General features: G+C 61.2%; 53 protein-coding genes and 4 pseudogenes (1 of these 57 running past the window's edge). 40 read left to right on the forward strand and 17 right to left on the reverse strand.

The genetic code is table 11. The annotated features are described in order from the left end of the window. A partial coding sequence (locus tag HFO99_RS30605; protein ID WP_222365456.1) for an aldo/keto reductase occupies positions 1–302 on the forward strand: 302 nt, incomplete at its 5' end. A gap of 189 nt (positions 303–491) precedes the next feature. Here the strand turns inward: HFO99_RS30605 and HFO99_RS30610 are convergent. After that, positions 492–1,442: a LysR family transcriptional regulator gene (locus HFO99_RS30610; protein ID WP_222331941.1), complete on the reverse strand. Its 951-nt coding sequence runs from the start codon at positions 1,440–1,442 to the stop codon at positions 492–494. 88 nt (positions 1,443–1,530) lie between these two features. Between HFO99_RS30610 and HFO99_RS30615 the strand changes: the two genes are divergently transcribed. The 7 genes and pseudogenes from HFO99_RS30615 to HFO99_RS30645 all read left to right on the forward strand — a co-directional run bounded on the left by HFO99_RS30615 (position 1,531) and on the right by HFO99_RS30645 (position 8,494). Next, the gene (locus HFO99_RS30615) at positions 1,531–2,409 is read left to right on the forward strand and encodes a dioxygenase (protein WP_222365457.1); all 879 of its coding nucleotides are present in this window, start codon (positions 1,531–1,533) and stop codon (positions 2,407–2,409) included. Further along, positions 2,406–3,467, forward strand: a complete 1,062-nt coding sequence (locus HFO99_RS30620) for a maleylacetate reductase (RefSeq protein WP_222365458.1) — start codon at positions 2,406–2,408, stop codon at positions 3,465–3,467. The genes HFO99_RS30615 and HFO99_RS30620 overlap by 4 nt, the downstream gene beginning before the upstream one ends. Positions 3,468–3,523: 56 nt before the next feature. Continuing rightward, the gene (locus HFO99_RS30625; RefSeq protein ID WP_222365459.1) at positions 3,524–4,804 is read left to right on the forward strand and encodes an ABC transporter substrate-binding protein; all 1,281 of its coding nucleotides are present in this window, start codon (positions 3,524–3,526) and stop codon (positions 4,802–4,804) included. A gap of 54 nt (positions 4,805–4,858) precedes the next feature. Continuing rightward, on the forward strand, positions 4,859–5,578 hold the full coding sequence (locus HFO99_RS30630) for an ABC transporter ATP-binding protein (protein ID WP_222365460.1): 720 nt from the start codon (positions 4,859–4,861) through the stop codon (positions 5,576–5,578). Next, positions 5,578–5,862 (forward strand): annotated as a pseudogene (locus HFO99_RS30635) (ATP-binding cassette domain-containing protein); the annotation flags it as partial. The gene HFO99_RS30630 and the pseudogene HFO99_RS30635, both read left to right, overlap by 1 nt. Beyond that, positions 5,856–7,607 carry an FAD-dependent oxidoreductase gene (locus HFO99_RS30640; protein WP_222365501.1) on the forward strand — a complete coding sequence of 584 codons (1,752 nt, stop codon included), beginning with the start codon at positions 5,856–5,858 and terminating at the stop codon, positions 7,605–7,607. The pseudogene HFO99_RS30635 and the gene HFO99_RS30640, both read left to right, overlap by 7 nt. 8 nt (positions 7,608–7,615) lie before the next feature. Beyond that, on the forward strand, positions 7,616–8,494 hold the full coding sequence (locus HFO99_RS30645) for an intradiol ring-cleavage dioxygenase (protein ID WP_222365462.1): 879 nt from the start codon (positions 7,616–7,618) through the stop codon (positions 8,492–8,494). A 341-nt stretch (positions 8,495–8,835) separates the two neighbouring features. Here the strand turns inward: HFO99_RS30645 and HFO99_RS33845 are convergent, their stop codons facing one another. Continuing rightward, positions 8,836–9,048, reverse strand: a complete 213-nt coding sequence (locus tag HFO99_RS33845) for a hypothetical protein (RefSeq protein WP_018493339.1) — start codon at positions 9,046–9,048, stop codon at positions 8,836–8,838. Positions 9,049–9,284: 236 nt separating this feature from the next. Between HFO99_RS33845 and HFO99_RS30650 the strand changes: the two are divergent. The 10 genes and pseudogenes from HFO99_RS30650 to HFO99_RS30695 form a co-directional block, all read left to right on the forward strand. Then, positions 9,285–9,559: pseudogene (locus tag HFO99_RS30650) on the forward strand (hypothetical protein); the annotation flags it as partial. A 302-nt stretch (positions 9,560–9,861) separates the two neighbouring features. Further along, positions 9,862–11,055, forward strand: a complete 1,194-nt coding sequence (gene repA / locus HFO99_RS30655) for a plasmid partitioning protein RepA (protein WP_222365463.1) — start codon at positions 9,862–9,864, stop codon at positions 11,053–11,055. A 3-nt stretch (positions 11,056–11,058) separates the two neighbouring features. After that, positions 11,059–12,060 carry a plasmid partitioning protein RepB gene (repB, locus tag HFO99_RS30660; RefSeq protein WP_222365464.1) on the forward strand — a complete coding sequence of 334 codons (1,002 nt, stop codon included), beginning with the start codon at positions 11,059–11,061 and terminating at the stop codon, positions 12,058–12,060. A gap of 154 nt (positions 12,061–12,214) precedes the next feature. Beyond that, positions 12,215–13,519, forward strand: coding sequence for a plasmid replication protein RepC (gene repC / locus HFO99_RS30665; protein ID WP_222365465.1), 1,305 nt, complete (start codon positions 12,215–12,217; stop codon positions 13,517–13,519). A 113-nt stretch (positions 13,520–13,632) separates the two neighbouring features. Continuing rightward, positions 13,633–14,517, forward strand: coding sequence for a dihydrodipicolinate synthase family protein (locus HFO99_RS30670; RefSeq protein WP_222365466.1), 885 nt, complete (start codon positions 13,633–13,635; stop codon positions 14,515–14,517). A gap of 7 nt (positions 14,518–14,524) precedes the next feature. Next, entirely contained in the window at positions 14,525–15,202 is a 678-nt protein-coding gene (locus tag HFO99_RS30675) for a GntR family transcriptional regulator (RefSeq protein WP_222365467.1), read from the forward strand. A 55-nt stretch (positions 15,203–15,257) separates the two neighbouring features. Continuing rightward, the gene (locus HFO99_RS30680; protein ID WP_222365468.1) at positions 15,258–16,586 is read left to right on the forward strand and encodes an ABC transporter substrate-binding protein; all 1,329 of its coding nucleotides are present in this window, start codon (positions 15,258–15,260) and stop codon (positions 16,584–16,586) included. Further along, positions 16,586–17,524, forward strand: a complete 939-nt coding sequence (locus HFO99_RS30685) for a carbohydrate ABC transporter permease (RefSeq protein WP_222365469.1) — start codon at positions 16,586–16,588, stop codon at positions 17,522–17,524. The genes HFO99_RS30680 and HFO99_RS30685 overlap by 1 nt, the downstream gene beginning before the upstream one ends. Next, positions 17,524–18,339, forward strand: coding sequence for a carbohydrate ABC transporter permease (locus HFO99_RS30690; RefSeq protein WP_003550140.1), 816 nt, complete (start codon positions 17,524–17,526; stop codon positions 18,337–18,339). Before HFO99_RS30685 ends, HFO99_RS30690 begins: the two co-directional genes overlap by 1 nt. Before the next feature lie 18 nt (positions 18,340–18,357). Continuing rightward, complete coding sequence (locus tag HFO99_RS30695) at positions 18,358–19,338, forward strand: sugar kinase (RefSeq protein WP_222365471.1); 981 nt, start codon at positions 18,358–18,360, stop codon at positions 19,336–19,338. A 26-nt stretch (positions 19,339–19,364) separates the two neighbouring features. On the opposite strand, the gene HFO99_RS30700 is transcribed toward HFO99_RS30695, so the two are convergent. From HFO99_RS30700 to HFO99_RS30710, 3 genes are all read right to left on the reverse strand, one after another. After that, a complete protein-coding gene (locus tag HFO99_RS30700; RefSeq protein WP_064248692.1) occupies positions 19,365–20,210 on the reverse strand; it encodes a carbohydrate ABC transporter permease in 846 nt (281 codons plus the stop codon). Positions 20,211–20,215: 5 nt separating this feature from the next. Continuing rightward, positions 20,216–21,154 (reverse strand): carbohydrate ABC transporter permease, encoded by a 939-nt coding sequence (locus HFO99_RS30705; RefSeq protein WP_222365473.1) that lies wholly within the window; start codon positions 21,152–21,154, stop codon positions 20,216–20,218. 88 nt (positions 21,155–21,242) lie between these two features. Then, the gene (locus HFO99_RS30710; RefSeq protein WP_064248690.1) at positions 21,243–22,490 is read right to left on the reverse strand and encodes an ABC transporter substrate-binding protein; all 1,248 of its coding nucleotides are present in this window, start codon (positions 22,488–22,490) and stop codon (positions 21,243–21,245) included. 571 nt (positions 22,491–23,061) lie between these two features. Here HFO99_RS30710 and HFO99_RS30715 point away from each other — a divergent pair. After that, positions 23,062–24,096: a LacI family DNA-binding transcriptional regulator gene (locus tag HFO99_RS30715; protein WP_222365475.1), complete on the forward strand. Its 1,035-nt coding sequence runs from the start codon at positions 23,062–23,064 to the stop codon at positions 24,094–24,096. Positions 24,097–24,116: 20 nt separating this feature from the next. On the opposite strand, the gene HFO99_RS30720 is transcribed toward HFO99_RS30715, so the two are convergent. Continuing rightward, the gene (locus HFO99_RS30720) at positions 24,117–25,052 is read right to left on the reverse strand and encodes an alpha/beta hydrolase (RefSeq protein WP_222274706.1); all 936 of its coding nucleotides are present in this window, start codon (positions 25,050–25,052) and stop codon (positions 24,117–24,119) included. Beyond that, positions 25,049–26,197: a Gfo/Idh/MocA family protein gene (locus tag HFO99_RS30725; RefSeq protein WP_222274704.1), complete on the reverse strand. Its 1,149-nt coding sequence runs from the start codon at positions 26,195–26,197 to the stop codon at positions 25,049–25,051. The genes HFO99_RS30720 and HFO99_RS30725 overlap by 4 nt, the downstream gene beginning before the upstream one ends. Before the next feature lie 273 nt (positions 26,198–26,470). Between HFO99_RS30725 and HFO99_RS30730 the strand changes: the two genes are divergently transcribed. Beyond that, positions 26,471–27,289: a sugar phosphate isomerase/epimerase family protein gene (locus HFO99_RS30730; protein WP_222274702.1), complete on the forward strand. Its 819-nt coding sequence runs from the start codon at positions 26,471–26,473 to the stop codon at positions 27,287–27,289. 92 nt (positions 27,290–27,381) lie between these two features. On the opposite strand, the gene HFO99_RS30735 is transcribed toward HFO99_RS30730, so the two are convergent. Beyond that, entirely contained in the window at positions 27,382–28,143 is a 762-nt protein-coding gene (locus HFO99_RS30735) for a DeoR/GlpR family DNA-binding transcription regulator (RefSeq protein ID WP_221939794.1), read from the reverse strand. A gap of 258 nt (positions 28,144–28,401) precedes the next feature. Here HFO99_RS30735 and HFO99_RS30740 point away from each other — a divergent pair, with 258 nt between their 5' ends. The 8 genes from HFO99_RS30740 (at position 28,402) to HFO99_RS30775 (ending at position 36,178) form a co-directional block, all read left to right on the forward strand. Then, the gene (locus tag HFO99_RS30740; RefSeq protein ID WP_163872586.1) at positions 28,402–29,202 is read left to right on the forward strand and encodes a class I fructose-bisphosphate aldolase; all 801 of its coding nucleotides are present in this window, start codon (positions 28,402–28,404) and stop codon (positions 29,200–29,202) included. Positions 29,203–29,205: 3 nt separating this feature from the next. Then, positions 29,206–30,147 carry a PfkB family carbohydrate kinase gene (locus HFO99_RS30745; RefSeq protein ID WP_222365477.1) on the forward strand — a complete coding sequence of 314 codons (942 nt, stop codon included), beginning with the start codon at positions 29,206–29,208 and terminating at the stop codon, positions 30,145–30,147. Positions 30,148–30,485: 338 nt separating this feature from the next. Further along, on the forward strand, positions 30,486–31,631 hold the full coding sequence (locus HFO99_RS30750; protein ID WP_020047087.1) for an ABC transporter ATP-binding protein: 1,146 nt from the start codon (positions 30,486–30,488) through the stop codon (positions 31,629–31,631). Between the two features lie 133 nt (positions 31,632–31,764). Beyond that, entirely contained in the window at positions 31,765–32,841 is a 1,077-nt protein-coding gene (locus HFO99_RS30755) for a Gfo/Idh/MocA family protein (RefSeq protein ID WP_222274697.1), read from the forward strand. Further along, entirely contained in the window at positions 32,841–33,686 is an 846-nt protein-coding gene (locus HFO99_RS30760) for a sugar phosphate isomerase/epimerase family protein (protein ID WP_222274696.1), read from the forward strand. Before HFO99_RS30755 ends, HFO99_RS30760 begins: the two co-directional genes overlap by 1 nt. Beyond that, positions 33,683–34,492: an alpha/beta fold hydrolase gene (locus HFO99_RS30765; protein WP_222365478.1), complete on the forward strand. Its 810-nt coding sequence runs from the start codon at positions 33,683–33,685 to the stop codon at positions 34,490–34,492. Before HFO99_RS30760 ends, HFO99_RS30765 begins: the two co-directional genes overlap by 4 nt. A gap of 4 nt (positions 34,493–34,496) precedes the next feature. Continuing rightward, positions 34,497–35,198 (forward strand): ribulose-phosphate 3-epimerase, encoded by a 702-nt coding sequence (locus HFO99_RS30770; RefSeq protein WP_222274694.1) that lies wholly within the window; start codon positions 34,497–34,499, stop codon positions 35,196–35,198. Positions 35,199–35,212: 14 nt separating this feature from the next. Further along, entirely contained in the window at positions 35,213–36,178 is a 966-nt protein-coding gene (locus tag HFO99_RS30775; RefSeq protein WP_222365503.1) for an ROK family protein, read from the forward strand. Positions 36,179–36,226: 48 nt separating this feature from the next. Here HFO99_RS30775 and HFO99_RS30780 read toward each other — a convergent pair whose 3' ends face one another. From HFO99_RS30780 to HFO99_RS30810, 7 genes are all read right to left on the reverse strand, one after another. Next, positions 36,227–37,837 (reverse strand): DHA2 family efflux MFS transporter permease subunit, encoded by a 1,611-nt coding sequence (locus HFO99_RS30780; RefSeq protein WP_222365479.1) that lies wholly within the window; start codon positions 37,835–37,837, stop codon positions 36,227–36,229. A gap of 1 nt (position 37,838) precedes the next feature. Further along, positions 37,839–38,975 (reverse strand): HlyD family secretion protein, encoded by a 1,137-nt coding sequence (locus HFO99_RS30785; protein WP_261323411.1) that lies wholly within the window; start codon positions 38,973–38,975, stop codon positions 37,839–37,841. 115 nt (positions 38,976–39,090) lie between these two features. Beyond that, on the reverse strand, positions 39,091–39,486 hold the full coding sequence (locus tag HFO99_RS30790) for a DUF4112 domain-containing protein (protein ID WP_179039432.1): 396 nt from the start codon (positions 39,484–39,486) through the stop codon (positions 39,091–39,093). Between the two features lie 171 nt (positions 39,487–39,657). Further along, the gene (locus HFO99_RS30795; RefSeq protein WP_222365481.1) at positions 39,658–40,731 is read right to left on the reverse strand and encodes an alcohol dehydrogenase family protein; all 1,074 of its coding nucleotides are present in this window, start codon (positions 40,729–40,731) and stop codon (positions 39,658–39,660) included. 14 nt (positions 40,732–40,745) lie between these two features. Continuing rightward, positions 40,746–42,125 (reverse strand): aspartate aminotransferase family protein, encoded by a 1,380-nt coding sequence (locus HFO99_RS30800; protein ID WP_222331969.1) that lies wholly within the window; start codon positions 42,123–42,125, stop codon positions 40,746–40,748. Between the two features lie 42 nt (positions 42,126–42,167). Continuing rightward, entirely contained in the window at positions 42,168–43,664 is a 1,497-nt protein-coding gene (locus HFO99_RS30805; RefSeq protein WP_222331970.1) for an NAD-dependent succinate-semialdehyde dehydrogenase, read from the reverse strand. 120 nt (positions 43,665–43,784) lie between these two features. After that, complete coding sequence (locus tag HFO99_RS30810) at positions 43,785–44,282, reverse strand: Lrp/AsnC family transcriptional regulator (protein WP_222331971.1); 498 nt, start codon at positions 44,280–44,282, stop codon at positions 43,785–43,787. Between the two features lie 101 nt (positions 44,283–44,383). On the opposite strand from HFO99_RS30810, the gene HFO99_RS30815 reads away from it, so the two are divergent. From HFO99_RS30815 to doeB, 10 genes are all read left to right on the forward strand, one after another. Continuing rightward, positions 44,384–45,769, forward strand: a complete 1,386-nt coding sequence (locus HFO99_RS30815) for a PLP-dependent aminotransferase family protein (protein WP_222307284.1) — start codon at positions 44,384–44,386, stop codon at positions 45,767–45,769. Positions 45,770–45,891: 122 nt separating this feature from the next. Beyond that, positions 45,892–46,677, forward strand: coding sequence for an ectoine/hydroxyectoine ABC transporter ATP-binding protein EhuA (gene ehuA, locus HFO99_RS30820; protein ID WP_020047070.1), 786 nt, complete (start codon positions 45,892–45,894; stop codon positions 46,675–46,677). Between the two features lie 56 nt (positions 46,678–46,733). Next, the gene (gene ehuB / locus HFO99_RS30825; protein ID WP_025397304.1) at positions 46,734–47,582 is read left to right on the forward strand and encodes an ectoine/hydroxyectoine ABC transporter substrate-binding protein EhuB; all 849 of its coding nucleotides are present in this window, start codon (positions 46,734–46,736) and stop codon (positions 47,580–47,582) included. A 180-nt stretch (positions 47,583–47,762) separates the two neighbouring features. Beyond that, on the forward strand, positions 47,763–48,422 hold the full coding sequence (gene ehuC, locus HFO99_RS30830; RefSeq protein ID WP_003550191.1) for an ectoine/hydroxyectoine ABC transporter permease subunit EhuC: 660 nt from the start codon (positions 47,763–47,765) through the stop codon (positions 48,420–48,422). A gap of 4 nt (positions 48,423–48,426) precedes the next feature. Further along, positions 48,427–49,086 carry an ectoine/hydroxyectoine ABC transporter permease subunit EhuD gene (gene ehuD / locus HFO99_RS30835; protein ID WP_003550192.1) on the forward strand — a complete coding sequence of 220 codons (660 nt, stop codon included), beginning with the start codon at positions 48,427–48,429 and terminating at the stop codon, positions 49,084–49,086. A 2-nt stretch (positions 49,087–49,088) separates the two neighbouring features. Continuing rightward, positions 49,089–49,868, forward strand: a complete 780-nt coding sequence (gene eutA / locus HFO99_RS30840; protein WP_222365484.1) for an ectoine utilization protein EutA — start codon at positions 49,089–49,091, stop codon at positions 49,866–49,868. 4 nt (positions 49,869–49,872) lie between these two features. Continuing rightward, positions 49,873–50,874 carry a hydroxyectoine utilization dehydratase EutB gene (eutB, locus tag HFO99_RS30845; RefSeq protein WP_222365485.1) on the forward strand — a complete coding sequence of 334 codons (1,002 nt, stop codon included), beginning with the start codon at positions 49,873–49,875 and terminating at the stop codon, positions 50,872–50,874. Next, a complete protein-coding gene (gene eutC / locus HFO99_RS30850) occupies positions 50,871–51,863 on the forward strand; it encodes an ectoine utilization protein EutC (RefSeq protein WP_222365486.1) in 993 nt (330 codons plus the stop codon). The genes eutB and eutC overlap by 4 nt, the downstream gene beginning before the upstream one ends. Positions 51,864–51,895: 32 nt before the next feature. Continuing rightward, complete coding sequence (doeA, locus tag HFO99_RS30855) at positions 51,896–53,077, forward strand: ectoine hydrolase DoeA (RefSeq protein ID WP_222365487.1); 1,182 nt, start codon at positions 51,896–51,898, stop codon at positions 53,075–53,077. Positions 53,078–53,084: 7 nt separating this feature from the next. Then, the gene (gene doeB, locus HFO99_RS30860; RefSeq protein ID WP_222365488.1) at positions 53,085–54,092 is read left to right on the forward strand and encodes a N(2)-acetyl-L-2,4-diaminobutanoate deacetylase DoeB; all 1,008 of its coding nucleotides are present in this window, start codon (positions 53,085–53,087) and stop codon (positions 54,090–54,092) included. A 27-nt stretch (positions 54,093–54,119) separates the two neighbouring features. Here the strand turns inward: doeB and HFO99_RS30865 are convergent, their stop codons facing one another. Next, positions 54,120–55,937, reverse strand: a complete 1,818-nt coding sequence (locus tag HFO99_RS30865) for a methyl-accepting chemotaxis protein (RefSeq protein WP_222365489.1) — start codon at positions 55,935–55,937, stop codon at positions 54,120–54,122. A gap of 200 nt (positions 55,938–56,137) precedes the next feature. Between HFO99_RS30865 and HFO99_RS30870 the strand changes: the two are divergent. Next, positions 56,138–56,370 (forward strand): annotated as a pseudogene (locus HFO99_RS30870) (plasmid stabilization protein); the annotation flags it as partial. Positions 56,371–56,405: 35 nt separating this feature from the next. On the opposite strand, the pseudogene HFO99_RS33705 reads toward HFO99_RS30870, so the two are convergent. Beyond that, positions 56,406–56,567 (reverse strand): annotated as a pseudogene (locus HFO99_RS33705) (EF-hand domain-containing protein); the annotation flags it as partial. A 166-nt stretch (positions 56,568–56,733) separates the two neighbouring features. Here HFO99_RS33705 and HFO99_RS30875 point away from each other — a divergent pair. Then, positions 56,734–56,840, forward strand: partial view of a TetR/AcrR family transcriptional regulator gene (locus tag HFO99_RS30875; protein WP_222365490.1) — the 5' end (the start) only. 541 nt of this gene lie beyond the right edge of the window; the window shows 107 of its 648 coding nt (coding positions 1–107); its start codon is at positions 56,734–56,736; its stop codon lies beyond the right edge, outside the window.

The following is a 56,840-nucleotide window of genomic DNA, read 5'->3' on the forward strand; positions in this document are numbered from 1 at the left end:
ACCTGCCGGGCTACGAATGGCTCAAGGAAAAGTGGTCCAGCGATGCCGGCCGGGTCCAGCTCAGGCAAGTTGGCGAGCTCGCAAAGCTCGCCGACGAGATCGGCATGTCGATCACGCATCTCGCCCTCTTGTGGTGCCTTGCCAATCGCAACGTCTCGACCGTCATTCTTGGAGCCTCGCGCGCCAGCCAGTTGCAGGACAATCTCGCCGCCCTCTCACACCGAGAAAAGATGACGTCTGACGTTCTGGACCGGATCGACACGATCGTCGGAAACAAACCCGAAGGACCACGTTGCTTCTAGGCGAACAAATCTCCCTCGACGAGCCGGACTAAGTGTTCGTCGAGGGAAAAGCGCCAGCTATGCTACCAGCACCATGGTGCTGCGGACGGCGGTGCGAACGTTCGAGAATGTGAAGTGCCGCGTAGCGACCCGTACATCCCATATTTCGGGTCGTTAGCGAAGCGCGTCTTCATCGCAGGCTGTCGCCTGCTAGTTACCCCAGACGACGGCTTCCTCGTGACGCTTGATCAGGTGGCGCAAGCTCTCGAAGCCGGACCTGACAAACTCAGCGAAGTGATCGACCGCTGGAGCGCGAGGAGCATCGGTTCGCGTCAGGATGGCAAGAGCTCGTTCAGGATGCGGAATGTTGACAGGAAGAGCGGTGATCGCCTTCTCCTTTCTCAACGCGAAGACGACGCTGTGCGGCATAATGGTCAAGGCGTCGGCCGCTTTGAGGTAGTTGATGACGCCCATAAGCGAGCCGCCGGAGTAGCGTATCTTAATTTCGGTCGCTCCGAAGGACAGAAGAAGCGCCCGAAGATCGGCGAGCAGGGGACTGCCTGGCGGGGGCGCCACCCAGGGGTAGTCGAGAAGCTCGCCCGGTCGCGGGCGCCGTTTCAGGAGGAGGGGGTGCGTCGAGCGGCAGGCGATGACATTCCGACCTGGCAGTATCGGCTGGAACTCTAGGGCGGAGCCTTCTTCGAGGATGTCGATCGGGCAGACGGCCAGGTCGATCTGGTCGGCCTTGAGGGCTGCGCGGAGATCGGGAAGATAGCCATAGCTCTGTTCGACCCGCACGTCGGGATGTGTCTGCTGGAACTCAGCGCAGAACTGCGCGATCAGAGCGTCCATGAAAAAGGGCGTGCCACCGACGCGGACGACGCCGCTCCTCCCCATTCGGAAACTGTCGACGAGGTCGGAGGCTTTTCGAGACGCGGCTAGCATGACCAGGCCGTGCTCCGCCAGCGACAGCCCGAACGGCGTCGCCTGCAGTGGCCTGCGCCCTTTGACGAAAAGAGGTTCGCCCACCCGCTTTTCCAGCATCGAGAGCGCGCGGGACATTGCCGGCTGGGCCAGACCCAGCAAAGCCGCCCCTTCCGTGACGCCGCCAGCTTTGACCACGGCCGCAAGCTGTATGAGGTGACGTTCGTCGATCTTCATAACAATCTGTTATACTGATCCTCTGCAAAATCATCAACGCTCGACTTTCATCGTGCTAGGCTTCTCATATGTCGATCGGGAGGAGACGATGATGACAGGGAGTGCCAGGGCGCTCACATTTGACGAGGCCACGTCATCCGAAGCCTTTGCCGAACGCTTCAGCGCGAACCGGAACGGCAAATTGGCCCAGCTGATCGCTGCGGCCGTGACGCATGTTCATGACCTCATCAAGGAGTTCCGCCCGAGCCCGGACGAGTGGCGCAAGGTCATCCAGTTTCTGACAGAAGTCGGGCACGCCTCTGACGAGCGCCGTCAGGAATGGGTGCTGCTTTCGGACCTCATCGGCGCTTCCGCGCTGGTGGAAGAAATCAACTCACGTCGACAGAAGGGCGCGACGCCGAATACAATCCGCGGGCCCTTCTATCGGGACGACGCCCCTGAGCGTTCATCCGGAGCCTCGATCTCGGTCGATGGAAAGGGGGAGCGCCTACGCGTCTCCGTGCGCGTGCAGGATCTCGACGGGCTTCCTATCGGAGGCGCCGAGGTTGTGACGTGGCAGGCCAACGCCGAGGGCTTCTACGAAAACCAGCAACCGGATCTCCAACCAGAGCACAATCTACGCGGACTGTTCAGGACCGACGCGGAAGGCTGCGTCATGTATCGCTCGGTGATGCCTGCCGGCTACGGCGTGCCGGACGACGGGCCCGTAGGCCGTCTGCTGAAAGGCGCCGGCTATCCGCTGCATCGTCCGGCTCATCTTCAGTTCGTTGTCAGAGCGAAGGGGTTCGAAACGATTACGACGCACATCTACGATTCAAACGATCCACGTCTTGCGGAGGATGCCCTTTTCGGTGTCCGACCGGACCTCGTCGCGCGCTTCGAACATGCACAGGTCGACGGTCGGCGGGGCAGGTCGGTCGACCTGACCTTTGTGATGGTTCGCGCAAGACCGGGGAGGCAGGGATGACGCGGCCGTTCTGCTACGCAGGCAGTCCCGCCCAGATCGTTTTCGGCAACGACAGCATTGGCAGTGTCGGTGGATGGATCGCCAAAGCTGGGCGCAAGCGCGCGCTTGTGCTCTCGACGCCGCACCAGAAGGCGGACGCAGAAGAGCTGGCCAATAGGATTGGCGAACTGGCCTGCGGCGTCTTCTCTGGCGCGGTCATGCACACGCCCGTGGAGGTGACCGAGGCTGCCATGAAGGTGGTGCTCGATACGGCTGCCGACTGCGTCGTCTCGCTCGGTGGGGGATCGACCACCGGGCTTGGCAAGGCGATCGCCTATCGCAACGACATCTTTCAGATCGTCGTGCCGACGACCTATGCCGGGTCGGAGGTGACGCCAATTCTTGGCCAAACCGAAGGCGGTCGGAAGACGACGATGCGCGACGCGAAGATCTTGCCGGAGATCGTGATCTACGATCCGTCTCTTACCCTGGGGTTGCCTGTCGCGATGAGCGCGACAAGCGGGCTGAACGCAATGGCTCATGCATTGGAAGGTCTCTATGCCCGCGATCGCAATCCGATCTCGACGCTCATGGCGCTTGAAGGCCTGCGGGCGTTCAAACTTAGCTTACCGAAGATCGTGAAGTCACCGAAGGACATGGACGCCCGCAGCGACGCGCTCTACGGCGCCTGGCTTTGCGGCACGGTCCTTGGTGCCGTCGGGATGGCGCTGCATCACAAGATCTGCCACACGCTCGGCGGTTCTTTCGATACGCCGCATGCTGAAACACATGCTGTCATGCTGCCGCATACCGCAGCTTTCAATGCAGGGGCGGCAGCTGCGGAGCTTTCCCAGGCAGCGGCGATATTCGGCGGCTCGATCGGTGGCGGTCTTTGGGACTTTTCCAAGCAGATCGGTGCGCCGATGTCACTCAAGGATTTCGGAATGACGGAGGCCGATCTAGACCGCGCCGCGTCGATCGCTGTCGAAAATCCGTACTGGAACCCTCGGCCGATAGACCTTCAATCGATCAGGAAGCTTCTTCAGGACGCCTGGGAGGGACGACGTCCGGAAGACTGAAACTTGGCACGCCGGACGGCGCGCTCTTTGGGAGGAGAGGGACAATGGGAGGAAGCATGTTCACGAGACGCGATTTTCTGAAAACAACGGCGACCGGCGGGGCCATCATAGTGACGTCCAGCCTTGCCGCTCCGGCAATCGCCCAGAACGCGACCATCAAGCTTGGCTACGTCAGCCCGCAAACCGGCCCGCTTGCCGCCTTTGGCGAGGCCGACAAATTCGTCATCGATTCGTTCCTGGCGACGACAAAGAAGCTCGGCCTGACCTATGAGGTTGTGGTCAAGGATAGCCAGTCCAATCCTAACCGCGCGGCCGAGGTCGCAAAGGAGCTTATCGTCGACGACCAGGTCAATCTGATGCTGGTTTCTTCCACGCCGGAAACGACCAACCCGGTTTCGACGACCTGCGAAGGCGAGCAAATGCCTTGCATTTCCACGGTGGCTCCTTGGCAGCCGTGGTTCATCGGCCAGCAGGGCAATCCCGGCGATCCCTCATCATGGAAGCCATTTGACTACGCCTACCACTTCTTCTGGGGCCTCGAGGATATCATTGCCGTCTTCACGGGCATGTGGGGTCAGATCGACACCAATAAGAAGGTCGGCGGGCTCTTCCCCAACGACGGCGACGGCAACGCGTGGGGCGATAGGGTGGTGGGGTTTCCGCCAGTCCTGGAAAAACTGGGTTACGGACTGACTGACACTGGCCGCTACCAGAACCTGACGGACGACTTCTCCGCGCAGATCAACGCCTTCAAGCAGGCGGGTACCGACATCCTTACCGGCGTGATGATACCGCCGGATCTCACCACCTTCTGGAACCAGGCGAAACAGCAGGGATTGAAACCGAAAATCGCCTCGATCGGCAAGGCACTGCTCTTTCCGCAGACGGTCGAAGCGTTGGGCGATGCCGGTCATAACCTTTCCACGGAAGTCTGGTGGACGCCCAGCCACCCCTTCAAATCGTCACTGACAGGCGAGACGGCAGTCACCGTCGCCAACGCATTCACCAAGTCGACGGGCCGCCCATGGACACAACCTATCGGCTTCGCCCACGCGTTGTTCGAGATCGCCGTCGACGTGATGAAACGAGCGGGAGAGGTTGGCGACGGAGACGCTGTTGCCAAGGCCATAGGGGAGACCAAGCTCGATACACTTGTCGGGCCGATCGCGTGGGGCAACGAGAAGCTTCCGCTATTTGCGCAGAAGAATGTTGCCAAGACGCCTCTCGTCGGCGGCCAGTGGCGCCTGAAGTCGGGCGGCGGCTACGATCTCGTCGTCGTCGAAAACGGGCTGGCGCCCAATGTGCCGCTGGGCGGTAAGCTCCAAGTTTTGGCCTAAGGCAAAAGCTCTGCCCGGCGCCCGAGCCGGGCGGAACTGATCGGAGGAGGACCGATGCCCATTCTCGAACTTAAAAGTGTATCGAAGTCCTTCGGCGCGCTAGTCGTCGCCGAAGGGGTTGCCTTTTCGATGGAGCCGGGAGAGGCGCTCGGCGTCATCGGACCGAACGGTGCTGGAAAATCGACACTGTTCAATCTCATCAACGGCAACCTCAAGGTGGCCGGTGGTTCGATCCAATTCGACGGCCGCGATGTGACCCATACGCCCCCGATGCAGCGCTGCCTTGCGGGCATGGGACGCACCTTTCAGATACCGCAGCCTTTCGAGCGTCTGACCGCCTATGAAAATCTGTTGGTCGCAGGCGCTTTCGGAACGCGCCAGGCGGAAGCCCATGTCGTCGATCTCTGTGCCGACATCCTGGTGGAGACAGGCCTAATCGCAAAGGCGAATGTCCCCGCAGGCTCCCTTTCCCTTCTTGAGCGCAAACGATTGGAGCTTGCGCGCGCGCTCGCCACGCAACCCAAGCTTCTGCTTCTCGACGAAATCGCTGGAGGACTGACGGAGGGAGAGTGTCGGCAGCTGGTGGCGACGATCAAACGCGTCCACCAGCGCGGCGTCGCGATCATCTGGATCGAGCATGTGCTGCACGCCCTGACCGCCGTCGCCGAGCGATTGCTGGTCTTGAACTTCGGTCGCGTGATCGGCATCGGTGCAGCCGATGCGATCATGGCGTCGAGCGACGTCCGCGAAATCTATCTCGGGATGGAGGTCTGATGGCAAGCCTTGTCGAAACACGAGGTCTTACGGCCTTCTACGGCGACTTCCAGGCCGTCTTCGGGGTCGATATCCGGCTCGAGGTCGGCGAGACCATCGCCGTGATCGGCGCCAACGGCGCGGGCAAATCGACCTTGATGCGCTCCCTCGCCGGTGTGATTGCCAACAGCGCGGAGATGGTCCTCCATCGCGGCCAGCCGATCGGTGCGCTGGGAGCACCGGATGTGGTGCGCCGCGGGATCGCGCTGGTGCCGGAGGGCCGCAGGCTGTTTCCGTCATTGACATCAAAACCGACGTATTGATCATTGGCACAGGCCCGGCCGGTTCGGCGGCAGCCGCGTTGCTCGCGACACACGGCCTCGAACCGCTGGTGATCAACCGCTATCGCTGGCTGGCGAACACGCCGCGCGCACATATCACCAACCAGCGCACGATGGAGGTGCTGCGCGATCTTGGCCGCGACGTCGAGGACGAAGCTTACATGTTCGCCGCCGAGCAGGATCTGATGGGCGAGAACGTCTTTTGCACCTCGCTGACCGGCGAGGAGATCGGCCGCATGAAAAGCTGGGGCAACCACCCACTGTCCCGCGCCGAACATCTTCTCTCGTCGCCGAGCCGGATGAACGACCTGCCTCAGACATACATGGAGCCGTTGCTATTCAAGACCGCCTGTTCTCGCGGCGCGCAGCCGCGAATGTCGACCGAATATAAAAGTCATGTTCAAGACGCGGATGGGGTCACGACGACCTGCGTCGATAAGCTGACAGGCAGGGAGCTGACCATTCACTCCAAATTCCTGATCGGCGCGGATGGCGGGAACTCCAAGGTCGCCGAACATGCCGGCCTGAGATTCGAAGGCAAGATGGGCATCGCCGGATCGATGAACATCCTGTTCGAGGCCGATCTGTCGCGCTACGTCGCCCATCGCCCTTCCGTACTCTATTGGGTATTGCAGCCAGGCGCCGACGTCGGGGGCATCGGCATGGGTCTCGTGCGCATGGTTCGCCCGTGGAACGAGTGGCTGATCGTCTGGGGATACGATATCAACCAGCCCGCACCGCAGGTCGACGACGCCTTCGCCACGAAGGTGGTGCGCGAGCTCGTGGGCGTCGAGGACATCGAGCCGAAGATAAAGTCGGTCTCGACGTGGACCGTCAACAATATGTACGCGACGACGATATCGAACGGCCGCGTCTTCTGCATGGGCGACGCAACGCATCGACATCCGCCGTCAAACGGCCTGGGCTCCAACACCTCGATTCAGGACGCGTTCAATCTTTCATGGAAGCTTGCGATGGTGCTGAAAGGTCAAGCTGGTCCTGAGCTCCTCGACAGCTACCAGGCCGAGCGCGCGCCAGTCGCCAAGCAAATCGTCGCCCGCGCCAACAAGTCGATTGAAGAATTCGGCCCTATTTTCAAGGCGCTCGGCCTGCTTGACTCCGTTGATCCGGTGAAGATGCAGCAGAACATGGACGCGCGCTGCAATGACACGGCAGAGTCCGAAGCGCAGCGCGCGGCAATCCGGACCGCGATCGCGAACAAGGTCTACGAATTCGACGCGCACGGCGTCGAGATGAACCACCGCTACGCCTCGAACGCCGTGGTGAAGGAGGGGCAACCGGAACCCGCCTTCGAGAGGGACCCCGAGCTGCACTTCCAGCCGACGACTTGGCCGGGTGCGCGGCTTCCCCACGCCTGGCTCTTCGGCGCCGATGGAAAAAAGGTGTCCAGCCTTGATCTGACGGGCCACGGCGTTTTCACGCTGCTGACGGGCATCGGGGGCGACGGCTGGATTGCAGCGGCAAAGACGCTTTCGAAGGAGCTAGGGCTGCCGATCGCCACGCATCGGATCGGACCGCGACAGACGTGGCAGGATCTGAACGGTGACTGGGCGCGGGCCCGCGAAATCCGGGATTCAGGCGTGTTGCTCGTGCGGCCCGACCATCATGTCGCGTGGCGCGCGGATGCCGTGACGGCTGATCCGGAAGCGGAGCTACGCCGGGTTTTGAAAACAATTCTTTCTCGATGAGGTGCACTATGAGCTCCGAAGAAAAGGGCTATTTCACCGAAGAAAATTCCGTGGAGGTGGTCACGAGCCGCAACACCAAAGCCAGGGACGAGCGCCTGAAGCGGGTGATGGAGGTTGTCACACGCAAGCTACATGAGGCAGTAAAGGAGCTTGAGCCGACGCAGGACGAGTGGATGGAGGCAATCTTCTTTCTCACCCGTACCGGGCAGACGTGCAATGAATGGCGACAGGAGTTTATCCTGTTGTCAGACGTGCTCGGCGTGTCGATGCTGGTCGACGCCATCAATAATCGCAAGCCCTCTGGGGCTTCTGAAAGCACGGTGCTCGGTCCGTTTCACGTTGCCGACGCGCCGGAACTGCCGATGGGCGCCAACATCTGCCTCGACCAGAAAGGCGAGGATATGGTGATCGGAGGACGGATACTCGACACGGATGGCAGGCCGATTTCCAATGCTGTCATCGACGTTTGGCAGGCCAACGACGAAGGCTTCTACGACGTGCAACAGAAGGGGATACAACCCGACTTCAACCTTCGAGGCGTCTTTCGCACGGGCGCCGACGGCCGCTATTGGTTCCGGGCGGTCAAGCCCAAATATTACCCGATCCCGGACGACGGGCCGGTCGGCAAGCTGCTCGGCGCGCTTGGACGTCATCCCTACAGGCCGGCTCACCTGCATTACATCATAAAGGCCGACGGCTTCGAGGCGCTGACAACACACATCTTCGATCCGGACGACCCGTACATCCACTCGGACGCCGTCTTCGGCGTGAAGGAGAGCTTGCTTGCCAAGTTTCAGCCCGTAGAAGATCCAGTACGGGCTAGCGAGCTAGAATTCGCCGACAAGTTTTGGCAGGTGGAGCACGATTTCGTGCTGGCTCGGGAGTAGAACCTCTCGGGCGGGTCGGGCACCTGTCCGGGCGATGATTTCCGCCAGCGGTTACCCCTGAAGCGCGTCGCGATCTTTCAGATTCGCTTGTCGCGCTTTAAGTCTTTGTTTTTACGCATGCCGTTGTCGCAAAACCGCCGCACACTTTTGCGCGACATGCTTTAGAAGGGCTCCCGTCGGTCAACGAGACGGCATGGCAGCAGCGTTTACTGGAGGACGGTCCGTGAAGTGCGGCTTGTCGAAACGAGGTATCTCTCGTCGATTCGCGAGGCTGCTCTTTTCCGCAATAGCAACACGTTCCCCAATCTACCATCCGGCCCACCTGAAGCTGAGCAGGATCTTCAGATTCCAAGGACGGTCACGAGCGGGGGCGTAAAGTCCTTGAAGCCCAATCTCGGCCAGTCGCACCTTGTGTCAAACCTCGTCTTCGGTTCGTGGCGCTGACATTTCGGGTTGGTCTTGAAGGCGTATCCGGGCAGGGTGACATATCTGGCATTTGCCGTGCAAAGGGCAATCGCGATGCACAGGGTCAATGCGGAGCACATGGTTCTCATGGCACACCTCCAGGCGTCGTAGGAACCTTCAAGTGCGGAGAATTTCCGGTTGATAGTTCTCCCATTTTTGCCGGCCCCCCGCCATTCACCTAATAGGAGGTGTGGCGTGGCGTCGTGAGTAATCCGTTTAGTGGAGCGTTGGCTAAGCGTTCAAGAACCTTCATCAAACCCCAGGGTTGAAAAGCACACACCCGGCTCCAAATCCCGTCGGCGGTCATCGAAGCCGGGGAGGGGTAATGGGAAGCGCGCAGCTTCATTGGATCGGCCGGGGCAGACTAGCCTTGGGCGTCGTTCTCAGTCTTTTTTGCCTTGTGCCCTGCTCCCCTGCGTTGGCGTCGCCCGCCTCAATCGGCGGCCTGCCGCTACCGGCTGGAGGAAGGTCGGCAAGGGCAATCTCTTCATGCTGCAGAAGGACTTTCCGGAAACGGAGGACGACAAGCGCGGCAATGCTCTGATTCAGATCACCAAGCCGCTCCCGGCAGCGCGCAGTCCCCTGCAGGCCGGCATGCAACAACTACCTGAAGGACCATGGGAAATAGAGAGGCAGCGCCCAAGCTATTGATAAATCGGGCTTATACGGCGACATGATTGACCGCCCCGGTCGGCTGGAAAGCCACCGTGGTTATCAGTCACTTCGAGTCGTCGGCAATGCGCGAATCATTTGAAATCTGGCTCATGTCGTCAGCCGTTTCGATGGGCCTAAACGGACGGTTTGGTTAAGCATTTGTAAATTGGTAACGAATCGAGGCATATAGTAACTGCGCAACTGAAGCGCTTTCGTTCAAAATTGCGCAGTTACCTGGGAAAAAGATCATGCAGCCGAGTCTTGCTCTTCAAGACGATCAAGAGCACCTCCCATCGCTTCTGGCAACAGATGCGAAGGAGTTATCCTATCAACTTCAGCAGCATCAGGCAAAAATCTTTCCCCCGCTCTCGCAAAAGACCATCAGAACATTTTCGCCGGCGGAAGCGGCGGCCTTCATCGGCATCGGCGAAGGTTATCTCCGCCAGGTAGCCGCCGACGGCCATGGGCCCGATCCGCTCGCAAACGGACGGCGGCTTTACAGTGCAACGGACATGGACCGGATTCGCCGGGTCCTCGACGAGCGAAACGGAACACCGAAATATGTGCCGGCCCGCCGGCCGGGGGAAAAGCTCCAGATCATCTCCGTCATGAATTTCAAGGGTGGCTCGGGCAAGACCACCACTGCGGCCCATCTGGCGCAATTCATGGCGCTCAGGGGCTACCGCGTGCTCGCCGTCGACCTCGATCCGCAGGCCTCCTTGTCCGCCTTGTTCGGTCATCAGCCGGAGTTCGACGTCGGAGAGGGCGAAACGATCTACGGTGCGATCCGATACGAGGAGCCGCGCCCCATCGCCGATATCGTGCGCGCTACCTACACGCCCAATCTGCATCTCATTCCGGGCAATCTCGAGCTGATGGAATTCGAACACGAGACGCCGAAGGCGATGGCGTCGGGTACGGCGGAGACGATGTTCTTTGCCCGCATCGGCGAGGTCCTGACGGAGATCGAAAGCCTTTATGACGTCGTGGTCATCGACTGCCCGCCGCAGCTGGGGTTCCTGACGATGTCGGCGCTCTGCGCGGCCACGTCTGTATTGATCACGGTCCACCCGCAGATGCTGGATGTCATGTCGATGTCGCAGTTTCTGACGATGACGAGTGAGTTGATGTCGGTCGTCGAAAAGGCCGGAGGGCGTACCAGCTATGACTGGATGCGCTATCTGGTGACGCGGTTCGAGCCGAACGACGGACCGCAAAGCCAGATGACCGGCTTCATGCGGGCGATCTTCGGCAATCGAATGCTCCGCAACGCCATGGTGAAGTCGACGGCGGTCGCCGACGCCGGCGTCACCAAGCAGACACTCTACGAGGTCGAGCGTTCGCAGTTCACACGCGGAACCTACGATCGGGCTCTGGAGTCCCTCAACCTCGTGAACAGCGAGATCGAGGCGCATATTCGCTCGACCTGGGGAAGGAAATAGCAGATGGCGCGCAAGAACCTCATCGAAATTTCCGCTCCGAACCCGGAAAGGATGGACGCAGTCGCACCGCGCGACAATCGTCCGATTGCGGGATTCGTGCCGCAGGAGCGCAGTGCGGCGCCGGTCGGCGGCATTACCAAGACGCTCGGCAACATTACCGAGAAGATGGAGCGGGCGAGCGAGCTGGAACGGCAGCTCGCTGCCGGCCAGACCATCGTCGAACTCGATCCCAGACTGATCGATGCTTCCTTCGTCAGCGATCGATTGGCGATCGACGCGGCCGAACTTGCGCAACTTGTCGAGCAGATCCGCGAGCATGGCCAGCAGGTTCCGATCCTTGTCCGCCCGCATCCCGAAACCAGGGGACGCTATCAGGTTGCCTACGGCCATCGACGGCTGGCTGCCGCCCGAGAAATCGGCATCAGGGTGCGCGCGGTCGTCCGCGATCTCACCGACGGTCAGCTGGTCGTCAGCCAGGGACAGGAAAACAGCGCTCGAACCAATCTCTCCTACATCGAACGCGCGCTCTTTGCATCGCGGCTCGAAGAACGCAGCTTTGGCCGCGATGTCATCATGGCGGCTCTCGGCGTGGACAAGGCGGCGCTGTCGAGAATGCTGATCGTCATCCGGCAGGTCCCCCTTACGCTCGTCAACGCCATCGGCGCCGCGCCCGATATCGGCCGCCGCCGATGGTTGGAATTGGGCGAGCGGCTTGAGGAAGCCGACGTCGAGAAGATCATCGTCGAGTTGTCCGCGGACGACGCGCGCAAAATATCGAGCGACGAGCGGTTTCAGCGGGCACTCGTTCTGGCAACGAAGAAGACGGCTGCGCCGAAGCCGGCGGTGGCCAAAACACAAGTTAGTGGCGTGCCTGTCATGATCAAAAAGACAGCGTCCGGTGCAACCTTCGTCTTCGACGGCAAGACCGCACCCGGTTTCGATCAATTCGTCCAGGAAAGGCTGAAGGGCCTGTTCCAGGAGTTCAACAAGGACAGAGGAGCGTAGCGCGCAAAAGAAAAAGGCCCCCAACGACGCCGTCGTGGAAGCCCTTCTCAGATCTTAAGCACATCGAGAATCGCATTTCCACGAATCACAGTCAAGCGTCTTAGGCACCAAATTGGTGGATGGTTTTCTTTTGCCTGAACGAAGGTGAAGGCAAATGGAGAGTGGATATGTGACGACGCCCTTTGGGCGGCGGCCGATGTCGCTTGGCATGCTGGCAAGCCAGCAACTAGCCGAGACTATCGAGCCGGGGATGAAGCGCAGCAAATGGAAGCTGTTCAGGGCGATCTGCGAAGCGCGGCCGGCGCTCGGCGTCACCGATCGGGCGCTGACGGTGCTCGACGCGCTTTTGACCTTTTACCCTGACGACGAGATTTCCGAAGAAAGAGGCCTGATCGTCTTCCCGTCGAATGCGCAACTTTCGCTGCGCGCCCGCGGCATGACGCCAGCGACCCTCAGGCGGCATCTTGCCGTTCTGGTCGAGGCCGGCCTGATCCTGCGCAAGGACAGCCCGAATGGAAAGCGCTATGCGCGCCGCGACAGGGCAGGGACCGTCGGCGAGGCCTTCGGGTTCAGCGTCGCACCGCTTTTGGCGCGTGCAGTCGAAATCGAAAACCTGGCCGCCCAGGCGGTTGCCGACCGGGAACTGCTGCGCGCGATCAGGGAACGGTTGACCATCTGCCGGCGCGACATCTCCAAGCTGATTGCGACGGCCCTCGAAGAACAGGTCCCCGGTGATTGGGAAGGCATTTTGGTGATGTTTCGCACGCTCCTCGCCCGGATTCCACGCGTGGCGACCGCTGAGGAATTGGCGCCGCTGCTCGATGAGATGGGGTTGTTGCGGGCTGAAATCATCAACCTGCTGGAAAGGCAGATAAAAACAAAAAAAATAGACGCCAATGAGTCTCAGATTGGGCAGCACAAACAGAATTCAAATCCCAACTCCACCTATGAACTTGAACCAGCTTTCGAAACGAAGCAGGGCGAAAGGGCAGTTGTCGATCTTGAGCCGAATGCCGGACCGCCGGACGAGCAAAGACCGAAACAACCGAAGCCTTCCGGCGGGATGAGCAAAAAAGCGGGGAACGCCGCCGATCCAGGGGCCGGGCACAGCCTGAAATCCTTCCCGCTCGGCCTCGTCCTCCAAGCCTGCCCCGGTATTCTCGACTACGGACCCGGCGGAACCATCGGCAACTGGCGAGACCTGATGTCGGCCGCGGTCGTCGTGCGCTCGATGCTCGGCGTCAGTCCCTCGGCCTATGAGGAAGCCTGCTCCGGCATGGGGCCGGAAAATGCCGCCACCGTGATTGCCTGCATTCTGGAAAGGGGAGGGCACATCAACTCGCCCGGCGGCTATCTCAGAGATCTGACCCGAAGGACCGAGAGGGGCGAGTTTGCGATCGGCCCGATGCTAATGGCGCTCGTGCGGGCGAATGGGCCAATAGCAAGGCATGCCAGTTGACCGGAGGGAAGACACGGCCGCGACAATCGCGTAACGAGACGGTGTGCAATCACCGCTTTACATCTAACATGTTAGTCTGCTACATCTGAGCCGGTATTTGGGAGGAGGCATATTTGACACAAAAATTCGGGCTCTCAGTCGCTCTCGCCACACCATTCGACAGCCAGGGCGATATCATGATCGAGGCGATGATCGAGCAGGCACGGCGAAGCCTCGCGGCCGGATGTACGAGCGTGACGCTGTTCGGGACGACGGGTGAAGGTTCTTCCATCGGAACCCAGGAACGTGAACGTGTCCTCACTTCCATGCTTGATAATGGGATAGCAGCAAAGCAAATCATCGTCGGCGTACTGGTCGACGCGGCCGAGGATGCGGCGATGCAGGCCGGGCATGCGCTTTCCCGGGGAGCCCGCAATATCCTTCTTGCTCCCCCTTCCTACTTCAAAAACGTCAGCGACGACGGCGTCTTCCAGTGGTTTTCGGCTGTTTTCGCCATCCTGGGCGACAAGGCGCGAGACATTATCGTCTACAACATTCCCTCGGTCACCATGGTCCCGCTGAGCGTATCGCTGATCGGCCGACTGCGCACCGCCTTTCCCAATATCGTCACGGGCGCCAAGGATTCTTCCGGCGACTGGCCTTTCACGGAAGCACTGTTGAAGGCGCATGGCGATCTTGTCATTCTGGTGGGGGACGAACGTCATCTGGCGAAGGGCGTGCGGCTTGGCGGCCAGGGTGCGATCTCCGGCATGGCGAATTTCGTACCCCACGAAGTCAAGCTGATGGCAGAGGAAGGCAGGGACGATTCCCGCATCGAGGATTTCGTGGACGAACTGCTGAAATTTCCGGTGACCGCAGCCGTGAAAGCGATGGTGGCTCACCTGACGTCGGATGAAATCTGGCTTGCGGTTCGCCCACCACTCGTTTCGATATCCGGCGAAGGGCAGGCGCAACTCGCTCTTGCGTTCGACACTCTTTTCCGCTCGAAAGCGGCATAGGTCGGAGATGCTTCTGGGAGAGGCGATGGACGGAACGGACGAGCAGCCGACACTGCGGGAAAAAGCGTATGAGAGCTTCACACGCCACCTTCTTGCACGTGACGTGCGCCCCGGCCAGTTCGTTTCGCAGCGTCGCCTCGTCGAGCTGACGGGGCTGACGCTTGGCGCCATCCGCGAACTCATCCCGAGGCTCGAAGCCGAAGGGCTGATCAAGACGGTACCCCAGCGGGGTTTGCAGATCGCGCATATCGACCTCAACCTCATTCGCGAGGCGTTCCAGCTGCGCGTGTTCCTGGAGAAGGAAGCGGTCGCGCTTTTCACGCGCTCTGCGTCCGACGAGACGATCGCCGGGCTGCTGAAGCAGCATCGGGAAATCGCCGACGCCATTCGAAACGGCGATGGATCGCACGAATTGGAAGTGCACGCGCAAACTGTCGATTGGGGCATGCACGACGCCTTTATCGATGCGCTTGGAAATACCATCATCTCGAATGCCTACCGGGTGAACTCGATCAAGATGCGCCTGATCAGTCAGGATCGTTTTCGCATCGATGGTCACGTCGGACCTGTCATGGGCGAGCATCTGAAAGTGCTCGAGGCGATCGAACGACGATCGGCGGAGGACGCCGTCAACAGCCTTGTCGCACATATCAATCATGCAAGAGATCGTGCGCTCAGGATATAATCGGAAATAAACAGCCGGGGGTGAGGAGATCGCCGGCAAAAGGAGGAGGAATTACATGTCATCGTTTTTGAATCCGACGAGGCGCGGCTTTCTGGCGGGTACGGCCGCTTTTGGGGCCAGCAGCATGCTCGGCGTGCGGTTGGCGTCGGCTGCCGTCGATTGGAAGCGCTTTGCCGGCACGACGCTCGAAGTCAACCTGGTCAAGAGCCCGCGCAGCGAAATACTTCTGAAGTACCTGTCCGAATTCGAGGAGCTCACCGGCATCAAGGTCAATGCTGAAGCGACGCCCGAACAACAGCAGCGTCAGAAGACGACCATCGAGCTGAGCTCCGGCAAGCCGAGCTTCGACGTCGTGCACATGAGCTATCATGTCCAGAAGCGGCAGTTCGAAAAGGGCGGCTGGCTTGCCGATATCGGCGGTTTTCTCAAGGACCCCTCTCTGACCGACCCGTCTCTGGTTGAAACCGACTTCGCCGAAGCCGGCCTGACTTTTGCCAAAGACCCGGACGGTGTTCTGCGTTCGCTTCCATTCTCGGTCGACTATTGGATCATTTATTGGAACAAGGCGCTGTTCGAGAAGAAGGGGCTTACCTACCCGACGACGTTCGAAGAACTCGCCAGTGCTGCGGAGGCGCTTACCGATCCTTCGAGCAACACCTACGGCTTCGTCGCCCGCGGCCTGAAGAATGCCAATACGCCGGTCTGGACGACGCTGCTGCTCGGATATGGTTCGAGCCCGCTCGGCCCTGATGGCAAGCTGCGCACGACTTCGCAAGAAGCGATCGATGCGGCCAAGCTTTATCAAAGACTGATGACCAAGACAGCCCCTCCCGGGGTCTCCGGCTTCAACTGGGCCGAGGCGCAGTCGGCCTTCCTGCAGGGCAAGATCGGCATGTGGCTGGACGGCGTTGGTTTTGCGCCGCCGATCGAGAATCCGGAAAAGTCGCGCGTCGTCGGCCAGGTCGGTTACGGCATCATGCCGAAAGGTCCGAAGGCACAGGCCGCGGGCACATTCGGCGACGGGCTTGGCGTCGTCGCGGCAAGCCAGAAAAAAGAGGCCGGGTACCTCTTCTGCCAATGGGCGATTTCGCAAGAAATGGGCGCACGTCTGCTGCAGGCCGGCGCCGGCGTTCCTTTCCGCCAGTCCATCCTCGAGGACGCGAAGGTCCGCGAAGGCGTCAAAATGCCGGGCGCATGGCTTGATGCCGTCGTCGGTTCCGGCAAGATCTCGCAGCTCGCGCTGCCGGTCATCATTCCGGTCACCGAGTTCCGCGACGTCTATGGCGTCGGTCTCACCAACATGATCGGCGGCGCCGATCCCGAAACCGAACTGAAGGCGGCGACGGCACAGTTCGAACCCGTCCTGGCAAAAAGCGAGGGATAATGGCCTCGACAAGCATCGAAACGGCTGCCGTGGCCAAGACGTCGAAAGGAAGGAGCAAACCGGATCGGTTTGCTCCCAACTACTGGCCCTTCGTCATCCCGGCGCTCATCGTCATAGCTGCCGTCATCGTCTTTCCGTGGGTGTTTACGGTATGGATGAGCGTCAACAGCTGGACGCTCGGCCAGTCCCAGGTCTTTGCGGGGCTGGACAATTACGTGCGCCTCGCCGCCGACATGCGCTTTTGGGAGTCGCTGTGGCATACGGTGCTCTATACGACGCTCTCCGTGGTGGTTCCCCTATTTCTGGGGACGCTCGCCGCGCTGATCTTCGATGCTCAATTTCCGTTGCGCGGTCTTATACGCGGCATATTCGTGATGCCGATGATGGCCACACCCGTCGCCATCGCGCTCGTCTGGACGATGATGTTCCATCCCCAGCTCGGCGTCCTCAACTATCTCCTCTCCTTCGTCGGCATCGGCCCGCAGGAGTGGATATATAGTCAGAGCAGCGTCATCCCGTCGCTGGTGCTGGTCGAGACCTGGCAGTGGACGCCGCTTATCATGCTGATCGTGCTCGGCGGTCTGGCGGCGGTTCCGCGCGAGCCCTATGAAAGTGCTGAAATCGACGGAGCCAATGTCTGGCAGAAATTCCGCTATCTGACGCTGCCGATGATCGCGCCGTTCCTGATGATTGCCGTGATCATCCGCAGCATCGATGCGGTGAAAAGTTTCGACATCATCTATGCCATGACCCAAGGCGGTCCCGGCACGGCGTCGGAGACGATCAACATCTATCTCTACAACACCGCTTTCGCCTACTACGATATCGGCTATGGCTCGGCCATGGCGGTCGTTTTCTTCATCCTCATCGTCCTGCTCTCCTTCGTCCTTATGATGCTCCGGCAGCGCGTGAACTGGTCCGACGGGGAGGCACGCTGATGAAGCGCAAGACGCTCGATCGCATCGGACTGCTGTTTGTTGCTCTGGTGATGATCTCGCCGGTCGTCCTGTTCTTCCTCTGGATGATCTCGCTGTCGCTGAAGTATGAGATCGACAACGGCGCCTATCCGCCGATCTTCATCCCGGAGCGCTTGGCCTGGTCGAACTATCTGAAGGTCTTCGAAGAGAACAACTTCTTCCTCTATCTCTGGAATTCGGTGCTGGTGACGGGTGCGGCCACACTTCTGGCGCTGCTGATCGGCGTGCCGGCCGGATATGGCATCGCACGGCTGAAGGCGGAGAAGTCCGCGATGGTCATCATGATAGCGCGCATGACGCCCGGCCTTTCCTTCCTGATCCCGCTCTTCCTGCTGTTCCAGTGGCTGAACCTGCTCGGCACACTCATGCCGCAGATCATCATCCATCTCGTCGTCACTGTGCCGATTGTCGTGTGGATCATGATCGGTTATTTCGAGACGACGCCGATGGAGCTGGAGGAGGCTGCAAGCATCGACGGCGCAACACCCTGGCAGGTTTTCCGCCTGGTCGCCTTGCCGATCGCAAGGCCGGGCATCGTGGTCGCCTTCATCCTGTCGGTCATCTTCTCGTGGAACAACTTCGTCTTCGGCATCGTGCTTGCCAGCCGCGAGACGCGCACGCTGCCCGTTGCGGTCTACAACATGCTCTCCTTCGAGCAGGTCAGTTGGGGTCCGTTGGCGGCGGCGGCGTTGATTGTCACCTTGCCTGTGCTGATATTGACGGTGTTTGCGCAACGGCAGATCGTGGCGGGCCTGACGGCCGGAGCCGTCAAGTGAGCGGGTGAGACAACGGTTTTGACGACTTCTTCTGCCTTCGAGCAGCCTCCCGGTCGGGCGCGCCGCGTTTTGTGTGTCGGCGCGGCGGTTATGGACACCCTGTTTCGCGTGCGCTCGTTACCCACCGGCCAGGGCAAAATTCTGCCCTACGATATGCTGCAGATCGCCGAGGGCATGGCATCGAGTGCCGCCTTTGCGGTCACCCGACTGGGCGGCCATGCCAGCCTCTGGGGTGCGGTCGGCAATGACGCCACCGGCGAACGCATCATTGCCGACCTCAGCAATAGCGGCATAGACACGAGCGGCGTGGTGCGCATCGAAGCCGCCCGCTCGGCCGTCTCGACCATCCTTGTCGATGATCAGGGCGAGCGCTTGATCGTGCCTTTCTACGATGCGGGCTTGCACGAAACGGTCAAGCCGGTCACGCAACAGGATGTTTCTGCTTTCGATGCGGTGCTGGTCGACGTCCGGTGGCCAAAGCTTGCATTGCGGACGCTATTGGCCGCCCGAGAGGCGTGCAAGCCGGCCATTCTCGACGGCGACGTCGCAGGCGATGGCGTGATCGAGATGCTGGCACCGGCGGCCAGCCACATCGTGTTCTCGCAGCCGGCCGCCGAGCGGCTTGCCGGAGCAGCGGAACTGGTGAAGGTCGTCTGTCTTCTGAAGCGAAAGTTCGAGCATGCCTTCATCAGCGTCACGGCTGGCGAAAGCGGCTCTTTCTGGTTCGATGACCGAACCGGCGAAATCGTCCATCTTGCTGCTCCGAAGGTGAGGGCCGTCGATACGCTCGCAGCCGGCGATATTTTCCATGGCGCTTTTGCGCTGGCCACTGCGGAAGGCTTGCCGATCGAAGAGACGATGCGCTGGTCGTCCATGGCGGCGGCGCTCAAATGCCAAGTGTTCGGCGGTCGTACCGGCGCGCCCAGCAGAGCCGAGGTCGGCGATGCCCTGCGGGATTGGGATGTTGGCGTTAGCCGCAGCGCTCTGCTCTCGCTATGAGTTTCGAAACGGCGATCAGCGCTCCATCAGCTTTTGACTGAGCCGGCGGTCATGCCTGCCAGGAAGTAGCGTTGAGCAACCAGGTAAAGGACCAGGAGGGGTAGCGAACCGAGCACGCTCATCGCCATCATCTCGTTCCATTCGAAGGCGTGCTGGCCCATCAGAAGCTGGATACCGATCGGAACGGTTCTGAGATTCATCGATTTCGTCAGCGTCAGCGCGAAGAGGAATTCGTTCCAGGCCAGCAGAAACGTGTAAACCGCCGTGGCGACGATCCCGGGGATGGAGACGGGAACGATGACGCGCCAGAGCGCCGTCCAGCTCGAGCCTCCGTCGACAAGGACGGCCTCGTCCAGCTCTTTCGGCAAGGTGTTGAGATAGCCTGTCATCAGCAGGACGGCGTAAGGCAGCGTGAAGACCATGTAGGTCAGGATCAGTGCCAGATAGGTATCGAAGATCCTGAAGGCGACCACCATTCCGAAATAGGGGATGAGAAGGGTAATCGGCGGAACGGTCTGGGTGCTGATGATGAAGATGTTCAAGGTGTTCTTGAACCGGAACTGATAGCGGCTGAAGCCGTAGGCGGTCACGATCGCGACCAAGAGGGTCAGAATGGTGACGACGCCGGCGACAAAGTAGCTGTTGATGAAGAACCGCACTTTCACCGGATCGTTGAAAATCGTCAGATAGGCGGCCACCGTAAAATCATCCGGCAACAGCCGCGGCGGAAGGGCGAAGATTTCCGTATTCGATTTCAGTGAACTGAAAAACATCCACACGATCGGAAAGGCCGAAAAGACGAGGCCGATCGCCAGGCCGAGATAGGTCAGGATGGTCGGCAATACCGAGCTTTTGAAGGAACGCTTTGCCATGGCGGTTACCTGCGCTGCTGGTGTTTGATGTAGAAATAAGTGACGCTCATCGAGATGATGAGGATGATCATCGCGCTCGCCGAAGCCAGCGAGAATTCATACTGCGAGAAGGCGAGCTTGTAGGTGAAGGTGGAGAGCACTTCCGTCGAGTAGATCGGGCCGCCGCCCGTCGTCATCCAGACCAGCGGAAAAACCTGCATCGTCCAGATGAAATCGAGAAGCGCGATGCTGATGATGATGGGCATCAGCTGCGGAATGGTGATGTACCAGAACTTTTGGAGTCCGTTGGCGCCGTCGATACCGGCTGCCTCGTAAAGCTCCTTCGAAATGCCCTGGAGGCCGGCGAGCAGGCTGACCATGTAGAGCGGATAACCCGCCCAGATGTTTGCGAAGGTCAAAGCGTGAATGGCGGTGCGCGTCGAGGAGAACCACTCGACCTTGAAATTGACGATATGGAGCGCCATCAGCACGCTGTTGACCACACCGTTCGGGTCGAGCAGCAGGCGCCAGATGATGGCGATGATGACGGCAGTGAACAGCCAGGGCAGGATGAAGAGTACACGCAGGATGCTGCGAATGAGCGGATCGACGCGGTTGGTGTTCAACAGCAGCGCAAAGGCCAGGCCGATGATGAAGTGGAAGACGACGCTCATGATCGTGAAATAAAGCGTCTGTACGACCGACTGCCAGAAGACAGGGTTCTCGAAGATGGTCACATAGTTCTGGACGCCTGCGAAGGCAGCGCCCTTTTTCATGATGGCGCCGTCCATCAGAGAATATTTGAAGACCATCACCATGGGGAACAGCATCAACAGCACAAGCAGCAGGGTTGCCGGCGATACGTAGAAATACGGCACCAGCTTCCTCAAGGTGCTGTAACGAAGCCATCCCTTTCTTCGCGCTTTGGCTTGCGCAGCGACCAGAGCCGTAGCCGAATGATTCATGAGCTGTGACTTTCCATTCTGCCGAAATTTGACGACTTGCACCGGCAGCGCGTGGTTGCGCTGCCGGTGATCCGTGAAAGCGACGTGCTTAGAACTTTGCCAGCCACGCCTTCTCAGTATTGGCAGCTGCCTCCTTGGCTGACTGCCCGCCGTCGAACATCTTCTGAACTTCGACGTTCATGTCGCGCATCAGCTCTTCGGCAACCGGAAGGCCGACGAATTCGTTCGCAGGATAACCGCTCTGGAATATTTTGAAGGCTTCTGCGAAGATCGGGTCCGAGGCCACGAAGTCCGGCTTGGCATGGACGTTGCCGGGGAAGGCGTTGGCAATCGAGACCAGACGGCCGTTGACATCAGGGCTCATCAGGTATTCAACGAGTTTCCAGGCTTCTTCCTTGTGCTGGCTGCCTTCGCTGATGCCGATGCCCCAGGACGCATAGGGCATGCCGCGCTTGCCGGTGTAGCCGTCAGTGGCCGGCAGGGCGGAGATGCCGAAATTGAGCTTCGGATTGCGTTCGCGGATAAGGTTCACGTGGGCGAGGGAGTCGACCATCATACCGACGCGGCCGTTGACAAATTCCTCGACCTTGTCCTGTTCCTTCTTGGCAAAAATGCCGGGAGAAATAACGCCTTCCTTGTTGAGAGAGGCGATATAGTCGAGCGTGCCGACGACGGCGTCATTTTCGAGGTCAGGCTTGCCGTCCTTCAGCATCGAGGCGCCGGAGGCCCAGACCCAGGACATGACGTCGTTCTGGATTCCGCTCGGAGACTGCAGCGATAGCGGCAGGACCCAGCCGTACTGGTTCTTCGAGGCGTCGGTCATTTTCTTCGCGGCTTCGGCGAATTCCGTGCGCGTGGTCGGCAGCTTGTCGACGCCGGCGGCCTTGGAGATATCCAGGTTGACGAAAACCGGGTAGACGAAGGATGCCAGCGGGAACATCACGCTCTTGCCATCGACCTTGACGATATCGGTGATCTGGCTCTTGTCGTATTTCGCCTTCTCCATCAGTTCGTCCATCGAGGCGATCGCGCCCTGCTTGGAGAGCCCGTTTACCCAGGCACCATCGAGGCCCACCACGTCGCTCAGCGTTCCGGAGGCTGCGCCGACTACGATCTGGTCACGCGTTGTGGCATAGGGGCCGCTGACCAGCGTCACCTTGATGCCGGGGTTTTTGGCTTCGAAATCGTTCATGATGCCGCGCAGAGCGCCCGACGGCATTTCGGGTTCCCACCATTGAATGAACTCGATGGTGGTGTCGGCAAACGCCGATGTGGCGCAGAGCGCCCATACCGCTACGGCAGCCCGCATCGTCACGCCGAATTTTCTGATATTCATCTGTGCCTCCCTAAGATCAGTTATTCGATCCTCCTCAAGATCGTAGGCAAAGTAGGTTCCCTGAAGCCCCTATCTGTCAATGAAGAACTGCGATCGGGAAAAGACGGGGGGCCGGCATCGACAGTGCGCGTTGAGTTAAATCATTGATAGAAAATGATAAAAGTGATTGACATCATCAGTATTTTTCTGCAGCATTTGTGTTGCTTGTGACGCATTTTTTCTTTACTTTCGTAAACAAATGAAAGTTTACCCAATAAAATGAAAAGCGTGGATCGCGGCGTCTTCACTGCAAATTTTCGTATTTGGGGTGCTGAAACAAACACCTTTGGCAACCACGCGCCGCTGCCGGCGCAAGTCGCAGTGAAGGGAATATTTCGATTTTCGAAAGGGAATGGAGGGTCGCACCAAGAATGACAGATCACGCCGGCTTACGCGGTGATTTTCGACGATTCAGGATACGAAGATCACCCTGTACAAATCGTCGAATGCGTGATTTGGCGCGTCAGAGGATCGGCCGTTGGGTGAAAATCATTCCCGATCAGTTGTCGTCGTCCCGCCAGTAAGGAATTGAATGGCCAAGAAAAATTATAAATCGATGGACGACTTCGCGAGCGCCTCCGGCGTATCGCGTCCGACGTTGTCGAAATATTTCGATGACCCCTCGCAGATCAAGGAGGTGACCCGCAAGCGTATCGAGGCGGCTCTCAAGAAATCGCATTTCGAGCCGAACCTTTTCGCGCGGCATCTCAATCGCAAGCGGACCAGGAATATCGGGATTCTGGTCCCGACCATGTCGGATCCCTTTTATGTGCAGGTCGTGTCGCTGATCGAGCTGGAGTTGCGCGAAAAGGGATTCTGGCCCGTTCAGATATCTTCGCACACACGGCCGGAGCTGGAGGCGGAGGCCGTGCGGACCTTGCTCTCGCTGAAGGTCGCGGGTGCGATCGTGGCGCCGCTCGGAGCCGGTTCGCGCCGTTCCGCGCTGGAAAGGCTGAGGGATGCCATACCCGTCGTCTGCTTCGACAATCCTGCCGACGCCGACCTTCCTTATGTCGGCAACGACAACGCGCAAAGCATGGCAGCCATTGTGCAATATCTCTGCCGGTCCGGTGAGCCGCCGATTTTCCTGGAAATTCCGCATATGACCGAAAATGCCGGCGAGCGGCAGGCGGGCTACCGCGCGACCATGGCGAGGGAAGGGCATTCCCCGCTCGTTATCGATTGCGACGCGCCGCCTTCCTGGGAATTCGAGCGTCTCGGATACGAGCAGATGCAGAGAATTCTTGCAAAGGGCGGTCTTCCGGGCAAAACGCTGCTATGCGCCAACGACCGCTTTGCTTTCGGCGCGATGGCAGCCGCATTCGCGTCGGGACTGAAAATCGGCCGGAACGACGCTTGCGACGTGCGCATCGCCGGGCACGACGACCACCCGCTAAGCCGATATACCTGTCCGTCGTTGACGACGATGGCCCAGAACGCGCCGGAGATCGCCGCGAAATCCGTGGAGCTTTTGCTCGCGCATATCGAGAGCGAGGATGATGGAACGACCCCTGTGACGAACAAGGTAATCCTCGAGGCAACGCTTGTTATGCGCGAGTCGGCTTGAGGCCGGCACGGGTTTCCGCGTCAACGCGCAAGCGCTGGGTCCATGACGCGCCATGCAGCTGCGATGGCTTCGAGGGCCTCTTGCCCCTCCGGAATGGCCCGTCTCTTCGACACGAAGCCATGGATCTGTCCGGGCCAGATCCGGATCGTTGCCTTCGCCTCGGCGCTGAGCCGCTCGGTATAAGCGGCCCCTTCGTCGAACAACACGTCGTATCCGGCAAGGATCACCAGAGCCGGCGCCACGCCCGCCAGCGACGCTACGCTCAGCGGCGAGGCTCGCCAGTCCGACCGGCTCGCGGCGTCCGGCAGGTAGTGGTCTCGGAACCATTTCATCGCGGCTGCCGTCAGGCCGAAACCCTCTTCATAACGTGAGTAGCTGTCGGTCGTCTGCAACTGGTCGGTCACCGGATAGATCAGCACCTGTCCGATGACGGGCGGCACCTGCCCGTCCCGCGCCAGCAGGGCGACGACGGCGGCCAGATTGCCGCCGGCGCTATCGCCAGCGACGATAATCCGCAGGGGATCGATGCCGAGCGCATCAGCCTGCTCCGTCATCCAGACGAGTGCGGCGGCGCAGTCGTCAATGGCAGCGGGAAAGGGATGTTCCGGGGCCAGGCGATAGTCGGGTGAAACCACGACGGCGCCTGCCATATTGGCAAGCGTCCGGCAGATATCCTCATGGGTTTCCGGCGCGCCGATCACAAAGCCGCCGCCATGGAGATAAAGCAAGGCCGGTGCGCCCTGGCGCGGCGCAGCGCGGCCGCGCCATATCTTCAACCTGATTGCGCCCATGTGCCTTTCCAGGATCTCGGCCACGTCTTCGAGCGGCCGCTGAATGTCTGCGAAACTATCCAGATATTGCTCCCGCGCCAGCGCTGGCGTGCAGCTTTCGACCGGCGTTTCCGGATCGCCCGGCCATGCAAGCGCAAGTCTGGCGGATTCATCCAGTTGTGTCATTTGAGCAAACTCCTCGCTTCGTCTTCCCGCAATTCCCTCGGCTGCGCTACGGTACCCGAAATGGTCTGCGCGATACCGGTTTCGCCGGCACGCAGGATCGCTTCCATGACTTCGAGCACGTGCAGTGCCAGATCGCCCGAAGCGCGGGGCTTACGGCCTTCGATGATTGCGCGTGCGAGATCGGCAAGACCAAGCATGCGATAGTTGGCACGATCCGGCGCTGCGATCGGCCAATTGACGGCACCGAAGAGTTCGCCCGATGTGTCCGTTTCCTGCCAGGGCGCGCCGCGGCCGGAGAACGCGACGGAGCCGCCGAAATTGTCGGGGTCGGGCAGGCGCAGCGAGCCTTCGGTCCCGTGGAGCTCGATGGGGTGATTGGAGTGGCGGAAGACGTCCCAGGAGGTGCCGAAGGTGACCGTGGCACCGCACTCGAATTCCAGCAACGACAGCACGCTGGTCGGCGTGCCGACCTTGAACGTGGTGCCCTGCTTCGGTCCCTCCGCCGTGATGAGCCGCTCTTCCTGCCCGCTTGTGGCGACGGCCTGCACACGGCGGATCGGCCCCATCAGATTGACCATCATCGTCAGATAATAAGGCCCCATATCCATGACCGGGCCGGCGCCGGCCTGGTAGTAAAAGCTGGGATCCGGATGCCAGTGCTCCATGCCGCGCCCCATCATGAAGGCTGTCCCGGTCACCGGCTTGCCGATGGCGCCGGCTTCCATCTGCCGCCGGGCATGGCGTCCGGCCGCCCCCAGAAACGTGTCTGGCGCCGAGCCGAGCATGAGGCCCTTTACGACGGCGGCATCCACCAACCGGCGTCCTTCGGCGGCCGTGACACCGAGCGGCTTCTCCGTAAATACATGCTTGCCCGCCGCCAGCGCTCGCATCGAAACGTCAAAATGCGCGGCCGGGATCGTCAGGTTGAGGATGAGGTCGATGTTCCTGTCGTCGATGAGGCTGTCGACGTCAGCCGCGCGCAGATCGAACTCGGCCGCGCGACGCTTGGCGGCGTCTGCATTGAGATCTGCACAGGCGATGATTTCGACGTCGCGGAACAGCGGCGCGTTGCGCATATAGGCGAGCGAAATATTGCCGCATCCCACCACGCCGATCCTGAGTTTCATACCATTGGTCTGTGCCATCTAAGAACCTGATTTTGCCGTTGCGGGTGCGAAGGGTTGAGGGGTGCGTTACATTTTAATCGCAAGGTATAAAATATATTGACGCACGGTAACATTTGACCGTACGTAATGGCAAGACGCTGGCGTCGCAATCCTCGCTGAAGAGCCCGCTGTTTCGGTCTTCGGCCGCCTCTCCAGGCGGAAGGGGCTTTCGGCAAGGCCGGCGAAGCTTCCGAGGATTGCGTGCGCGCTGTCGGCTTCGGCTGTCGTCAACGGATGGGTCAGGACCAAGATATGAAAAATGCTGAGCTGCAGATCGGCTGCCAGACATTCACCTGGGAGATGCTGGGTACCGGTTGGGGCGGCGGTCCGGACGATCTGGTGCGCGCCGTCGCCGACGGTGGATATGCCGGCATCGAAATCACCGACACGATGATCGGTCACTACGCGCTCAAGCCTGCCGACTTCGCCCGCACCCTGACGGATGCCGGTTTGGCGCTGGTTTCTTTTGCCTTCGGCTCCGCCAGCGGCTTCACGGTGGCGGAAAAGATTGCCTCCGATCTCGACACGGCGCGTCGGTGGGTCGATTTCGCGGCGAACTTTCCCGGTGCGATGGTCTCGATGGGGTCGGCGACGGTCGTCTCGGATGGTCCGCGCGACGAGAAGTTCGCCATCGCGGCCGAGTGCTACAATCGTGCGACCGAGATTGGCCAGTCGGCTGGCGTCACTGTAGCTGTCCATCCTTCCTCGCACCACAATACACTGCTCTTCACCCGGAACGACTATGATCGCCTGTTTGCTCTCTTGGATCCAAGTGTGGGTTGGGTGCCGGATACCGGCCATATCCTGCGTGGCGGCCAGCAGATCGGCGATACGCTGGCGGCCCACCGGGACCGGATCCGCTATGTGCATCTGAAGGATGTCGACGCCGGTGGGCTCTGGGCGATGCTCGGCGAAGGTGTCTGCGACGTGCCTGCCGTGATTTTGGCCGTTCAGGACGCGCCGAAGTTTATCGGCTGGATCATCGTGGAAGAAGAATCGGACCATGCCGGAACCGATCCTGCAGCCGCCGTTCGCACGAACCGCGAGACGCTTCGACGTCTGGGGTTCTAGCTCATCTTGTTTTCCCCCGCGTCGGCCGAAGCCACTGGCCGGCGCCCAAGCTCCTCCCGGATTTCTTCTAAAGTGGAGAGGTGGACTGCAGGTCACGCGTAGCGAACCTCCACGCCCAGCTTGTCGAGCCTGTGGCGAATGCTGTGCGGCATGTTGCTGTCGGTGATGATCAGGTCGACACGCGACAGCGAGAAGGCTTTGGAGGAAGCGCCGATGTCAAATTTACTCGAATCCGCCACGAGGACAACACGCCGGGCCATGCGAACCAGGTTGCGCTTAGTCCGCGCCACGTCCTCGGAAACGTCGACGACGTCGAAGGCCTGATCGATCGCGTGGGCGCCGACGAAGGCCTGGTGGGCGACGAGACCGCCGACCGCCTTGTCGGAGTCCTGTACGATCGTGCTCACGGTACTGGGAAACACGCGGCCGCCGATCATGTGCACGTCGAGCCCTGGCCGGTACATCAGATGCTGCGCGATGTTCATCGCCGTTGTCGCAACCACGACGTTGCTGACCGGTGGCATCTGCATGGCCACCTGCAGCAGCGTCGAACCGCTGTCGAAGACGATCGACTGGTTATCGATGATCTGTCGCGCAGCCATCTGGGCGATGCGTCGCTTCGCATCGAAATTGCGCTGCATGCGTTCCTCGAAGGCCGCTGCCGGCGAGTCGGACGGCAGGGCGATTGCCCCGCCATGTGTTTTGATCAGCTGCTTCTTGGCGTCCATGATTTCAAGGTCGGAGCGGATCGTCACTTCCGAGACGTCGAAGAATTCCGCGAGCTGGCGGGTGCGTGCCTGGCCGACCCGTTGAAGTTCCAGCATGATCTGCTGCCGCCTCTGTTCTGCAAGCATATGTGATCCCGACTGCCGTTATTTGCAACAATGCGACTTGTGAAAAACGAAAGTTCGCCGTCTCATTCCACGACTCGTGCTGCAGAAATAGCCGTTCGAGGACAAAAATGCACGTCAAGAATTCATCATTCGTGTAAAAACGAAAGAAATCGAAATATTGAATGTTTGTTTGTTTTCGAGTTAGGGTTTTTCCAGCATCGGTGCCGGCAATCGCAAGCCTGCAATCACAAAGCCGGCAATCACAAGGGAAGTATCGCCATGGGTCTCGGAACCAAAATCCGCCTCGCACGCCTGTTCTCGAACCCATCGGGGAATTTGTTCGGAGGCGCTGTCGATCATTTTGTCGGTTACGGCAATGTGCGTGAGGGCGGGCTTGCCGATCTGCCGGGTGCGCTGAGACGCGTCATGGCGGGAGGCCCCGACTACATCAGCATTCAGCCTGGCGCGGCGCGCCACCTCTGGTCGGAATATGCCGGAAAGGCAGCCTTGGTCATTCAGGGTGGTTGCTTCACCGCTGACGACCGCATTCGTCAGCTCATTGCGACCCCGGAAGACGCGGTGCGTTATGGTGCGGACGCTCTGGCTGTCGCCATCCCCGTGCGCGGCGCTACCGAAGGAGAGTATATCCGCTGGCTCACCGATACGGTCAACGCCGCCGCCCGCTTCGAAATGCCGGTCGTCGCCCATGTCTATCCCCGCGATTTCTCCGACGGCGGCAAGATCGTGTTCACCCCGGACGAGATTGCCTATGCGGTACGCATCGGCTTCGAGGCCGGCGTCGACGTGATCAAGGTCGGCTACACCGGCGACTTCGAGTCCTTCCGCGAGACCGTTGCGACCTGCCCGATCCCGGTCGTGATCGCGGGCGGCCCGAAGACCGATACGCTGCTCGGCGCGCTCGTCCAGACGTCGGAAGCATTGCGCGCTGGAGCCAAAGGCGCGGTCGTCGGTCGCAACCTCTGGGGCCACGGCGATACGACCATGGCCGCGCGCGCCTTCAAGTTCGTCATTCATAAGGGGATGACGCCGGAGGATGCGCTGGCGGCGGCCGGTGCTTGAGACGTGTCGCGCCCTTTCCAGGTTCTGGGCTTCGGCGCCCTGGCAATCGATGACATCATCTATGTCGATCGGGAGCTGACGGCCGGCAAAGGGAAGGTGACGAAACGCGCCACGGACCATGGCGGCAACGTGGCGACGGCCCTTGTTGCCGTCGCCCGGCTCGGCGGTCAGGCCGGCTTCATCGGCTGGCTCGGCGATGAGTCGACGGCCGACGTGGCGGGCAGCGAGCTCGAGCGGGACGGCGTCGACATATCGCTGGCTCCCCGCCACGCTGATGCCGCGGCGATCCGCTCCGTGATAACGGTCGGTCCCGACGGCGACCGGTTCATCGCTTATGATGACGATGTGCTGCACGGCACGTCGGATGCGCTGCCCGACGATGTTTTGATGCAGGCCCCGGTACTGCTGATCGATGGCTACGCCACGCACTCCGAAAGTGTCGTGGCGCGCGCACGCGCTTTGGGCCTTGCCGTGATAGCCGATATCGAATGGACGGTCGGTGCCGCGACCGACCGGATCCTGGCTTTCGCCGATCATCTGGTGCTGCCGCTTGCCTTTGCGCAGGAATACACCGGCGAGGATGATCCAGCGATGATCCTGGACAAGCTCTGGTCCGGGGATCGGTCTGCTGTTGTCCTCACCGATGGCGAACGAGGGACCTATCTCCGCCAGAAAGGCGATGCCATCCGATGGCATGTGCCGGCCTATCAGGTTCAGGCGGTCGACACGACCGGCGCCGGTGACTGTTTTCACGGTGCCTACGCCCTTGCCCTCGCCAGGGGTAAGAGCCCGCTTGATTGCACTGCCTATGCCACGGCGGCGGCCGCCATTTCCGTGACCGCTCGGGGAGGGCGCAGAGGCCTGCCGGATCACCAGAAGTGCATGGCATGGATGGCGGCGGAGAATGCGCCTGCGCCGCTCCCGATGCCAGGATGTCAAGAATGAGCGCGAGCGGCGATGAGTGCCGGCTCCGGTCGACCGCCCCAACAGAGCCTCACAGGTGACGTGTCATTGAATCGCATCGAGCGATCTTCCAACAGCCGCGCTTCGATCAAAAAATTACGCGCGATAAAAAATATAGTTCCGCAATTGATTTTTGATTTATTGAAAAAGACATTTATCTTTCAAATGGATATGAGAAATTGCTGGTGATCTGTGGCGAATTCGCCTCGATTCTTCTGTTGACTTTGAAGCTCAGTCCTGAGCCTTCTTGTCGAAAGGATCGGAGACGGCGGGGAGCGCCGTTGGAAGATGTGATCCGGACTGGTACGGGAGGACGAGACGTGGCTGTGGTTGTACTCGACAAAATCTGCAAGACCTATGGAAACAGCTACCATGCAATCAAGGATCTGAGCCTGACGATCCATGATGGCGAGTTTCTGATTCTGGTCGGGCCGTCCGGATGCGGAAAATCGACCGCTCTGCGCATGATTGCCGGGCTCGAGGAAATCAGCAGCGGAACATTGAGCATCGGCGGTCAGGACGTCGTGGATCTCGCGCCCAAGGACCGCGACATTGCCATGGTCTTTCAGAGCTATGCGCTTTATCCGCACATGACCGTCTTCGACAACATCGCCTTTTCGATGAAGCTGGCCGGAAAGAACAAGGCCGAACGCACCAAGCGGGTGCATGAGATCGCCAAGATCCTGCAGCTGGAGCCCTTGCTGGGCAACAAGCCCGCGCAGCTCTCCGGCGGCCAGCGCCAGCGCGTTGCGATGGGCCGCGCCATGGTCCGCGAGCCTGCGGCATTCCTCATGGACGAACCGCTGTCGAACCTCGATGCGAAGCTGCGGGTTCAGATGCGGGCAGAGATCGCAAGCCTGCAGAGACAGCTGGGCGTGACGACGATCTATGTGACGCACGACCAGACCGAAGCGCTGACCATGGGCGATCGAGTCGCGGTGCTGAAGGGCGGTGTCCTTCAGCAGGTGGATACGCCCAAGGCTCTGTATCACCGCCCGGTCAATGCGTTTGTCGCGGGCTTTATCGGTTCGCCGTCGATGAACCTTTTCGAAGGGCGTCTGGCGAGCGGACGGATCCATCTGCCGGGCTTCTCCATTCCCTTGTCCGGCGGCGCCTTCGAGCGCGCTCCCGGTCTATCCGCTTTCGAGGGAAAGGACGTGATCTTTGGGGTCAGGCCCGAGGACCTCTACGACAGCCGGTTGCCATCAGGAGCCTCCCATCCGACGATCCCGGTTGTCGTGAAGTCGATCGAAGAGCTCGGCTCCGAGTTGATCGTGCATTTGAAGATCGACGCGGTCCGCATCGATTCGGGCGATCCCGATGCCGTCGAGGACCTGAGCGGGGCCGCCAACGCCGTCGCGCGGTTCGAAGCGGTCAGCGCGGTCGAGACGGGCCAATCGATCGATCTGGCCATCGACCCGGCGAAACTTCACTTTTTCAACCCTCAAACACATATGGCGCTGTGAAGTGACGAGGGTGAGCCGACACGTCGGTGGCGGTCCGGCCAGAAGACGCCGGCAACGTTCGATGTCTTGAAAGCATTCCATCCGACGCCGAAACCAGCATTCATCTTCAATATCCGATCCAAAGGGCTTATCGATGCCAGCAAAACAGGAACGACGTCTCCGCATCGGCGTATTGGGAGCGGGCCAGATTGCCCAGGCCGCGCATTTCGAGAGCTGCACCAAGGCAGCTAATGCCGACCTCTATGCGATTTGCGACGTCGCCGAGGATCTCCGCGAACGCATGGCCATCACCCACGGGGCGGAAAAAACCTATAGCGATTACGATCAGATGCTGGCCGATCCCGACCTCGATGCCGTGGTCATCGCGACGGCCGATGCCTTTCACGTCCCGGCTTCCCTTCGCGCCCTTCAGGCGGGCAAGCATGTCCTCTGTGAAAAGCCGGTCGGCGTCACCATCGAGGAATGCCTTGAACTGAAGGCCGCGGTCGGCAAGTCTGGAAAGGTGTTTCAGGTCGGGCACATGAAGCGTTTCGACGCAGGGCTTCAAGCTGCCAAGTCCTTCATCCGCGACGAAATGGGCGAGATGGTCGCTCTCAAAGCATGGTATTGCGACAGCACGCACCGCTATCCGATGACCGATGCGGTCCAACCGCTGATCGTCACCAGCGCCGATGCGAAGAAACCCTCCACCAATCCGAAGGCCGACCTGCGGCGCTACTATATGCTTGCGCACGGTTGCCATCTGATCGACACGGCACGGTATTTCGCCGGCGACATCGTTTCCGTCAACGCTCGTCTGTCCGAGCGAGCCGGTATCTGGTGCTGGTTCGTGGACGTGGAATTTGCCTCCGGCACACTCGGCCATCTCGATCTCACCGTCCAGGTGCGCATGGACTGGCACGAAGGCTTTCAGATCTACGGCAAGAACGGAAGCATTTTGGGCAAGACCTATAACCCGTGGTACTACAAGACCAGCGAGGTGGACATTTTCCGAGAGGCGGACGGCGCGACCCATCGCGTTCTCGGTGCCGACGGCCATTTCTATCGCCGTCAGGTCGAAGGCTTCGCCCGCACTATTCTGGATGGCGCCGTGATGGAAGGCGCCGACATCGATGATGGCCTGGCATCGGTCCGCGCCATGGTCGCCGTTGCGCGCTCCGTCGAAAGCGGCAAGGCGGTTGCGCTATCCGACGTCACGGGTGGCGTGTGATGAAGCTCGGCATCTTTGCAAAGACGTTCGAGGGAACGGAACCCTTGACCGTTCTCAATGCGGCCGCCGCAGCCGGGTTCACCTGCGCACAATACAATATGGCCTGCTCGGGCCTTGCGCCGATGCCGGAGATCATCACGGAAGCCCAGGCCCGCTTGGTCGCCGAAGCGGCGCGCGAGAGCGGCGTCGAGATTGTTGCCGTTTCCGGCACTTTCAACATGATCCATCCGGACCCCGCCGTGCGCGAGGCCGGCCTTCGCAGACTGGCGACGCTGGCCGCGCGCTGCGCCGGCATGTCGACGACCTTGATCACGCTCTGCACCGGCACACGCGACCCCATCGATCAGTGGAAGGCGCATGCCGACAACGACACGCCGGAGGCCTGGCGGGATCTCCTCGGGGCCATGGGCGCGGCGATTGAGATCGCCGAGCGCTACGATGTCGATCTCGGCATCGAGCCCGAGCTTGCCAATGTCGTCAACTCGGCCGAGAAAGCCAATCGGCTGATCGCGGCATTGAAGAGCCCCCGCATCAAGATCGTGCTTGATCCGGCCAATCTCTTCGAGGTCGCGACGCTGGATGAGCAGCGGAGCATTGTCTCTTCCGCCATCGAGCTTCTGGCCGATCGGATCGTCATGGCGCATGCGAAAGATCGCAATCCGGACGGTAGTTTTGCGACTGCCGGCAAGGGTGTGCTCGACTACGCGCATTATCTCGGCCGTCTCAAGGCGATCGGTTTTAAGGGCAGTCTCGTCACGCATGGTCTTTCGGCCTCGGAGGCGGCCGGTGCGGCGGCCTTCCTGAAGAGCAGTCTCGGCGGCGAAGCTGCGGGGGCAGGAAAATGAAACGGGCCCAACCGTTCGAAACCAGCGACGGGACCATTCTCAATGTGGATGTGGCGGGCGAGGGCGCGTCCGTCATGTTCCAGCACGGCTTATGCGGCGACGCGGCGCAGACCGACGAAGTCTTTCCGCTCGACGCAGGTTTTCGCCGGGTCACGATCGAAGCCCGGGGCCACGGCCATTCCCAAGCCGGCAATCTGGAGCAGCTATCGATCGCGACCTTCTGCGATGATATCGCCGCCTGTATCGAAAAAAACCTTACGCCGCCGATCGTGATCGGCGGCATCTCGATGGGCGCGGCGATCGCTTTACGTCTCGCGGTCAAGCGACCGGATCTTGTCAAGGCTCTGATCATCGCAAGGCCGGCCTGGCTGACAGCATCCGCGCCGGAGAATATGGCACCCAACGCCGAAGTCGGGCATCTTTTGAAAACTCTGCCGCCGGATGAGGCGAAGACCGCCTTCCTTGCCGGGCCGGTTGGCGTGCGGCTCGCCGCCGAGGCGCCGGACAATCTGGCCTCGCTCGCCGGCTTTTTCTCCCGCTCTCCTTTGGATGTGACCGCCGAACTGCTCACCAGGATTTCCAATGATGGTCCCGATGTGACCGACGAGGAGGTCGGCAATCTCACCGTGCCGACGCTGGTTATCGGCCATGATCGCGACAGCATTCATCCTTTCGCCTACGCGCATGCTCTTGCCGAGCGGATTGCCGGCGCGCGTTTGGTGCAGATCACATCGAAGACCGAGAGCCGCCCGCAATACGTCGCCGACTTCCGGCTTGCCATGGGCAATTTTCTGAAGGAGCTCTGAAACAATGACACCCCCCTCCAAGACCTGGATCGCGGATCTTCCGAAGGATCGCCTGATTGCCGAATTCTCCGTCTGGTCGGCCGATCTCGTGCGTCTGGCGGACGATCTCGCGCGTGTCGATCCTCACGTCGACATTCTCCACATCGATGTCGCCGATGGCCATTTCGCACCGGCCATGTTGTTTTTCCCTGATCTTGTTGCCGGCGTGCGCAAAGTGTCCGCGCGCCCGATCCATGTTCACCTGATGGTCACCGACAGCATCCTCCTGTCGCAGATCGAGCAGTTCGCCGATGCGGGCAGCGACCTGATCAGTCTTCATGTCGAAAACGAAAGCGTCGCCGACGAGGCTCTCGATCTTCTCGATCGCCGCGGTGTGGCCACCGGCATGGTCCTCAAGGTCGATACCCCAGTCGAGCGGATCGAGAAATACGCTTCCCGGCTGCGCTTTGTGACGCTGCTCGGCACGGCGATCGGCGTGAAGGGCCAGGGTCTCGACGAGAAGGCCGGCGCGCGGCTTCAGCAGGCAAAGCAAATCATCGGCGGCTGCGGTGCGGCGCATCGGATCGTGCTGGCGGCCGACGGCGGTATTCGCGAGCACACCGTGCCTCTTCTGCGCCAGTCGGGTGCGGAAACGGTTGTCCTCGGTTCCCTGGCTTTCAATGCGCCATCGCTCGACGAGCGGATGGCATGGGTGCGCGCACTCTAACTCATGGTCTTCACATGCAGCAGATTGCCATTGGAATCGACCTCGGTGGGACGCAGGTGCGCGCTGCCCTCGTCGACGAGCACGGCAGGATCCTGGCGCGTGCAGCCGAACCGACGGATGCGCTGGCAGGCCCCGACCGGGTGCTTGCCCAAATCTGCGGCTTGACCGATGGACTGCTTGCAGCATTGAACCCCGCTTCGGTGGTGGGCGTCGGCGTATCCGCTCCGGGCCCGCTCGATACGGTCGCCGGTGTCGCCTCGAATATCCCGACCCTCTCCGGCTTTGTGGACTTTCCGCTGAAGGCGGAATTGCAGAAGCGGTTTCCGTTTCCGGTCGACCTCGAGAATGATGCGATTGCCGCTGCCATCGGCGAGTGGCAGTTCGGAGCCGGCAAGGGGCTCGATAATCTGGTCTATGTCACGGTGAGCACCGGCATTGGCGGTGGCGTTGTGTCGGACGGTCGCGTCGTGCGCGGCCGCAAGGGCATGGCAGCCCATGTCGGGCACATGTCGGTCGTGCCGAACGGAGAGCTTTGCCCCTGCGGCAACAGAGGTTGTTTCGAGGCCTACGGATCCGGAACGGCTTTTGCGCGCCGCGCCCAAATGAGGTCGATAGAAACCAGCGGGACGACGATCGGCAGCGATGGCGGCGCCATCGACAGCCGCAGCGTTTTCGCCGCCGCGAGAGATGGCGATCGCCTGGCAAATCAACTGGTTGACGAGGAAGCGGAAATTCTCGGTCGCGGTTTCACCAGCCTGATCCATATCTTCAGTCCCGATATAATCGTGATGGGGGGCGGGCTTTCCCACGAGTTCGACCGGCTCCAACCGGGCATTCAAGGCTACATCACGCAATGGGCGATGCCGGCATTCAAGGATGTCAGAGTGATGCTGGCGGCATTGGATCAGAACTCGGGCCTCGTCGGCGCAGCGGCTCTGGCGTTTCTGACGGGAAAGATCCCTGCGGTCGATCATCAATAAAATCGGGGTGCCCATGTCGGCTAGTGGAACAGATGCTCAATCTGGCCATCAGCCATGACCCGAGCCGCCACCGCCTTGTTTCAGATCGATATTTCGCAGGATCAGGGCAAGAGGGATGAGGCAGAGGGAGATCAGCATGAGCGTGTGGAAGACGTCTATATAGGCAAGATAGCTCGCCTGTGTTTGAACCTGCTCTCCGATCCAGGCGGTTGCTTGCGTTCGGGCATCCGCCATCGTCGAACCCCTGTCCATGAAATGCTGCGCGGCGGTTTGAAGCGTCTGCTGGTAGGCGGGGTCGGACGGCACCACGGTTTCGACGAGCCGGCTCTGGTGCCATTGCTCGCGATGGGCAAGAACGTTCGAGGCGATCGACACGCCGATCGAGCCGCCGGTGTTGCGGGCGGCATTGATCAGCGCCGATGCCTGGTCGGTCTGGTCGGGGCGCAGGCCGTCATAGGATGCCGAGGTGATCGGAATGAAGATCAGCGGCAGGCCGAGGCCGAGATAGATACGCGACCAGACGAAGAAGCCGAAGTTGAGATCGGCATGGATCCTCGTCATGTCCCACATGGCCGCCGCGATGATCGCCGTGCCGACGGCGATCAGGTATTTCGGCTGGATGCGGGAGGAGAGCCGGCCCGACACGAACATCATGACCATCGCCATGAACCCGCCCGGCGACAATGCAAGGCCGGCCCAGGTGGCCGTATAGCCGAAGTTCTGCTGCAATACCTCAGGGACGAATTGTGTCGTTGCGATCAGGATCGCACCTGTCGCCAGCATGACGATGAAGCAGGATCCGAACTGCCGGCTTGCCAGCAGGTGGATGTCGATGATCGGATTCGATTTCGTCATCAGCCAGGGAATGGCGGCCGCAAGCGCGAGGATGCAGATTGCGAGCGTGACGACGATTAAGCTGGAATCGAGCCAATCCTCGATCTGTCCACGGTCGAGCGCTACTTCCAGAGCGCCGAGAAAGGTGGCGACGAGCAGGAACCCGACGATATCGAAGCGGATACCGGTCCGGCGCATTTCCGCCCGCTCCCGCTTCAGCGAGTCCGGCTCCTTCACCAGCATATAGACGAGCGCGAAGGCGAAGAGCCCGACGGGGCCGTTGATCAGGAAGCACCAGTGCCATGAGAAATTGTCGGAGAGATAACCGCCGAGTGTCGGGCCGATCACCGGCGCAACGACGACGGCAACGCCGAACAGCGCAAATCCCTGCCCGCGTTTTTCCGGCGGGAATGAATCGGCGAGGATCGATTGCGAGATCGGCACCATGCCGCCGCCGGCAAACCCCTGGATCATTCGGAAGATCAGCAGCGATTCCAGGTTCCAGGCCATGCCGCAGAGGATCGAGGCAATGGTGAAGGTCGCAAGACAAAGGAGATAGAAGCGGCGCCGGCCATAGCGTTTGGCGATGAAGCTGCTGGCGACGAGGATGATGGCATTCGAGACGAGATAGGTGGTGACGACCCATGAGGCTTCGTCGGCGCTGACGGCGAGACCGCCGGATATGTAGCGAAGAGCAACGTTGGCGATCGTCGTGTCGAGCACCTCCATGAAGGTGGCGAGCGAGACGATGAGAGCAATCAGCCACGGGTTTGCCGCTTGTGTCGGCGATGCCTCACTGCCAGCGGTGGTCGCAGCGCCGCTCACGTCAATCCCTCGGGCGGACCGTTATCGTCGGAACCACCGACATTCCAGGTCCGATCGCCACGTCCTGAGGCCAGTCGTCGACGGCGATCTTGACGGGAACGCGCTGGATGACCTTCACGTAGTTGCCGGTCGCGTTCTCGGCAGGAAGCAGCGAAAAGGCGGTGCCGGATCCCGGCTGGACCGAATCGACGTGGCCCTTCAGCGGTCTGTTCGGATAGGCGTCGATCGTCAGCTCGACCGGCTGGCCGGGGCGCATATCCGTCAATTGCGTCTCCTTGAAATTGGCAGTCACCCAGATCTCGTCGGGAACGAACATCGACACGGCCTGGCCGGCTTGGATATATTGCCCCCTGGAACCGGAAAGGCGAACGATGCGACCGGGCTGCGCTGCGGTGATGGTCGTGTCGGCGAGGTTCTGTTCGGCGGCCTCGACCTGGGCTTGGGCCTGACGGAGGCTGGCAATCGCGCTCGCCTTCTGCGCTTCGGCGGCTGTCTTGTTCTTCAGCGCCGAGGTGACGCTTGCTTGCGCCTGCGCCAGGCTTGCCCGGCTTTGCCTGAGCGTGGAGGTCGCCTGCTGCGCAGCCTGTTCGGAACCGGCGCCCGATTTGACGAGCTGCTGCTGGCGATCGGCCTCGTCCTGCGCGTACTGAAGTGCGGCCGCTGCCGAATTCTGCTGCGCCTTGGCTTCGTCGATAGCGGCATCGCCGGCTGCGATCTGCGCCTCGGCGCTTGAAATGGCCGCCTCGGCGACGCCAACCTGGCCCTTCGCCGCGTCGAGCGCGATCTGGTAGTCGCGAGGATCGATCCTCAGGATCGGATCGCCTGACGCCACATGCTGATTATCCGTCACGGATACGTCCGACACATAACCCGAAACCTTTGCGGCCACCGAGAAGCTGCGGGAATCGACGAAGGCATCGTCCGTCGTCTCGTAGGGGTGGAAATAGACGAGCCAGATGAAATAGCCGGCGACAGCCAGCAGCAACAGGGCAGCGATGCTGCAGAGGACCATAAATGGATGACGGCGAAGCAGCGAAGGGCGCTCTTCCTCCGTACCGTCATTCTGCCGTGCATCATCTTCCGCGGATTGATCCTGCAGGCGTTTCGTTTCGCTTTTGGGAGGAGAGCTCTGATCCAACGGGCCGGTCTCGCACTTGGTGATTGAAACAGGGCGAACGCCAAAACCCCGCATAGGTTCCTGATGAGGAAGAACTGCAAAGGATTGTGATCGCTGAGCGAAACGATCGGCTTCGTCAAATGCGCCGGTTCAGCTCGTCTTCGCTGATCCCAAAGTGGTCGAGGATGATGCCGACGTTCCGGCGATGAGATTTGAAATAGACGTCGAAAAGATCGCCGAGGAGGGGAACCGTTCCGCCGGCGGCGTCGATCCCGAGATTGACGGCCATACGTGCGAGCTTGTGGCTGGGAATGCCGAGGCGTCTTGCCTCATCGATGATGAAAAGACCGATGAGGGATGCGGCAATGTCGCCGACGGCCGGGATAAGGCCGAGAATCGAATCTGCACCGATCCGAACGCCGATGACAGGCAATCTGACCGCGGTATCCATCAGGCGCGCTATGCCGACGGCGCGCCGAATTCTTCCAAGTTCGATGGACGTCAGGTGTTTCGTGCTGGCGGAGGCTGGCATCAGCGACCTTTTGGCGTAAACGACCGCTCCGCCTCCTCCAGTGAGGGCGCGGGAAGGATGTCATCGCATTGCTGCGAAATATTCCGACGCAGCGAAAGCCCAGTGCCATGATGATATCCCATGGCCGTGAAACGCGGCAAACCCGATAAGGTTCGCCCGCGAAAGCAAGGATCATCTCTCGTCGGGAGCCACGACCAATTTGCCCACGAAGTTCTTCGCCATGAAGTCGGTCTGCGCGCGGTGGAATTCCGACAGCGGATAGACGCCGCCGACGAGGGGCCGGATTTTCCGGCTTTCGATATAGCCGACGATCCGTCGGAAGTCCGCGCGGCTTCCCTGGCTCGAGCCGTGCAGCTCCAGCTGTTTCAGATACATGGTCCGCAAATCGAGCTGGACGACCGGGCCGGCGATGGCGCCGGCTGTCGTGTAGCGGCCCTCGGGGCGCAGGATCTTCAGGAGATCGTTGAACAGCGGTCCGCCGACGAGATCGGCGACGACATCGATCGGCTGGCCACGGCTGGCGGCATGGACGGCTTCGACCAGATCGCCCTTGCCGCGGGTCACCACCGCCTCGGCGCCGATATCGAGCATCGCCGCCTCCTTGCCGGGGCCTGCGACCGCGATTGGTATGGCACCGCGGGCGCGCGCGAGCTGGATGATCGCCGAGCCGACGCCGCCCGAGGCACCGGTCACGAGGACGCGTTCACCAGCGACAAGCCTTGCCCGTTCCAGCATGCGCTCGCCGGTCAGATAGGCGCAGCAGAAGGTGGCGAGTTCGACGTCGGTCAGATCTGTTGCGACGACATGGGCGTTCTCGGCCGGCAGTGCCATGTATTCGGCATAACCGCCGTCGCGGCCATGGCCCATGTAATCGATGTCAGCGAGGCTGTCGTCGTCGCGGTTGTAGATCGAGAAGTCGACCATGACGCGTTCGCCGATGCGTGCCGGATTAACGCCGGCGCCGACGGCGACGATATGGCCGACCGTATCGGTGCCCTGAATGCGCGGGAATGTCAGCGTATTGCCTTGCCTGCGCCACGTGGAGACGGCAGACGGATCGTCCTCGGTGCCATAGGCGCCTTGGCGGACCCAGACGTCGGTATTGTTCATGCCGCAGGCCGTGACGCGGATCAGAACCTCGCCGTCCGCGGGTCTCGGGACGGGCACGTCCCTGTCATAGACGAGCTTGTCTAACCCGCCATGGCCGGTGAGCAATACGGCCGCCATCTTTTCCGGGATCGTCATACCGCTCTTCTCCCTTAGATGCTCTTGAAGACGGTTTCGATCGCATCTGCCGCGGCCTTGACCACGATGTCGGCCTCCTCGCGTGTCAGGCAGAGCGGCGGGGCGAAGCCGAGGATATCGCCCTGCGGCATGGCGCGGCCGATGACGCCGCGTTCGAGGAGGGCAGAGGCGACCTGCGGGCCGATCTTGCGACCGGCATCGAAGAACTTTCGGTCGTCCTTGTCGTCGACGAATTCGACGGCCGCCATCAGCCCGTCGCCGCGGACTTCGCCGACGTTTCGGTGACCGGCGACGGCTTTCTCGAGTTCCGAGCGGAAATAGGTGCCGGTCGTGCCGGCATTTTCGACAATGCCGAGTTCGTCGATCAGTTCGAGATTGGCAATGCCTGCGGCAGCACAGATCGGATGGGCGGAATAGGTCCAGCCGTGCCCGATCGCTCCCATCTGATCGGAACCCTGCACCAGGACTTGCCACATCTTGTTCGAAACGATCGTGCCGGAAAGGGGAGCGTAGGCCGAGGTCAGGCCCTTGGCGATGGTGATCAGGTCCGGCTTCATGCCGTAATGATCCGAGCCGAACATCGTACCGAGGCGGCCGAAGCCGGTGACGACTTCATCGGCAACGAGGAGGATGTCATATTTGTCGAGCACGGCCTGGATCTTCTGCCAGTAGGTTTTGGGCGGCGGCACGATGCCGCCGGTGCCGAGGATGGGTTCGCCGATGAAGGCGGCGACCGTTTCCGGACCTTCGGCGATGATCATCTCCTCGAGCTTGTCGGCGCAATATTGCGAGAACTGCTCCTCGCTCATCGACTGGTCGGGGCGGCGGAAATAATAGGGTGCTTCGGTGTGCAGCACCGGTGCCCGCGGCAGATCGAAAGCGTTGTGAAAAAGGGCAAGGCCGGTGAGGCTACCGGTCATGACGCCGGAGCCGTGATAACCGCGCCAGCGCGAGATGATCTTCTTCTTCTCCGGACGGCCGAGGATGTTGTTGTAGTACCAGATGAGCTTGATGTTGGTCTCGTTGGCATCCGAGCCGGAGAGACCGAAATAGACGCGGCTCATGCCGGCGGGCGCGCGGTCGATGATCATCTTCGTCAGCTTAATCGAGGCTTCCGTGCCGTGGCCGACATAGGCATGGTAATAGGCGAGGTTCTTTGCCTGTGCGGCGATCGCGTCGGCAATCTTCTGGCGGCCGTAGCCGACATTGACGCAATAGAGGCCGGCAAAGGCGTCGAGGCTTTTGCGGCCTGTCGTGTCGGTGATGTAGACGCCTTCGCCGCCGGCGACGACACGGGTCGGCGTCTCGCCGCGGGCATGCCCGCCCATATGGGTCGAGGGATGGAAGAAGTGATCGCGGTCCCAGGCGGTGAGTTCGTTGCTTCTGTCGAGCATGTCTAGCCTCTTTCTTGAAAATGGGGCTCACTTGAAATGGGGTCAGGCGGCCGTGTCGATGCAGAGATATTTGAGTTCGGTGTAGGCTTCGAGCCCGTGGCGTGAACCCTCGCGGCCGAGGCCGGACTGCTTCCAGCCGCCGAAGGGAATAGGCCCGCCGGTGATTTTTACGCGGTTGACGGCGACCATGCCGTATTCCAGCGCGCGGCCGAGCCGCATCTGGCGGGCGCCGTTCTCGGTGACGATATAGGCGACGAGGCCGTATTCGGTTTCGTTGGCGCGGGCGATGACCTCTTCTTCCGTATCGAAGACGGTCATGGCCGCCACTGGCCCAAAAGTCTCCTCGCGCATGATCAGCGCATCCGCCGGCACATCGGTCAGCAGCGTCGGCTCGTAGAAAAGTCGGCCGGCCTTGTGGCGCTTGCCGCCGGTGACGAGCCGCGCGCCATGCGCCAGCGCGTCGGCGACCTGTTCCTCGACCTTGGCGACGGCGCGTTCATGCATCAGCGGCCCGATCTCTGCGCGATCTTCGAGCCCCGGACCGACCTTCAGTTCGGCAATGCGATCTGCGAAGGCCTTGGCGAAGGCATCGGCGATGCGCCGCTGGACGAAGATGCGGTTGGCGGCGAGGCAATCCTGGCCGGATGTGGCGAACTTGGCGTTGACGGCGATCTCGACCGCCTTTGATATATCGGCGTCGTCGAAGATAATCAGCGGGGCGTGGCCGCCGAGTTCCATCACCAGCCGCTTCAGGGTCGGCGCGCACTGGGCGGCAATCAGCCGTCCAATCCCGGTGGAGCCGGTGAAGCTCATCGCGCGCACGCGATTGTCGGCGCACATCCGCCCGACGATCGTTGCTGCATTGCCGGTGACCACGTTGAAGACGCCGGCGGGAATGCCCGCCCGTTCGCCAAGCTCGGCAAGGGCAAGTGCCGAAAGCGGCGTTTCGGAGGAGGGGTGGGAAACGACCGTGCAACCGGCGGCCAGCGCTGCGGCAGCCTTTCGGGTGAGCATGGCAGAGGGGAAATTCCAGGGCGTGACGATGCCGACGACGCCGAGCGCCTCGCGCCGGACGATCATTTCCGCGCCGGGCAGATGGCTGGTGACGCTCTCGGCGTTCAGCCGCTTGCCTTCCTCGGCATACCATTCGACGAAGGAGGCGGCGTAATCGATCTCGCCACGCGATTCCGCAAGCGGCTTGCCCTGTTCGAGCGTCATGATCAGCGCCAGATCCTCCTTGGCCGCAAGCATCAGCTCAAACCATTTGCGCAGGATCGCCGCGCGGCTTTGCGGCAGCATTGCGCGCCAGCCGGCAAAAGCCTCCGACGCAGCATCGATCGCCATCGCCGTCTCATCGGCGCCAAGGCTTGCAACCCACGCCAGCGTCGCCGACGAGGCGGGATCGGTGACCTCGAAGCTTTTTCCTGATTGGCCGGCGATCCAGCGGCCGCCGACATAGGCGAGATCGCGCAGGAGATGACGGTCGGCAAGCCGCGAAAGCGCCTCATGATAGGCGGGGCGGGCAAAAACGGCGGTCATATCAAGTCTCCTCGTGGCGCTTGACGTCAGTCTTCCACAGGAGCGGGCGAGAGATTGTCTGTTGGCGGATGCAAAAAGAGAGAGATGGTCTAAAGGATGGCGGCCTGGCAGAGAGATTGTCTACGACGCTGCCTGTTCCTCGCCGGCGGCAGTGAAGGACGAGACCGGAAGGACTGTGTCCTCCTTCACCGTCTTGGTGACGATGTAGGTGAAGTAGCGGTCGATGCCGAGTTCGCGGTCGAGAAGCCCGTCGACCAGCCGCTGATAGGCATCGATATCGGGCGCGATGATCTTCAGGATGTAATCGACGCCGCCGCCGACCGACCAGCAGGCGACGATCTCCGGGATTGCGCTGATGGCCCGCTCGAAGCGTTCGAAATCCGCCTGGCGATGGTTGGCGAGCGTCACTTCCATCATCACGCTGGCGACCGGTGCGATCCGCCGCGGCGCGATGCGCGCGTGATAGCCGGTGATGACGCCCGCCTTTTCGAGCTTGCGCAGCCGCATCCAGCACGGCGTCGGCGACAGCCCGGCCTTTTCGGCCAGCGCCAGTTTGGTGATGCGGCCGTCGCGCTGGACGGCGTCGAGAATGCGCAGGTCGATGGCGTCGAGCTTCATGGTGCTTTCTTTAGAAAGAAATCATTTCAAACGCAGGGAAAAGACAATGGGAGCGCATTTTTGCATTGTCAATTGAACTGATTTTCAGCAGTGTTGAAGTCATGACAAAGTGGCGCCCCGATCCCTCGCAACTTCGCCGGCCGGCCTATCTCTCGCTTGCCGAACAGATCGCAAACGCGATCACCGACGGCAAGCTGTCCGACGGCACACAATTGCCGCCGCATCGCAAGATGGCGGACGACCTGCATCTTTCCGTGCAGACGGTCAGCCGCGCCTATGACGAGCTGATCCGCCGGGGGCTGATATCAGGCGAGATCGGACGCGGCAGCTTCGTCCAGACCAGGCCGCGCGAGCCGGAGCCGCCCTATCTGCCGGAACGGCTGGGCGAGGTGATCGATCTGTCGATCCTGAAGCCGGTGTGCGAGCAGATCCATCTGGAAAGGCTGCGGCAGGCGTTCGGCTGGCTTTCGGAAAACCTGCCCTCCAGCTCCGCCCTTTCATTCAGGCCGAACATGGTGTTTCCGCGCCACCGCGCCGTCGCCACGGAATGGCTGGCGCGCTGCGGGCTGGAGGTGTCGCCCCTGAACATCAGCGTGACGAACGGTGCGACATCGGGCATGACGGTGGCGCTGATGAGCGTCGCCCCGCCCGGCTCGACGGTTGCGACCGAAGCGATCAGCCATCATACGCTGGTGCCGCTCTCCACTTATCTCGGTCTGCATCTGGAAGGGCTGGCGATTGATGAGGAGGGCATGATCCCCGAGGCGCTCGACGAGGCCTGCCGGAAAGGGCCGATCCGGGCCATCTTCCTGCAACCCTCGGTGATCAATCCGATGGCGGCGCTGATGAGCGCGGAGCGCAGGCAGGCGCTTGCCGCCGTCGCTGCGAAACATGATATCGCGATCATCGAAAACGATATTCTCGGTCCGATGGTCGAGGGTCGTGCGCCGCCGATGGCCGCGTTCGCGCCGGAGCGGACACTCTACGTTACGAGCTTCACGAAAATTACCGTTCCTGGTTTGCGGATCGGCTATCTCACCGCGCCTGACCGCTATGTCGCCGCCGTCGCCAATCGGCATCTCGTCTCCAACTGGATGGCGACGCCTGCCATGGCCGAGATCGCCACCCGCTGGGTCAGCGACGGCACGGCGATGGAACTGGTCAACTGGCAGCGCCGCGCCCTTTTGAGCCGGCACGCGATTGCGGCGGAGATGCTGGCCGGCCTGCAATACCGGGCGCATCCGCAAAGCCTGCACGTCTGGCTGCCGCTCTCCGGCAACCATACCGAGGATGGGTTTGTTTCGCAGGCAAGGCTGCGCGGCGTGGCGATCGCGCCTGGCAAAGCGTTTCACACCGCCGATCAGGGCTGGACGCCGGCCGTGCGCATTTCGCTTGGTTCGACGACGGAAAGCGAGTTGCGGACCGGGCTCGGCATCGTCGCCTCATTGGCGCAAGGCAATCCGGAAGAGCTGCTGCTTGCGATCTGATGCCGATGCCTTGTATTTGAGCGCGCAAAGAATAATTGTCATGATATTATTTTACGAATTGACATGATTTTGATGGACCGTCATCGTTAGGACATTGCTTGTCTCAACAGGGAGAGACATGAATGCTTCCGCCCATCATCCGCATCGACAACATCGTCAAGAAATACGGCCCGCTGACCGTGCTCGACGGCCTGTCGATGAATGTCATGCCGGGCGAGAAGCTGGCGCTGATCGGGCCATCCGGCTCCGGCAAGACGACGATCCTGCGTATTCTGATGACGCTGGAGACGATCAGCGGCGGCCATATCGAGGTCGACGGCGAACAGCTCTACCATATGCCTGGTAGCAGCGGGCTGGTGCCGGCCGACGAACGGCATCTGCATCGCATGCGCGAAAAGATCGGCATGGTCTTTCAGCATTTCAATCTGTTCCCGCATAAATGCGTGCTCGACAACGTGACGCTGGCGCCGATGCTGACCAAGGGTATCAAGCGGCCCGTGGCGGAAAAGCGGGCGATGGAGCTTCTCGACATGGTCGGCCTGGCCGACAAGGCAAAGAGCGTTCCGGCGCAACTTTCCGGCGGGCAGAAGCAGCGCGTCGCCATCGCCCGGGCGCTGGCGCTGTCGCCGAAGATCATGCTGTTCGACGAGGTGACCTCGGCGCTCGACCCGGAACTGGTCGAGGAGGTGCTGAACGTCATGCGGCGGCTCGCCTCCGAGACCGACATGACCATGCTTCTCGTCACCCATGAGATGGGCTTCGCCCATGATTTCGCCGACCGTGTGCTGTTCTTCGATCGCGGCAAGATCGTCGAGGAAGGCAAGCCGAGCGACATCTTTCGCAATCCGACGCAGGAGAGGACGCAGACTTTCCTGCGCAAGATCATTGCGGCGGGGCACCGCGTCTGAACTCAGACATTGCCCGCAAGAACAAAACTCAAGGAAAATCAGAGGAGTTGGGAACGATGAAAACAGGATATCTTTTGAGCGCCGCCAGCCTGTCGGTGCTTCTGGTCATGACGGCCGCCCCGGCCTCCGCCGCCGATGACAAGCTCGAGCAGCTGAAGGAGCAAGGCTTTGCGCGTATCGCCATCGCCAACGAGCCGCCGTTCACCGCCGTCGGCGCCGATGGCAAGGTGTCCGGCGCCGCACCCGATGTGGCGCGCGCAATCTTCGAAAAGCTGGGAATCAAGGAAGTGGTCGCCTCGATCTCGGAATATGGCGCGATGATCCCCGGCCTGCAGGCCGGCCGCCACGACGCGATCACCGCAGGCCTCTTCATGAAGCCCGAGCGCTGCAACGCCGTCGCCTATTCCGAACCGATCCTTTGCGACGCCGAAGCTTTCGCTCTCAAGAAGGGCAATCCGCTCAAGCTGACGAGCTACAAGGACATCGCCGACAATCCGGACGCCAAGATCGGCGCGCCGGGCGGCGGCACCGAGGAGAAGCTGGCGCTCGAGGCCGGCGTGCCGCGTGATCGCGTCATCGTCGTTCCGGATGGCCAGAGCGGCATCAAGATGCTGCAGGACGGCCGTATCGACGTCTACTCGCTGCCGGTTCTTTCGATCCACGATCTGATGGCCAAGGCAAACGATCCGAACCTCGAAACCGTCGCTCCCGTCGTCAATGCGCCGGTCTATTGCGATGGCGCGGCCTTCCGAAAGCAGGACGTTGCGCTGCGCGACGCCTTCGATGTCGAGCTGAAGAAGCTGAAGGAATCGGGCGAATTCGCCAAGATCATCGAGCCCTACGGTTTCTCGGCCAAGGCGGCGATGTCGACGAGCCGCGAAAAGCTCTGCGCCGCGGCAAAGTAACAAAGGGTAAGCAGCCGGCCATGCCTCAGGCATGGCCGGATCGCCCTCGAACGATCTCCTAAAGCGCGTCGCGATCTTTCAGATGCACTCCTCGCGCTTTAGGTCCTTATTTTTACGCATGTCGTTATCGCAAAACTGCTGCACCCTTTTGCGCGACATGCCCTAGGAAGCGAGTTGCCGATGTCGGTATGGTCCGGCTATCTGACGCTGATCCTTGAGGGCGCCTTGGTGACGCTCGAATTGACGATCATGGGGTCTGCGCTGGCGCTGGTGATGGCCTTCCTGGCGGGACTCGGCCGGTTGTCGCGCTTCTTCGCCGTGCGCGCTCTGGCGACGGCCTATATCGAATTCTTCCGCGGCACTTCGATCTTCGTCCAGCTCTTCTGGGTCTATTTTGTACTGCCTTTTGCGGGCTTGACCCTGACGCCGCTGCAGGCGGGCGTGCTGGCGCTCGGGCTGAATGTCGGCGCTTATGCGGCGGAGGTGGTGCGCGGCGCCGTCAAGGCCGTCGGGCGCGAACAGTCGGAAGCCTGCATCGCGCTCAACCTTTCGCGATACCAGCGCATGCGCCACGTCATCCTGCCGCAGGCGCTGCCGCTGATGCTGCCGACCTTCTGCAACAATGCGATCGAACTCCTGAAGGGCACGGCTGTCGTGTCGCTGATTTCGCTGACGGATATGACGTTCCAGGCGCAGGTGGTGCGGGCGCAGACCGGCAATACTCTGGTGCCCTTCGCGACGATCCTCATCCTCTATTTTCTCATGGCCTCGGCGATCTCCGCGACGATGCGCTGGCTGGAGCGGCGGATGGCGCGCAGCCTCGACGGCATAAGGACCTGATCAGATGGAATGGGATTGGGACTTCGTCTGGCAGATCATGCCGACCCTTCTCGAAGGGTTCAAAATCACTCTTCTCGCGACCATCCTCGGCGCTGCCGTCGCCATGATCGTCGGCCTGGGGCTCGCCATTGCACGGCGATCACCGGTCGCCGGCATTTCCAGGACGGTCGCTTTCGTCTCGGAATTCATCCGCGGCACCCCATTGCTGGTGCAGCTCTACTTCATCTTCTACGTGCTGCCGGATATCGGCATCCGGCTGGCGCCGCTGGTCGCAGGCGTCATCGGCATGGGCATTCACTATGCGACCTATACCGCCGAGGTCTATCGCGCCGGCATCGAGAACGTGCCGCGCGGACAATGGGAGGCAGCCAAGGCCACCAATCTGTCGACGCGCCAGGCCTGGATCCACGTGATCCTGCCGCAGGCGATCCCGCCGATGATCCCGGCGCTCGCCAATTATTTCATCGCCATGTTCAAGGAAACGCCGCTGCTTTCGGCGATCACCGTGCTCGAACTCATGAACCAGGCAAAGAGCATCGCCAACAGCAACTACCGCTACATCGAGCCGATGACGCTGGTCGGCGTCTTCTTCCTCGTCATCAGCCTGATCTCGGTCGTGGGATTACGCTGGCTCGAGGAACGCTACGCCAGGATGGACGACTGACCATGACAGTAGAGATCGAGATCATCGCTGCCGGCCGGCTGCCGCGGCTGGAAGATCGGCCGCTGGAAAAGCGCATCGGCCTCATCCTCCTCGCGACGGACCACACGACGGAAGTCGACTTCCAGCGCATGGTCGCCGGCGATCGCCTCGGCGTCTACGTCAGCCGCATCCATTATGCCAATCCGGTCACGCCGGAAAATCTCCTGAAGATGCAGCCGGCGCTGACGGAAGGCGCGGCATTGATCCTGCCGGACGAGGCGCTCGATGCCATCGTCTATTCCTGCACCTCCGCTTCGGTGGTGATCGGCGACCGGAACATCGAGGCGGCGATCCATGCGGCCAAGCCCGGCGTTCCCGTCGTGACGCCGACGGCTGCCGCCGTGACCGGCCTGAAGGCGCTGGGCGCCAGACGGATTTCGGTGCTGACGCCCTATACGATCGAGACCAGCCGGCCGATGGCGGATTATTTCGCGGAGCTCGGCTTTGCGATCGACCGCTTCACCTGTCTCGGCCTGACCGATGATCGCGAGATGGCGCGGATCGCACCGGACGAGATCCTTGCCTTCGCGCGCCAGGCGCTGGCGCCGCGGTCGGACGCGCTGTTTATCTCCTGTACGGCGGTGCGGGCAGCAGAGGTCGCGGCCCGGATCGAGGCTGAAATCGGCAAGCCGGTGGTCACCAGCAACCTCGCGACCGCCTGGGCTTGCCTGAGGCTTTGCGGCGACGATCGGGCGCGGCCCGAACTCGGTCAATTGATGACCAAGCCCTACCGGGAAGGCTGAGATCATGGTGAGCACCTTGCCCGTTTCGCTGGAGGATATCCGTGCGGCGGCGCGCCGGATTGCCGGCCGCGTGCTCGGCACACCGATGGTGCAGTCCTTTTCCCTCGGCGAATTGGCCGGCGTGCTTGTCCATCTCAAGCTCGAACATCATCAGACGACCGGCAGCTTCAAGCTGCGCGGCGCGACCAATGCAGTGCTCTCCTTGTCGCCGGCAGAGCGCTCGCGTGGCGTCGTCGCGGCCTCGACCGGAAATCACGGCCGGGCGCTTGCCTTTGCTGCAAAGGCGGAAGGTGCCGTCGCGACCATCTGCATGTCGCGGCTGGTGCCGGAGAACAAGGTTTTGGAAATCCGTCGCCTCGGTGCCGATGTCCGCATCGTCGGCGTATCGCAGGACGAGGCGCAGCAGGAGGTCGATCGGCTGGTTCGTGAGGAGGGGCTGGTGATGGTCCCGCCCTTCGATGATCCTGATGTCGTGGCCGGGCAGGGAACACTAGGACTCGAAATCATCGACACCTTGCCGGAGGCGGCAACCGTACTGGTGCCGCTCTCGGGCGGCGGCCTTGCGGCCGGCGTTGCCGCCGCAGTCAAAGGCATCAGTTCGACGACCAAAGTGATCGGCCTGACGATGGAGAAGGGTGCCGCAATGAAGGCGAGCCTCGATGCCGGCCGCCCGGTGCAGGTGGAGGAAGTGCCGAGCCTTGCCGACTCGCTCGGCGGCGGCATCGGCCTCGACAATCGCGTGACCTTTGCCATGTGCCGCGACCTTCTCGACGAGGTCATCCTGCTGACCGAGGCGGAAATCGCCGCCGGCATGCGCCATGCCTATGCCTGCGAACGCCAGATCGTCGAAGGCGCGGGCGCGGTCGGCATCGCAGCGCTGCTTGCCAGAAAAATCAGGGGCGGCGGTCCCATCGTCGCGATCTTGTCCGGGGCGAACGTCGACATGGAGCAGCACCTTCGGGTGATCAACGGGACACAGCCGCTCTACGGCGAGGAGGGACCATGAGCCGGATGATCATTCTGACGGAAGCAGAACTGAGGAAAGTCATCGCGCTTGATCGCGATGCGGTTGATTGCGTCGAGGCCGCTTTCGCAGCGCTTGCGACCAAATCCGTCGCCATGCCGCCGATCCTGCGGCTCGACATTCCGGAATATCGGGGCGAAGTCGATGTGAAGACGGCCTACGTGCCCGGCATCGAGGGCTTCGCAATCAAGATCAGCCCCGGTTTCTTCGACAATCCGAAGATCGGCCTGCCAAGCACCAACGGCATGATGGTGCTGCTGTCGAGCCGGACCGGACTGGTGCAGGCGCTGCTGCTGGACAACGGCTATCTCACCGACGTGCGCACCGCAGCAGCCGGCGCTGTGGCGGCAAAACATCTGTCGCGGGAAAATGCGTCCGTGGCCGCGATCTTCGGTGCGGGCATGCAGGCGCGGCTGCAGCTCGAAGCACTGACGCTGGTCCGGCCGATCCGCGAGGCGAGGATATGGGCGCGCGATGCCGCAAAGGCGCAGGGCGTGGCAGCGGAATTGGCCGCAAAGCTCGGCTTTCCCGTCACCGCGATAGCGGACGCCAGAGGTGCGGTGACCGGCGCTGATCTCATCGTCACCACCACGCCGTCGGAAACGCCGATCATCGAGGCCGGATGGCTGGAACCCGGACAGCATCTGACGGCCATGGGCTCGGATGCTGAGCACAAGAACGAGATCGATCCGGCCGCCATCGCGGGTGCCGGCCTCTACGTCGCCGACAGCTTGAAGCAGACGCGGCGCCTCGGCGAGTTGCATCACGCAATCGACGCCGGCCTGGTCGCAAGCGATGCGGTCTTTGCCGAGCTCGGCCAGATCGTCGCCGGCCGGACGCCGGGGCGGATGCGCAACGACCAGATCACCATTGCGGACCTGACCGGGACCGGCATCCAGGACACCGCCATCGCCACGCTCGCCTTTGCCCGCGCCGGCGCGGCGAATGCCGGGACCACGTTCGAAAGCTGACCGGCGCGGTGCCGGAAAAGAAGGGAAGAAACATGACCCAGCCCAACCTCAAATTCTCGCTCGGCGAATATGCCGTGCGGCTGGAAAAGACACGGCGTGCCATGGAGACGAAGGGCGTAGACCTGCTTGTTATCAGCGACCCGTCGAACATGGCCTGGCTGACCGGCTATGACGGCTGGTCCTTCTACGTGCACCAGGCGGTGATCGTGCCGCCGCAGGGCGAGCCGATCTGGTTCGGCCGCGGTCAGGATGCAAATGGCGCCAAGTTCACCGCCTATCTGAAGCACGACAACATCGTCGGTTATCCCGATCACTACGTGCAGTCGACCGAGCGCCACCCGATGGACTACCTTTCGGGCATCCTGATCGAGCGTGGCTTCGGCAAGCTGACGATCGGCGTCGAAATGGACAATTACTGGTTTTCGGCGGCGGCCTTTGCGGCGCTGCAGAAGCACTTGCCGAATGCGCGTTTCGTCGACGCGACCGCCCTCGTCAACTGGCAGCGAGCCGTCAAGAGCGAGACCGAGATCGGCTACATGCGCAATGCCGCGCGTATCGTCGAGGCGATGCACGCCCGCATCTTCGACAAGATCGAGGTCGGTATGCGCAAGTGTGATCTGGTCGCGGAAATCTATGATGCCGGCACCCGTGGCGTCGACGGCATCGGCGGCGATTATCCGGCGATCGTGCCGCTGCTGCCGTCCGGCGTCGAAGCATCCGCGCCGCACCTGACCTGGGACGACCGGCCGATGAAGAAAGGCGAGGGCACCTTCTTCGAGATTGCCGGCTGCTACAACCGCTATCACTTGCCATTGTCGCGCACCGTCTTCCTCGGCAAGCCGACACAGGCCTTTCTCGATGCCGAAAAGGCGACGCTGGAGGGCATGGAGGCCGGTCTTGCGGTCGCCAGACCCGGCAATACCTGCGAGGATATCGCCAACGCCTTCTTCGCGGTGCTGAAGAAATACGGCATCGTCAAGGACAACCGCACGGGTTACCCGATCGGGCTTTCCTATCCGCCGGACTGGGGCGAGCGCACCATGAGCCTGCGTCCCGGCGACAGGACGGAGCTGAAGCCCGGTATGACCTTCCATTTCATGACCGGCCTCTGGCTCGACGACATGGGCTTCGAGACGACCGAGAGCATCCTCATCACCGAAAGCGGTGTCGAGTGCTTGGCGAACGTGCCGCGTAGACTGATGGTCAAGGATTGAGGCTGTCATGACAGAGATTGGCTTGCGGCCGTCGCCGATCAGCGCGACGGTCAATTTCGCCGCTGAGGGCGTCCAGCACGGCTTCCTGCGCCTGCCTTACAGTCGCGACGATTCCGCCTGGGGATCGGTGATGGTGCCGATAACCGTCATCAGGAACGGCAAGGGGCCAACAGCTCTTCTGACCGGCGGCAATCACGGCGACGAGTATGAAGGACCGATCGCGCTCTTCGATCTTGCCCGCACGCTGAAGGCCGAAGAGGTGAACGGCACTGTCATCATCGTGCCGGCCATGAATTATCCGGCATTCCAAGCGGGAACCAGAACCTCGCCGATCGACAGGGGCAACATGAACCGCAGCTTCCCGGGCCGGCCGGAGGGCACGGTGACCGAGAAGATCGCCGACTATTTCAGCCGTGTGCTTCTGCCGATGGCGGATCTCGTCCTCGACTTCCATTCCGGCGGCAAGACGCTCGATTTTCTGCCGTTCTGCGCCGCCCACGTCCTGCCGAACAAACAGCAGGAGGAAAAAGCTTTCGAATTCGTGACGGCCTTTGCCGCTCCCTATTCGATGAAGATGCTGGAGATCGATGCGGTCGGCATGTATGACACCGCGGCCGAGGAGATGGGCAAGATCTTCATCACCACGGAACTCGGCGGCGGCGGCACCGCCACGGCCAAAAGTGCGGCGATTGCCAAGCGCGGCACCATGAACGTGCTGCGCCACGCCGGGATCGTCGAGGGTGCCGTCGATCCCGGTCCGACCACCTGGCTCGATATGCCGGGCGACCGCTGCTTCTCCTTCGCGGAAGAGGGTGGGCTGATCGAACCTGTCATCGATCTCGGTGAAGCCGTCAGTGACGATGCCGTCATCGCTCGCATCTATCCGATCGGGCGGACCGGGGTAGGCCCCCGCGAGATCCGCGCCGGCATGAACGGCATTCTCTGTGCCCGGCATTTCCCGGGGCTGGTCAAATCAGGCGATTGCGTTGCCGTCGTGGCGATTGTTGACGGCTAGAACAGAACGAGTTTCGACGACCACACCTCAAGCCGCTTTTTGCGGTCTTGAGGTGCTGGCTCCCGCGTCGATCTGAAAGCGGTTTACCACCCCTTCCAGCGTCTGCGTTTGGCTGCCGAGCGCCCGGCAGGCCGAGGCAGTTTCGACGGCCATGGCCGCGTTGCGTTGCGTCACCTGATCGAGGGCGTTGACGGAGGCGTTGATCTCGCCGATCGCCACCGCCTGCTCGGATGACACCGAAACGATACGGGCGATCAGGCCGGCAACCTGCTCGACCTGGCCTTCGATTTCCAGCAGCGCCTTGCCGGTGCGATTGACAAGCTGCACCCCGGTGGAGACCTGAGACGAGGAGGTGGAAATCAGTGCTCTGATCTCCTTGGCGGCGTTGGCCGAGCGCAAGGCGAGTTCGCGCACTTCCTGCGCCACGACGGCGAAACCCTTGCCTGCTTCGCCGGCACGGGCGGCTTCAACCCCGGCATTGAGCGCCAGAAGATTGGTCTGGAAGGCGATTTCATCGATGACATTGACGATATCGCCGATCTGGGAGGACGAGCCTTCGATCCTTTCCATGGCGGCGATGGCTTCGCGAACGACGGCGGCCGAATGTTCGGCGCTAGTGCGCGTCTCGGCCATCATGCTGGTTGCCTTGCCGGCATGAGCGGAGGCGTCCTTCGCCTTGGCATTCATCTCATCGAGCGCGGCTGTTGCCTCTTCGAGCATGGCGGCCTGCTGTTCCGTGCGTGAGGCAAGGCTGTCGGCTGCATCGGTGATGCCGGCCGAGGAACTACCCACTTGCTTGGAGGTCTGGGCAATCTCGGCCATCGAGGCGCAAAGCGCGTCCATACTGCCGTTGAACTTCGCACGCAAAGTCTCGTAGGCGGCGGCGAACGGCGTGTTGATCCGGCAATCGAGATTGCCGGTCGACAGTTGTTCCAGTCCGTATGTCAGCCGATTGATCACCGTTTCGCGGATCTGCTCCTCGGCGGCCCTTTCGGCCAGCTGGCTGCGTTCGCGCTCGAATTCCGCATCGCGAAGTGCGGTCTCACGCTTCTGTGCGTCCTGCCGCTCAAGCGCGTTGCGGCGGAATACCGCGACCGCCTTGGACATGGCGCCGATCTCGTCGGACCGGTTGGCATAGGGAACGTCAGTCGAAAAATCGCCTTCGGCAAGATTGCCCATATAGGCCTTCATGCCATCAAGCGGCACGATCGCCCGGCGTCGCAGGAGATAGAGCCCTACCAGCAATAGCCCGAAGGATCCGAGGCCCGCAGCACCGGCATAGACCGTCCAGGTCACGATCTCCGAGGCCGCATTGCGCTCCTCGCCCTTCAGGAAAGCGTCGGAATTGGCAACGAGTTTCTCGACCGCGTCCTGATGCGAATGAAAGGCGACGCGCAGCTGCTCGATCGCGCCATGCGCCTTGTCTTCATCCTTGGCATTCAGGGCCGGGATGATCTCACGGTTCATCACCCCCCAGAATGTATCGCCCTTGCCGATGACATCGTTTTCAAGCTCGTCCTTCAAAGCTTGCGGCAGCCGGGTGGTTTTCCAATAGGCGCGGCGGTCGTCGTATGCGGCCTTGAGATTTGCGATCTTGGCAAGATTGGTTTCTGTGAGTTCGGGAAATTTGCTTGCCTCGAAGGACAGCATGTAGGATTCGACCACAAACAGCGGCGGCGGCAGAATATCGGCAATCAAATCTTTGCCGTAGACGACCTGCTCATAAACCGGCCCGTTGACTTTCAGCCGTTCGAGCGCCGATTGCTGCAAACCGATCGACATGAAAAGGCCGGCTGAAACGGCGACACCAAACGCCACTAGACTACGAGCAATGGTAAGTGCCAAGACTGTCTCCAAATAACTTTCGGCCTCTCTGCTTCGAGATGCCTGATCTACGTATGGCATTATTTCGTAAGACCACTGAAATATGGTTAATTCTTTTAGACATCGGAACAAAATCAGGCCCCTGAATACTTGTGGTATCAAGCCATCAGTTGCCATGTTGATGGCTGACTGATGCTATATACAGGTGAGAGGAGACCGACATGGCTGAACCTCAACTTTCCGTGCAGTGCGAAGGCACGCGATCTTGCGCATCGGCTTTGCCCGGCGCGAAAATCGCTCAATAGCTGACATCGTTGACGGGGCTCTCGAATCGCATGAAATACGGGAAGCCGGCCGCGAGGCAGCCACGACCTTCTATGCTCGTCTTCTGCAGCAAAGCGGCACGGATATCGACCTTGAATCAGTTATCAAAGAGGACAGGCGGGCAAACAAGGCATCGAACTTTGATCTTTCTCGATACCAACGTCATATCGGATCGGCGCTGCTCGACGTGTCTCCGTCGAGCTGCCCGCTTTTGGTTGCTTTTGCCGACGAAACCGTATTAGAGGATAAGATGTTCTGGGACGCGGATGTCGGGCGCTTGCTATAGGAATAGGAAGAGACTGATGTTGCAGCAGAAATGGTCGTCATAAGCGCTCCATCGCTAGGGAGGTGGGGACGCAACGCGCATTGCAGAACTGATTAGTTCTTTAAATCGAAATCACTAATGCCACAACCGAGAACACTATCCCTCAGAAATCGTAGTCTACGTTCTCAGGTCGTCGCTACGCGTTTCGGCAGAGTGGTCTAGACCATCATGGATATTGTCGACGAGCCTGCGGCTGAGCCGCGCAAGCGGGGCCGGCCGAAAGTTTCCAGCGACGAGGACAAGCGGGCGCATATCGTTGAAGTCGCCGGCCGCGT

The organism is Rhizobium leguminosarum (assembly GCF_019798305.1).
GTDB classification, from domain to species: domain Bacteria; phylum Pseudomonadota; class Alphaproteobacteria; order Rhizobiales; family Rhizobiaceae; genus Rhizobium; species Rhizobium leguminosarum_U.

Excerpts from the sequence above, each read along its gene's own strand:
- HFO99_RS30770 (WP_222274694.1), top strand. The coding sequence starts at position 34,497 with ATGACACCCCCCTCCAAGACCTGGATCGCGGATCTTCCGAAGGATCGC.
- HFO99_RS30755 (WP_222274697.1), top strand. The coding sequence starts at position 31,765 with ATGCCAGCAAAACAGGAACGACGTCTCCGCATCGGCGTATTGGGAGCG.
- HFO99_RS30710 (WP_064248690.1), bottom strand. The coding sequence starts at position 22,490 with ATGAATATCAGAAAATTCGGCGTGACGATGCGGGCTGCCGTAGCGGTA.
- HFO99_RS30725 (WP_222274704.1), bottom strand. The coding sequence starts at position 26,197 with ATGGCACAGACCAATGGTATGAAACTCAGGATCGGCGTGGTGGGATGC.
- HFO99_RS30810 (WP_222331971.1), bottom strand. The coding sequence starts at position 44,282 with ATGAAGCTCGACGCCATCGACCTGCGCATTCTCGACGCCGTCCAGCGC.
- HFO99_RS30805 (WP_222331970.1), bottom strand. The coding sequence starts at position 43,664 with ATGACCGCCGTTTTTGCCCGCCCCGCCTATCATGAGGCGCTTTCGCGG.
- ehuB (WP_025397304.1), top strand. The coding sequence starts at position 46,734 with ATGAAAACAGGATATCTTTTGAGCGCCGCCAGCCTGTCGGTGCTTCTG.
- eutB (WP_222365485.1), top strand. The coding sequence starts at position 49,873 with ATGGTGAGCACCTTGCCCGTTTCGCTGGAGGATATCCGTGCGGCGGCG.
- HFO99_RS30625 (WP_222365459.1), top strand. The coding sequence starts at position 3,524 with ATGTTCACGAGACGCGATTTTCTGAAAACAACGGCGACCGGCGGGGCC.
- HFO99_RS30705 (WP_222365473.1), bottom strand. The coding sequence starts at position 21,154 with ATGAATCATTCGGCTACGGCTCTGGTCGCTGCGCAAGCCAAAGCGCGA.
- HFO99_RS30645 (WP_222365462.1), top strand. The coding sequence starts at position 7,616 with ATGAGCTCCGAAGAAAAGGGCTATTTCACCGAAGAAAATTCCGTGGAG.
- HFO99_RS30795 (WP_222365481.1), bottom strand. The coding sequence starts at position 40,731 with ATGACGATCCCGGAAAAGATGGCGGCCGTATTGCTCACCGGCCATGGC.
- doeB (WP_222365488.1), top strand. The coding sequence starts at position 53,085 with ATGACAGAGATTGGCTTGCGGCCGTCGCCGATCAGCGCGACGGTCAAT.
- repB (WP_222365464.1), top strand. The coding sequence starts at position 11,059 with ATGGCGCGCAAGAACCTCATCGAAATTTCCGCTCCGAACCCGGAAAGG.
- HFO99_RS33845 (WP_018493339.1), bottom strand. The coding sequence starts at position 9,048 with ATGAGAACCATGTGCTCCGCATTGACCCTGTGCATCGCGATTGCCCTT.
- HFO99_RS30800 (WP_222331969.1), bottom strand. The coding sequence starts at position 42,125 with ATGCTCGACAGAAGCAACGAACTCACCGCCTGGGACCGCGATCACTTC.
- repA (WP_222365463.1), top strand. The coding sequence starts at position 9,862 with ATGCAGCCGAGTCTTGCTCTTCAAGACGATCAAGAGCACCTCCCATCG.
- HFO99_RS30720 (WP_222274706.1), bottom strand. The coding sequence starts at position 25,052 with ATGACACAACTGGATGAATCCGCCAGACTTGCGCTTGCATGGCCGGGC.
- HFO99_RS30610 (WP_222331941.1), bottom strand. The coding sequence starts at position 1,442 with ATGAAGATCGACGAACGTCACCTCATACAGCTTGCGGCCGTGGTCAAA.
- HFO99_RS30630 (WP_222365460.1), top strand. The coding sequence starts at position 4,859 with ATGCCCATTCTCGAACTTAAAAGTGTATCGAAGTCCTTCGGCGCGCTA.
- HFO99_RS30685 (WP_222365469.1), top strand. The coding sequence starts at position 16,586 with ATGGCCTCGACAAGCATCGAAACGGCTGCCGTGGCCAAGACGTCGAAA.
- eutA (WP_222365484.1), top strand. The coding sequence starts at position 49,089 with ATGACAGTAGAGATCGAGATCATCGCTGCCGGCCGGCTGCCGCGGCTG.
- ehuD (WP_003550192.1), top strand. The coding sequence starts at position 48,427 with ATGGAATGGGATTGGGACTTCGTCTGGCAGATCATGCCGACCCTTCTC.
- HFO99_RS30740 (WP_163872586.1), top strand. The coding sequence starts at position 28,402 with ATGGGTCTCGGAACCAAAATCCGCCTCGCACGCCTGTTCTCGAACCCA.
- HFO99_RS30815 (WP_222307284.1), top strand. The coding sequence starts at position 44,384 with ATGACAAAGTGGCGCCCCGATCCCTCGCAACTTCGCCGGCCGGCCTAT.
- HFO99_RS30735 (WP_221939794.1), bottom strand. The coding sequence starts at position 28,143 with ATGCTTGCAGAACAGAGGCGGCAGCAGATCATGCTGGAACTTCAACGG.
- HFO99_RS30620 (WP_222365458.1), top strand. The coding sequence starts at position 2,406 with ATGACGCGGCCGTTCTGCTACGCAGGCAGTCCCGCCCAGATCGTTTTC.
- HFO99_RS30690 (WP_003550140.1), top strand. The coding sequence starts at position 17,524 with ATGAAGCGCAAGACGCTCGATCGCATCGGACTGCTGTTTGTTGCTCTG.
- HFO99_RS30675 (WP_222365467.1), top strand. The coding sequence starts at position 14,525 with ATGCTTCTGGGAGAGGCGATGGACGGAACGGACGAGCAGCCGACACTG.
- repC (WP_222365465.1), top strand. The coding sequence starts at position 12,215 with ATGGAGAGTGGATATGTGACGACGCCCTTTGGGCGGCGGCCGATGTCG.
- eutC (WP_222365486.1), top strand. The coding sequence starts at position 50,871 with ATGAGCCGGATGATCATTCTGACGGAAGCAGAACTGAGGAAAGTCATC.
- HFO99_RS30765 (WP_222365478.1), top strand. The coding sequence starts at position 33,683 with ATGAAACGGGCCCAACCGTTCGAAACCAGCGACGGGACCATTCTCAAT.
- HFO99_RS30790 (WP_179039432.1), bottom strand. The coding sequence starts at position 39,486 with ATGCCAGCCTCCGCCAGCACGAAACACCTGACGTCCATCGAACTTGGA.
- HFO99_RS30615 (WP_222365457.1), top strand. The coding sequence starts at position 1,531 with ATGATGACAGGGAGTGCCAGGGCGCTCACATTTGACGAGGCCACGTCA.
- ehuC (WP_003550191.1), top strand. The coding sequence starts at position 47,763 with ATGTCGGTATGGTCCGGCTATCTGACGCTGATCCTTGAGGGCGCCTTG.
- HFO99_RS30775 (WP_222365503.1), top strand. The coding sequence starts at position 35,213 with ATGCAGCAGATTGCCATTGGAATCGACCTCGGTGGGACGCAGGTGCGC.
- HFO99_RS30730 (WP_222274702.1), top strand. The coding sequence starts at position 26,471 with ATGAAAAATGCTGAGCTGCAGATCGGCTGCCAGACATTCACCTGGGAG.
- doeA (WP_222365487.1), top strand. The coding sequence starts at position 51,896 with ATGACCCAGCCCAACCTCAAATTCTCGCTCGGCGAATATGCCGTGCGG.
- HFO99_RS30680 (WP_222365468.1), top strand. The coding sequence starts at position 15,258 with ATGTCATCGTTTTTGAATCCGACGAGGCGCGGCTTTCTGGCGGGTACG.
- HFO99_RS30760 (WP_222274696.1), top strand. The coding sequence starts at position 32,841 with ATGAAGCTCGGCATCTTTGCAAAGACGTTCGAGGGAACGGAACCCTTG.
- HFO99_RS30715 (WP_222365475.1), top strand. The coding sequence starts at position 23,062 with ATGGCCAAGAAAAATTATAAATCGATGGACGACTTCGCGAGCGCCTCC.
- HFO99_RS30700 (WP_064248692.1), bottom strand. The coding sequence starts at position 20,210 with ATGGCAAAGCGTTCCTTCAAAAGCTCGGTATTGCCGACCATCCTGACC.
- ehuA (WP_020047070.1), top strand. The coding sequence starts at position 45,892 with ATGCTTCCGCCCATCATCCGCATCGACAACATCGTCAAGAAATACGGC.